Raw genomic sequence first — 53,963 nt, 5'->3', positions numbered from 1 at the left:
TTTCCGTTGGTCAGCGGGTTTTCCCAGTAATGGGACGCGACACTGATGGCGCATGGTGTTTGTTTTTCCTCCCTAGGATGATTTCATCGGTGATCAATCATGGACTCAATTTAAGCCTTAGCTTTTTCTTGGGGTAGGGTAATCCCTAACCGTTTTTGTAAGGCTTCAATCACTTCTTCAGCAGATTTTTGCCCAAAGTTTTTGATTTCCAAAAGATCTTCTTGGCTATAATCTAATAAGTCAGCAACTGTATTGATTTGCGCTCGTTTCAAACAGTTATAAGCCCGCACTGATAATTGTAATTCTTCAATGGGAATCTGACTTTGAGGATTGTCATCATCTTGATAATCAGGGGGACTTGTTTCCAACTGATTAAGATCTTTGAGGGGGTTGAACAGATCGACGATGATGTCCGCCGCTTCCGAAAGAGCTTCTTTCGGATTAAAGCTACCATTTGTCCAAATTTCTAAGAGTAAGCGATCTTTGGCTTCCCCCTCTTCTGATCTGATGTTGTCAACACTGTAATTGACCTTCGTCACTGGCATAAAGACTGCATCAATTTGTAAGAAATCGAGGGAAGTGCTTTCCTCTTTTCCTCGTTGGATCGCCTCATAGCCTGTTCCTCTTTCAACTCGGAACTCCATCTCAAGCTTAGCCCCTTCTGTCAAAGTGGCCACGTATTGAGTGGGGTCGATCACTTCCACTTCCGAAGGTAGATCAAATTGTGCCGCCGTCACGGTAGCCGGCCCAGTGACCACGAGACGACCAATCTGAGGTTGCTCGGCGTAACTTTTGAGGACGATTTCTTTCATGTTGAGCATGATTTCTAACACATCCTCCCTCACACCAGGGATCGTGGCGAATTCGTGGTTGACTCCGGCAATCCGCACGGCAGTAACGGCTGTCCCGACTAAATTAGCCAATAATACCCGTCTCAGCGCGTTACCAACGGTTGTCCCTTGACCCCTGTTCAATGGTTCTAGGACAAATTTACTATATTGACTCTGATTTTTTTGAGTCTTAGATTCTATACACTCAATCTGAAATTGCGCCACGATCGTGACCTCCCTTCATTGTCAAATGCCTCCGAGACACGAAATTCCGTGTCTGTATTAACGCCAAATATTCATAGTGGTTGAAGATGGGTAACTGCTGGCTAAACTCGGCGTCGTTTCGGAGGACGACAACCGTTGTGAGGAATTGGGGTAACATCTCGAATTAAGGTAATTTCTAATCCGGCTCCTTGAAGGGCGCGGATGGCTGTTTCCCGACCGGCTCCTGGCCCACTTACCATTACTTCGATTTGCCGCATTCCTTGGTCAATTGCTCGACGACCCGCAGAATCTGCTGCCGTTTGTGCCGCAAAGGGGGTTCCCTTTTTCGCCCCTTTAAATCCACTTGAACCTGCTGAAGCCCAAGAGATCACATCGCCTTTACCATCAGAAATGGTGACGATGGTATTGTTAAAAGTTGACTGGATGTGAGCAACGCCATTGGGAACATTTTTCTTTTGTTTCTTTGCGCCGCTTTTTTTGGTTGGTCGCGCCATAATTTTTCGCTGAAATTTCTGTGTAACTCAATAGCCAATAAATACCGATTATTTCTTCGCTGGGGCTTTTTTCTTCCCGGCAACGGTTACTCGTCTACCGCGACGAGTTCTTGCGTTGGTTCGAGTTCGCTGTCCCCTGACAGGAAGCCCTTGACGATGACGACGACCTCGGTAAGTGCCAATGTCTACCAATCGCTTGATGTTCATTGCTTCCCAACGTCTCAAATCTCCTTCGATTTGATAGTTAGTTTCGACATAGGCCCGTAAGGTCGCTACGTCTTCATCCGTTAAGTCTCTGACACGGGTGTCAGGATTGACTCCGGTTTCTGCTAGAATTTCTTGAGATCGTGATAAACCAATACCATACAGATAAGTTAGCCCGATTTCGACACGCTTATCTCTGGGCAGGTCTACGCCAGATATCCTCGCCACGTTTTCTCTACCTCTACAATGTTTGTGTTTGCCTTATGTTGACTGTGTGAGGGCAGTAAACCCCTAACCTTGACGTTGTTTGTGTTTCGGGTTAGAACAAAGTACCATTACCCGCCCCCGCCGCCGAATAACACGACACTTTTCACACATTTTTTTGACTGATGCTCTAACTTTCATGGATTTTTCTACAGCAGGACTGCAAGCTTATTATTATAGCAAAAATTGCTTTTTAAGTCAGCTAATATAGTAATTTCAGTAATTGGGTTGAGGAATTTATGACTTCCCTTGCCCTTTACTTTTTACCTTTCAGCCGATAGGTAATTCTGCCTTTGGTCAGATCGTAAGGAGTCAATTCGACTTTTACTCGATCGCCTGGTAGAATTTTGATGTAGTTACGGCGGATCTTACCGGAAATATGGGCCAAAACGTTAAACCCATTGTCAAGATCCACCCGAAACATCGCGTTAGGAAGAGATTCCGTCACCGTTCCTTCCATTTCAATCAAATCTTGTTTTGCCACAATTTAATGCCTCAAATAGTATACTTAGGAAAGCCTTGACTGAATTTAATTGTTGAACTTTTCTTTTACCTTAAAGAAAGGTCAGGGTCAACTTTCCCTTACATATCTTAGCAAACCTCCTTGTTACCCTTGTTTTTTCGCCGAATTTAACCCAACCCCTAGGCAACTACTTCTTTTAAGGTAGCAGTCACTTCTTGGGGCTGACGATTACCATCAACAGAATAAAGTCGTTCCTGTTGACGATAATAATCAAGCACAGGTTGAGTTTGTTCTCGGTAAACTTCTAAACGACGACGAATGGTATCTTCGTTATCATCCTTTCGCCCTCGTAACAACAGGCGTTCAATCAGCACCGCATCTGGAACATCTAAATTGATTGCCTGTTCCGAAAATTGAGGCAACTCATCAAGCAGTTGCTCTAAAAACTTGGCTTGGGGAACATTACGGGGAAACCCATCTAAAATCCAACCTGTTTGAGCATCATCCTGACTTAATCGTTCCTTGATCAAGCCTAATAATAACTCATCCGGTACCAGTTCCCCTTTATCCACATAACTTTGGGCTTGATGTCCGAGGGGAGTTTGTTGGGCGATCGCTTCTCTTAACATTTCCCCCGTTGAAATATGGGGAATCTGTAATTGTTCAGATAGCAGTTGCGCTTGGGTTCCCTTTCCCGAACCAGGTGGCCCTAAAAAAATTAATCCCTTCCCTTTCGTCATAGTTTTATCAGTGTTTTTTAGCTCTCATCAAAACATGGGTGAAGGAACCCGAAAGTTCCTTCACCCATGTTTTACTGTTTAATCATGCCCTCATAGCGTTGAGAGATGACATAGGTTTGAATTTGTTTAGCGGTATCAATAGCAACCCCCACTAAAATGAGCAGAGAAGTCGCCCCTAACCCTCTGAAGGTTGTTACCCCTGTGGCTCCCTCTACCACCGTGGGAACCGTGGCCACAAAGCTTAAAAAGATTGCTCCCAAGAAGGTAAGACGATTCAATACCCCTTCTAAATATTCTTTTGTTTTTTCTCCTGGCCGAATGCCAGGAATACTGGCTCCCATTTTCTTCAGATTCTTAGAAACATCTTCAGGATTAACAATCAGGGAAGCATAAAAGTAGCTAAAAAACAGAATTAAAAGGGAATATACCCCAACATAAACCCAGGTTCCCGGACGCAAGGCATTGGCCACTTGTACCAAAACCTGACTCACTGCCCCTTGATTGCCAAAAAATCCTGCCAAGGATTGCGGTAAAATCAAAACCGCTGAGGCAAAAATAATAGGCATGACCCCCCCTTGATTCAGTCTTAGGGGTAAATAACTGGTTCTTTCCCGATAGAGTTTGCGCCCTACCTGACGACGGGCTGAAATAATGGGGATACGTCTGGTTCCTTCTTGAACAAAGACAATGCCCACAATCATAATTAAAAAGACCAGTAACAGGATAACAACTTGAGCGACGGCTCCTCGTCCCCCTGTTTGGGCATAATCGATAGTTTGTCCTAAAGTTCTGGGTAAACTCGCTACAATATTGACAAAAATCAATAAAGAAGCCCCATTCCCAATCCCCCGTTCCGTAATTAACTCGGATACCCACATCACAAACATGGAACCCGCCGTTAAAGCGAGAACGGTTTCTGGTACAAACCAAAAACTATCCACCAGGGCATATTGTTTCAGTAAACCAACGGTAATGGCTGTACTTTGAATAATGGCCCAACCCAAAGCAACATAACGGGTAAATTGGGAAATTTTTCGCCGTCCGGCTTCCCCTTCATTTTTCTGTAAATCTTCCAGGGAAGGAATCGCTGCAGTTAACAACTGCATAATAATGGAGGCATTAATATAGGGAAGAATGCCCAAAGCAAAAATCCCTAGGGTAGAAATCCCACCCCCAGTAAAGATATCTAAAAATCCCAACACAGGACTATTACTAATCGCCGCCACAAATTTGACCCGATCAATACCTGGAATGGGAATAAAAATACCAAAGCGAATTAAAATTAATAAACCAATGGTAATTAACAGCCGACCCCGAAGACCGGCTGCTTGAGCCATTTGTAAGAATGTCTCTTGTGCTGTAGGCGTTTTATCTCGACTGACAACCATTAATGGCAACCTCAGTTATCAAATGATTACTTATTAATTTTGACATTTTACTCGGAAGCCGTTGACAAGTCTTGACATTTACCCCCTGCACTTTCAATTTTGGCTTTGGCACTTTTAGTAAAAGCCGCCGCTGTAACCGTTAAAGTAACAGTTAACTCGCCGTCTCCCAAGATTTTGAGGGGGCCATCATTAGTGGTAATTAATCCAGCCTTCATCAAACTTTCTAAGGTTACTGCCGAGTTAGAAGGCAAGGAATTCAATTTACCAACGTTAATAATGGTGTAGCACTTCTGATTAACGAGGGGAAAATGTTTTAATTTGGGAACACGGCGATAGAGGGGCATTTGTCCCCCTTCAAATCCCGCTTTAGTTCCTGTACCTGAACGGGATTTTTGTCCCCGCATTCCAAACCCACCGCTGGCCCCTTGTCCCGCAGAAATACCCCGTCCAATGCGACGACGGCGTTTAGTGGAACCAGGTTTTGGGGTAATGTCATGAATTCTCATAATTCTTTTTTTGGCTTGAACAACGCTAAAATTGAACCATCAAAAACGGTTCTGGGTTTATGTATAAAGATGCTCTAAAGGAATCCCTCTTTCTTCAGCAACTTCAGAAAAAGTTCGCAGGCCTTCGAGGGCATCAATGACGGCTCTGGCATTATTCAGAGGATTATTTGATCCCAGTTGTTTCGCCAGAATATTCTTAATCCCTGCCAATTCTAAAACCGTCCGTACGGCTCCCCCAGCAATTACCCCAGTACCAGGCGCAGCAGGGCGTACAATGACTTTAGCTCCACCGGAAATGCCTTTGGCTAGGTGAGTAATAGAACTCGATTTAGTCAAAGAGACATCAATTAGTTGTTTTTTTCCATCAGCGACCCCTTTACGGACAGCCCCGATGACATCTCCGGCCTTACCAACGCCAACGCCAACTTGGCCATTTTCATTACCGACAACCACAATGGCCCGGAAGCTTAATTTTTTACCCCCTTTAACCACTTTGCTGACACGGCGAATTTGAATGACTCGCTCTTGCCAGTTTGTTTCTTTTGCCTTCGCTCGGCTAGTTTTACGACTTTTTGCCATAGTTATTACCACTGTCAGTGAAAATATTAATCCTTTGCTTTAAAACTGTAATCCTGCTTCACGGGCTGCTTCAGCTAAGGCTTTCACTCGACCATGGTAGAGATTACCGCCGCGATCAAAAACGACTTGTTCAATGCCTTTGGCCAGAAGCCGTTCGGCGACTAATTTACCCACAGCCGATGAAGCTTCACAGGTAGACCCTGATGAGACAGTCGTTTTCAGATCGGCTTCCAGGGTAGAAGCGGCAGCTAAGGTATGTTGCGCCACATCATCAATCACTTGAGCATAGATATGATGATTGGAACGAAAAACAGCTAAACGAGGACAATCTGGCGTGCCAGTAACTTTTTTGCGAACGCGCCGATGGCGACGTTTTACAGATTCTCTGCGTGTGATTTTCATGATTATTTCTTACCTGTCTTACCCGCTTTACGTCTGACCATTTCACCCAAATAGCGAATGCCTTTGCCTTTATAAACTTCTGGGGGGCGAACGGCTCGAATTTGAGCAGCAATGTTACCGACAATTTCTTTGTCAATGCCGGTCACAATTACTAGGGTATTGTTTTCAACGGCCACCTGAATACCTTTGGGCATAGTCATCTCAACGGGTTTACTATAACCAACGTTGAGGGTGAGTTTAGTCCCTTGAGCTTGGGCCCGGTAGCCCACCCCTTGGATACTGAGACGTTTTTCAAAGCCTTGAGAAACCCCGTCAACCATATTGGCCACTAGGGTACGACAAAGACCATGACGTTCGCGGGCGGTTCGTGATTCGTCTTGTCGCTCGACGAGGAGAGTTTCACCGTCTTGAGTCACATTCACTTTACCTGGCAGGTCAAGTTCTAGGGAGCCTTTTGGCCCTGTGACGGAAATATGTTGCCCTTTAATGTCAACGGTGACTTTTTTAGGAAGTGAAATTGGGCGTTTACCAATACGAGACATAGGTCAGTTATGAGTTATCAGTTATCAGTTATCCAGTCAACGATTCACTGAAAGACTACCAAACGTAGCAGAGAACTTCACCACCGAGGTTTTGACGGCGTGCTTCTCGATCAGTCATGATTCCTTTCGAGGTGGAGATAATGGCGATGCCAATGCCACCAAGGACACGGGGTAAGTCTTTGCGATTGGAGTAAACTCGCAAGCCAGGCTTACTAACCCGTTGCAGGGTATTAATAATTGGCTGACGGCTTCTGGCTTTGTATTTTAGGGAGATAACGAGATATTTTTGTACTCCCTCTCCTGTTTCTTCAAAGCTGTCGATAAATCCCTCTTCTTTGAGGACTTGGGCGATACTCCGAGTCATTCTGGTGGTGGGAACTTGAGTCGTGGGATGACGTACCGCACAAGCGTTGCGGATACGAGTGAGCATATCTGAGATAGTGTCGTTAGGTGCCATTATTGCTGATGAGTTTCTCCTGTAAGGGTTAGGATTGACTAGGTACGGAAGGGCATTCCCATTTCTTTGAGCAAAGCACGCCCTTCTTCATCAGTCTGGGCCGTGGTGATGATCGAGACATCCATTCCTCGAATTTGATCGATGGTGTCGTAATCAATTTCTGGGAAAATGAGTTGTTCGCGGATGCCGAGACTGTAGTTACCTCGTCCATCAAAGCTTTTGGCACTAATGCCGCGAAAGTCCCGAATCCGTGGCAAGGCTATATTGATCAAACGATCTAAAAAAGCATACATTCGTTCCGAGCGCAATGTTACCATTACCCCAACGGGCATTCCTTCCCGGATTTTAAAGCCCGCGATCGCTTTTTTGGCTCTGGTGACAACGGGTTTTTGTCCAGTAATGGTGGCGAGTTCGCTAATGGAGGACTCTAAGGCCTTGGCGTTTTGCGAGGCTTCTCCGAGTCCTCGGTTAACCGTAATTTTGACGACTTTGGGAACTTGGTGAATGTTGCTGTAGCTAAACTGCTCTTGAAGTTTAGGAATGATCGTCTCTTGATAAAAGGTTTTTAGTCGGGTTTGGGCCATTGTATTTCTGTCCTTATCCCTGGGCTTGGTCAGGGTAATTAATGAATTAGGTAATCTGGGAATTACTCAGGAATTAATCGATGATTTCCCCTGTTTTTTTCAACATCCGCACTTTACGACCTTCTTCTGTCACGGTGTAGGCGATGCGGCTAGCCACTTGTTCTTTGGTCGAGTACAACATGACATTAGAACTGTGGATCGGCCCTTCAAAGGTGGAAATTTGACCAGATTCCCCTTCTTGTTGGGGTTTAACGTGCTTGGTTCTGATGTTGACCCCTTGAACAGTGACTTGGCTTTTTTTGGGGTCGGTACTCAAAATTTCCCCTACTTTGCCTTTGTCACGCCCTGAAATAACTTGAACGGTATCCCCTTGTTTAACGTGCATTTTGTGACGTTTTGGGGCAGTTTTTTGATTACTCATCAAAGTACCTCCGGTGCCAAGGAAACGATTTTAGTATAGTTTTTATCCCGCAGTTCTCTGGCCACTGGGCCAAAAACACGAGTTCCTTTGGGATTACCATCATTGTTGATGATCACTGCGGCATTATCATCAAAACGAATCGTCATGCCACTGGCCCGTTTAACGGGCTGACGAGTCCGCACAATCACGGCTTTGACGATATCCGAGCGTTTGATGGGCATATTGGGAATGGCATCTTTAACGACGGCAATAATTTCATCCCCAATCTCACCAAAGCGGCAATTTCCTGTGCCGAGTACCCGTAAACACATGAGTTTACGGGCCCCACTATTATCAGCGACATTGAGATAGGTTTGCTGTTGAATCACGGTAGTAATTGGGTGATTAATGAGAGGTTAAAATTTCAGCGACGACCCAACGTTTGGTTTTGCTGAGGGGACGGGTTTCTTGAATGCGAACGCGATCGCCTTCTTGACATTGATTCTCTTGATCATGGGCTTTAAATTTCTTGGTTTTTACCATGATCTTGCCGTATTTGGGGTGAGGAGAGCGATTTTCAATGGCAACCACTACGGTTTTATCCATTTTATTGCTCACCACAACCCCGACTCTTTCTTTAACTGCCATAATCGGTTTATTCCTCCTCTTGTGGAGACGAAGGGCTAATATCTAGTTGACGTTCCCGTTCCACGGTCAATAGTTGAGCCATGCGATGACGAGTATGCTTAAACTCATGGGTTTTTTCTAAGCGGCGGGTGGCTTGCTGAAACCTCAAATCAAAGAGTTTACGCTTGGTGGCCAGAATTTCTTCTGTCAACTCCTGATCACTGAGTTTTCTCGCCTCTTCTATCTTCGGTAGTGCCATCGTTTAGATATACTCCTCTTCGCGGGTAATAAACTTCGTTTTGATGGGGAGTTTTTGGGCGGCTAGGCGCATGGCTTCGCGGGCAATGGGTTCTGTTACCCCTGATAACTCAAACAAGATCCGCCCTGGTTTAACCACGGCGACCCAAAATTCAGGGGAACCTTTCCCTGACCCCATCCGAGTTTCTGCAGGGCGCATGGTGACAGGTTTATCGGGGAAAACCCGAATCCAAATTTTACCACCCCGACGAATATAACGAGTCATGGCCCGTCTCCCTGCTTCGATCTGACGGGCTGTAATCCAACAGGGTTCTGTCGCTTGGAGAGCATAATCCCCAAAATTCAGGGTACTGCCCCGATAGGCCAGCCCTCTCATACGGCCTCGCTGTTGTTTACGGAATTTAGTTCTTCTAGGACTAAGCATTTTACTTATCAGTTATTAGTATTCAGTTATCAGTTATTCAGTTATCAGCTACTTTATCTTGTTAGTTTTGACTGGTCACTGAGCCTGATTACTGTTCATCAGATCGGTCTTCAAACTGTTGACGACGACGGCCTCGCCGTGGGTTTTGGGTCGGTGCTGGGGGTGCGGGTTCTTCTTGACCGGGAATAATTTCCCCTTTGAATACCCACACCTTCACCCCTAAAATGCCATAAATGGTTTGAGCCGTGCGATAAGAATAGTCAATATCGGCTCTCAGGGTATGAAGTGGTACGCGGCCTTCTCTAACCCATTCAGTCCGCGCAATTTCCGCCCCGTTGAGACGGCCGCTGACTTGGATCTTGATGCCCTTGACTTCTGCCCGTTGGGCCCGTTGAATGGCTTGACGGACAACTCGACGGAAGGAAACCCGTCGCTGTAATTGTTGAGTAATATACTCAGCTATCAAAGCGGCATCTGCGTCAACCCGTGAAACTTCAATCACATTGATCCGAATTTGGCGGTTGCCACCGAGTTGTTGTTGCAGTCCAACCCGCAGTTGTTCAATGCCACTGCCGCCTCGACCTACCACTACCCCAGGCCGGGCCGTGTGAATGGCGAGATCAATTTGATCAGCTTTGCGTTCAATGCGAATATCCGCAATACCCGCATTACTCAGGTTTTTTTCAACGTACTGGCGAATTTTTAGATCTTCTTTTAGCAGATCGGGATAGCGTTTAGTATCGGCATACCAACAAGATTTATGGTCTTTGGTGATGCCGAGACGAAAACCAATTGGATGAATTTTTTGTCCCATTTGCCTCTAAGGGTTGCGATATGAGCAGTTAGCTTTAGTTTTTCGTCACAGCAGGGGCGACGGCTACCGTAATGTGACAAGTCGGCTTACGGATTTGATAGGCGCGTCCTTGAGCCCTTGGTCGAAACCGTCGTAAACTCGGGCCACCATCGGCATAGGCTTGGCTAACGATTAAGGTGGCTCGATCCATACCTTGATTGTGTTCGGCATTGGCTGCGGCTGAGCGTAAAACCTTTAAAATTGGTTCACAGGCCCGATAGGGCATGAATTCCAAAATTATCAAGGCTTCGCGGTAGGAACGGCCGCGGATTTGGTCTAATACCCGTCGTACCTTAAAGGGGGACATACGGACATAGCGCGCAATGGCTTTGGCTTCTGTTGTCGTATCAACTGCCATGGTTATCTATTATCAGTAGTTCGTATTGGTTATCTTCGACCGGATTTTTTATCGCTTTTCGCGTGGCCTCGAAAGGTTCGCGTCGGGGCAAATTCCCCTAATTTATGACCAACCATTTGTTCAGAAATAAAAATCGGAACGTGTTGTTTCCCGTTGTGAACGGCGATGGTATGGCCAACCATGAGGGGAACAATCGTCGAAGCTCTAGACCAGGTTTTAATTACCTGTTTATCTCCTTTCTCATTGAGTTTTTCAATTTTAGAAAGGAGACTATCTGCGATGAACGGGCCTTTTTTGAGAGAGCGTCCCATAAGCAATTACAAGAATGAAGGTTCAATGGTTCGAGAAAAGTGGTTAACCCTAATTGCGACGACGCACAATGAGACGAGAACTCGCTTTTTTCTTGTTACGAGTCTTCGCTCCTAAGGTGGGTTTACCCCAAGGAGTCACTGGGCCACTTCTCCCGATGGGAGCGCGTCCCTCTCCCCCTCCATGGGGGTGATCCACTGGGTTCATGACGCTTCCTCTCACATGGGGTCTACGGCCCAGGTGTCGTTTGCGTCCTGCTTTCCCTAATTTTAAATTTCTGGCATCGCTGTTACCGACTTTCCCGATGGTGGCATAGCACTCTTTTCGCACCATGCGGACTTCTTTGGAAGGTAATTTCAAGGTAACATAGTCCCCTTCTTTGGCCACCAATTGGGCTGAACCCCCAGCAGCGCGAACCATTTGTCCGCCTTTTCCGGCCACCAGTTCAATATTATGAACGTCGGTTCCCAAGGGAATTCGGGACAAGGGCAGGGCATTTCCTACCTCAAAGGGGGCATCTTCTCCAGATATTACCGTTGTGCCAACGGTAACGCCAGCAGGGGCTAAAATATATCTCTTTTCTCCATCTTGGTAGAAAAGGAGGGCAATACGAGCGTTACGATTGGGATCATACTCAATCGCTGCAACTTTAGCCGGAATACCATATTTATCCCGTCGAAAGTCTATAATTCGATAAAGCCGTTTATGACCGCCGCCACGATGACGACTGGTAATAACCCCGCGATTATTGCGCCCTTTCTGGTTGTGTTTATACGTTGTTAGTGATTTTTCCGGCTCACTTTTAGTGATTTCCGCGAAATCCGAGACAGAGGCCTGTCTGGTTCCTGGAGTGTATGGCCGATAGGTTCTAATACCCATGATTATCTGTTATTTTTGGTCAGTGAATAAGGGAGTCACTGGTTATCATAATGAGGTCGGGAGAAAAATTACCCGATTCAAAACCAGCGTTATACGTCAGGGAAGAGGCCGATAGTGTCCCCTTCTTCCAAGGTGACGATCGCTCGCTTGTATAGGGATTTGTAACCAATAAACTTACCGACACGACGTTTCTTGCGTGGGGGACGGGCAGTGTTGACCCCAATTACGCTAACCCCAAATAGACCCTCTATAGCTGCCTTAATTTCGGGTTTGGTCGCTTTTAAAGCTACATCAAAGACATATTTGTTCTGCTCTAAGAGCCGGGTCGCTTTTTCAGTAATGATCGGCTTGATCACTAAATCAGCCAGGTCACGGGGATTATCTTTAATCATTGTAAACCTCCTGGATTTTGGCTAGGGCTTCGGAGGTGGCGACAATTTTGTCGGCATTGAGCAGATCATAGACGTTGAGTCCATCAGCCCGCAAAAGCTTGACATAGCAAAGGTTTCGAGCGGATAAATAGACGCTGTCTGGTGAGTCTACTAGGATTAAAGCCACTTTTTGGTTTGCTTCGACACCCCAACGACTTAGGGCTAAGGCGAGTTCTTTGGTTTTGGGTTGGGGCAATTGTTCGGCAAAGTTTTCCACCACAATTAAATCCTCTGCCCGACTGCCTAGGGCCGTTCTCAGGGCGAGTCTTCGTTCTTTGCGGTTCATTTTGAGGTTGAAGTCTCTGGGTTTGGGTCCAAAGATCACCCCACCACCACGCCACAGGGGGGAACGGTTTGATCCCGCTCTGGCTCTCCCTGTACCTTTTTGTCGCCAGGGTTTGCGTCCACCACCTCTTACTTCGGCTCTGGTTTTGGCGGAAGCCGTGCCTTGACGGGCATTAGTAAGTTGACGAGTGACGGCGCGATGGAGAATGTGAGAAGCATTCTCTTCTTTTGCCACTTTTAATTCAAGGGTTGCCTGGCCAACTTCTTCCCCTTGCCAATTTTTAACGTTACAGTTAACCATTTTTCTTTATCAGTTCTCAGCTTTATTGCTCGGTTTTCCTGGGTTTTAGTTACTTACCGACGGTTTTGGCCGGGGTAATACTCAGGAGACTCCCTTTTTTGCCAGGCACGGCTCCTTTAATTAATAAAAGGTTACGCTCTGCGTCTACTCGCACAACTTGTAAGTGACGAGCGGTCACTTGGGTTGCCCCATATTGACCTGCCATGCGCTTACCAGGATAAACCCGTCCTGGGGTGGTTCCGGCTCCGGTTGAACCTGGAAGGCGGTGGTTTTTCGAGCCGTGGGTCATATTGCCTCGTTTGAAGTTATGCCGCTTTTGATAGCCGGCAAATCCCCGTCCCATTGAGGTTCCAGCCACATCAACGATGTCACCTGTATTGAAGACATCGGCTTTGAGGGCTGAGCCTAATTCATAGGCGGCGGTATCATCAACGCGGTATTCCTTCAGATGGCGTAGAGGAGTTGCTTCTGCTCTTTTTAAATGCCCTAATTCGGGTTTAGTCAGGGCTTTTTCTTTGACTTCTAAATAGCCAATTTGGATGGCACTGTAACCATCTGTGTCCGATGTTTTAACTTGTGTAACGGTACAGGGGCCGGCTTGAACGACTGTCACAGGAATAGCAAGTCCTGATTCTTGGTCGAAAATTTGGGTCATGCCGAGTTTAGTACCGAGGAGACCGATAGCCACGGGTTTTTTCCTCTAGGGGCTAGACAACATTGTTCGGGAGGCATTAGCCGCCCCAACAGGCGGGATAGGTTCTCCCCGCTTGCTTTATGAATACGCACTAATTTAAGTTAGGCGACATCAATATAGACAGTTAACGATATGTTTAACCTGCTTGTGAAAACGGGTTAAGTTGGTTCGCCGTGACTCTCCAAGACTTAAAGAATTGTTTCTTCAGTATCTTGAAGCGGCTTGTGTCCTTTTAGGTCACCTAAGGTCGATGGACTAGCTTTTGGCCACAATCACACATTGTATATGAAATTGGATATAAAAGGCAAGGTTAATTGTAATTTTTTTAAGTCATCCCAATTCCTGAAAACTTGTACTACAAATCAGACTGTTGTTGTCAGGGTCAACGGCCGTTGACCCCTACCCATTCCTCGTCTTAATCTTTTAATAATTTTGATAATAAGTTTATTTTAGTCAAAATACTTGACTTTCCCCCCTCTGTGCTACGATTCGAGCCTTTAACGAAACAAACTTCAACCCTATTATGTAAAGTAAGTCTCAACCCATCACTGCGACCAAATTTCCTAAGCTTTTATTTGAGAGGAGTTAACGGCTGTTAGCTCCTATTTTAGATCATTAAGTAGCTGTAAGGGAATAAAACATGGTTAAGTCCTGTTGTTTGCGGGCAGAATAGTATTATGCCCCTACGGATTAATTGTTGCAGGTAATTGGAAGCCAATTATCATCTAAAATTTGCTCTGCATTAGCGATAGAATCAACAGGAAAAGTATTAGAAGGAAGTCGAGTTTTTTTGCAGGTAATTTTTACTGCGTCTTTATAAGACTTTTCTATAATTTGTCTTAGATAAGGCTTCAAACTAGGACTATCTTCTAATAACTCTTTAATCTGAACCCGAAAATTTTGAATTTCTCCTTCCCATCCTGCTTGATTATACTCTCTTTCTGATTTCCAGTAAGCTAACTTTAAAAAGTGTTCAAATAGACGAGTTAATAAACTTTTTAAGGCTCGTTTATCATTTCTCGTCATTCCCTCTATTTCCTCTAATAAGTTTTCCCAATCTACTTGAGAATATTCACTGTTGCGAAGTTGTTCTAAAGTGATTTCTAACCAGAGTTGATAATCTTGATCGTATAACTTTTCTGTTGATAATTTTGTTTTTCTAATCATAATATTTTTCTTAATTAAGAGAATGCTGTCAATTGAATTTTGTTGTCATGCCCAAATTGCCATGTAAGATAGAATTAGCAGACTCGATCAATATTATTATATGCTCACTTCCGTTCTCGACTCGTCAGTTTCCCATGCACCCACTATTGTTAATCTGGACAATGGTTTAACGATTATTGCTGAACAAATGCCTGTAGAAGCAGTTAACCTCAATGTCTGGTTGAGGGTGGGTTCAGCGTTAGAATCTAATGAGATCAATGGGATGGCTCATTTTCTCGAACACATGGTCTTTAAGGGGACACCAAGCTTGAAAAGTGGAGAATTTGAGCAAAGGATTGAACAAAGAGGAGCCGTTACCAATGCAGCTACTTCTCAAGAGTACACCCATTTCTATGTTACCAGTGCGCCAGCAGATTTTGCCAGTTTAATGCCTTTACAATTGGATGTGGTGTTAAACCCCAGTATCGGGGATGAAGCCTTTGAAAGAGAACGATTTGTGGTATTAGAAGAAATCCGTCGCTCTGATGACAACCCTCGTCGTCGCACCTTTTATCGAGCGATGGAGACTTGTTTTGAAAGTTTACCCTATCGTCGTCCAGTATTGGGGCCAGCTTCGGTGATCGAACAGTTAACCCCGCAGCAAATGCGGGATTTTCATGCCAGTTGTTATCAACCAGAGTCAGTAACGGCAGTTGCGGTGGGTAATCTTCCGGTGGAAAAATTAATTAAACTGGTGACGGATAGTTTTGACCAAACTTACAGTCCAAAACCTCAAGTTTCGGAAAAATTTGAAGGGTTAACTTTGCCTTTTTCTGCTGAACTGCCTTTTACTGATATTGTTCGTCATAATTATGAAGATGAACGTCTGCAACAAGCGCGTTTGATGATGATGTGGCGGGTTCCTGGATTACTTGATTTGAGCGAAACCTATGCTTTAGATGTTTTAGCAGCAATTTTAGGACAAGGAAAAGTTTCTCGACTGTTTCGGGAGTTACGGGAAGAAAAGGGCTTAGTATCTCATGTGAGTGTCAGTAATATGACCCAAAATATTCAAGGAATGTTTTATGTAGCGGCACAATTACCATCGGAAAATCTGGCAGAAGTAGAACAAATTATTGCTAAACATTTACGGCAGATTCAAGAAGAATCAGTTACATTAGCAGAATTAGAAAGGATTCAGACTCAGGTAGTGAATCGCTTTATTTTTAGTAATGAACGACCAAGTGATCGCGCTAATCTTTATGGCTATTATTATTCTCAACTGCAAGATTTAAGTCCGGCCCTAACTTATCCTGCTAGAATTCAAGCATTGAGTTTAGATGATATTCAAGCCGCAGCGCAACAATATTTGTCTCCTAATGCTTATGGTATCACAGTAGTCAAACCGACTGTTTGAGATTGTTAATTGTTAATGGTTAATTGAATGATGTGGACACAAATTACTGAACATATTAGCCAAACCACCGGAGAAATCTTTCAAATTGAAAAACAACGTTCTGTGAGTGGGGGATGTATTAATCAAGGGTATTGTCTGATTGGCAAAAAGATTAATTACTTTGTAAAAATTAATCATGCTTCTCAGGTAGAAATGTTTGCGGCTGAAGCATTAGGATTAAAAGAAATGTCAGCAACTCAAACAATTCGTGTTCCTCAACCGATTTGTTGGGGAATGGTTGAACGCTCTAGTTATATTGTTTTAGAGTGGTTAGAATTTAGCCAAGCTTCTAATCAGTCTTGGGAAGAAATGGGGCGAAAATTAGCAAAAATGCACGCTCATCCAGGAGATAAACGATTTGGTTGGGAGCGTAATAATACTATTGGTTCGACCCCTCAAGTCAATACTTGGACAGAAAATTGGGCAGATTTTTTTGCCGATCATCGGATTGGTTTTCAGTTAAAATTGGCGAAACGAAAAGGGGGAAGTTTTGGAGATTATACTCAAATTGTCGAAAAAATTAGACATTTATTAAGAGAAATTAAACCGCAATCTTCTCTTGTTCATGGGGATTTATGGTCTGGTAATGTGGCAGTAACAGAAGCAGGAGAACCCGTTATTTTAGACCCGGCCACTTATTATGGTGATCGAGAGGTTGATCTAGCCATGACAGAGCTTTTTGGGGGGTTTCCTGCGGCTTTTTATCGGGGATATAATGAAGTGTTTCCCTTAGCTGAAGGTTATAAAAAGCGGAAGATAATTTATAATCTTTATCACATTTTAAATCATTTTAATTTGTTTGGAGGGGGCTATGGTTCTCAGGCAAATTTTATGATCCAAGAAATTTTAATCTTTTAAGTATTATAGATGAAATCAAAAAAAGAATCCTGCTAAAAACTGAGCAAGGTTGTAGAGACGTTTCCTGAAACGTCTCTATGATATTAGTTGAGATCAAAAGAAGGTCGAGACTTGCGTTGTGTTGTAATTTGTCGTAGTCTGTCTAAATATTTGGAAACCACAATGCTTCCATCTTCATAAGTTGTGAAAACTTTTTTCTCGCTAACCCCTAAAGGCGCACCTTTTGCATGGCTATTATATTGGCGCATCATTTGGGGAGAAAGAGGTTGATGTTTTTTATTAGAGACAATAATTACTTCAGGGTTACAATAATTAAATACTTCCTGACAATAACCGGTTTCTTCTCCATGATTAGCCGCCACAAACATATTAACTCTTTCTAACCGTTGGCGAAAATTAGCTGATTGCAAAAGATTATACCAGCCATCGGTTTCGAGATCACTTGGTAAGATCATGTTAATGTCTCGATATTGAATAAAGGTAACGAGACTTAAATTGTGAGGGGCTTGAAAATCTGGGTATTTATTCCAGAAAAATGAAAGTTTTAGTTCATCTATTTCGATAGTTTGACTGCTATCTGTCAGATTAATTAAACTATGATCGAGAGATTGAGGAAACCGTTTAAAGGCAGAAAACTGTTCGGTATTGACCGTCGGATTAGCTACTAAAAAATGGATCGGAATATCATGCTGCCAAGATTGATTGACCAATGCAGGAAATCCCGCTAAATGGTCTTGGGTGTAAGCTGGAAGCACTAGGTAATCTAGGGAATGACAGTGCTTTTGCCAGATATATTGTGAGGGTTGGAATTGACTTCCTGAACCACAATCAATTAGGATTGCGTGGCGATCACTTCTGTCAATAGCCGCACAAAATCCTTGTTCTACCTCGAAAATTTGAATATCTATCATACTTTTGGGTCTTAGTGAGAATATGGTATAACTAATAGCCCTCCTGTCATCATAGGGGATAACCTTATCTTTACCCTGTCTTTTTATTCTTTTTTAAGCTCTCAATTTTCTTGGCAATAACTATTCATTTGACTGCTTAATTCTTGCTCTTTTTTTCCTAATTGTTGAACTTGTTGCTGCATCAATCTAGCGGTACTAATATCTTGATTGTTTAAGGCAGAAACAAATTGACGGGTCGTATCCGCATTCCCTTGATAAATTTCAGCAAACCCCATTTGATATTCAACTAACTGTTCATCTTCAATTTTTAATTGCTTCATTTGTTGAGCAGTTTCTTCAAAGGAATCTGCTACTTGTAAAACTTTTTTAATGTCTTTGGTTTGACGATTATTAGAACTTTCTTCGGCAATTTTTTGAGTAATTAAGATTATTTTTTGACACTGAGAAATTTTGTTTTCGGCACAGCTTCCCAACCATAAATTACTGGAAATTATTAGTATGTAAAATCCAGAATAAAAATAAAATTTTGTCTTTCTTTTCATCATTTTTGGTTACTCAAAGTGTTAACTAATGTGTGAATAAGATAGGTTAATTGAGTTAGTTGTTCTCTCGATTCTGTTTGAGCATCGACTAAAGTTTGGATGGACTCAGTTAAGGCAAAAATTTGATAGCCTTGCTGTTGAATTTGATGTTCTTGTTGTTGCACTTGTTCAGCAAGGGTTTCCATTCTTTCTGCTAAATGTTCTACGGTTTCAGTGGTGGCAATAACAGCTTCCCCCATGCGTTCGAGAATTGATTCTATTTGTTCTGTTGTGTGACTCATTGGGTTTCTCAATCATTAATTTTTAAGGTTATCTATGTCGCTTTTGATGCCATTTCCAAGCATGATTAACAATAGTTTCAAGGTCAGAATATTGAGGTTTCCATCCTAAAATTGACTGAGCTTTTTGACTACTTCCTACTAACATTGGGGGATCACCTGGACGGCGATCGCTTTCTTTAACTAAAAAGTCAATTCCGGTGATTTTTTTGGCAGTATCAATGACTTCTCGCACAGAAAAGCCATTGCCATTCCCTAAGTTAAACATTTCACTATTTCCCCCATTTAAAAGGTATTCTAAGCCTAAAACATGGGCTGAAGCTAAATCATTAACATGAATATAATCTCTAACTGCTGTGCCATCAGGAGTCTCATAATCTGTGCCAAAAATAAAGAGATGATCTCGTTTTTTTAAGGCTGTTAATAAGGCTAAGGGAATGAGATGAGTTTCGGGGGTATGATCTTCTCCTAACTGTCCCGATGGATCGGCTCCCGATGCGTTAAAATAACGGAATATAACAGATTTTAGTCCATAAGCCTGATCAAAATCTCTTAAAATTTGTTCTACCATATACTTACTAGAAGCATAGGGACTGACAGGATTATTGGGATGATTTTCTGTCATAGGAATTGCTTGAGGCATCCCATAAATAGCACAGGTAGAAGAGAAGACAAACTTATGAATATTAGCGGCGATCATGGCCTCTAATAAAGTGAGGGTTCCCGTGACATTATTTCGATAATAGATAGCTGGATTGTTAACAGATTCTCCTACTGCAATAAATGCCGCAAAGTGCATCACAGCAGCAATATTTCGAGTTGAAAAGATTTGATCCAAAAGGGGGCGATCGCTAGTATCTCCCACAATTAATTCAGCTTTTAAAACATCTTTGACTAACTCAGCATGGCCATAGGAAAGGTTATCAAAAACAATGACTTCATAACCGGATTTTTGGAGGGATAAAACCGCATGGGAACCAATATATCCGGCCCCTCCTGTCACTAAAATTGTGGGTTTACTGTTAGACACAACAACTCCTCAAACTGGGGTAGGTACTCAATTAAGACCAATAGTAACAGCGATCGCCGCGACAAAGAATCAGCACCTAATCAATTTTACCGATTTTTTTGACTTCCTAGGAGTTTCAATAATACTAATTATTCCTTGTAATTAATCATTACTTAAGTTAAACAACGAATGGCTTCTAATAACCCTCTGGCCTTATTTAAGGTTTCCTCATATTCCTTTTCCGGTTGAGAATCAGCTACTAATCCGGCCCCTGCTTGTACGGACACGAGATGTTGATTACCCCCTAAAGGACGTACCACCATAGTGCGAATAGTGATCGCGGTGTTTAACTGTCCTTCAAAATCATAATAACCATACACTCCTGAATAGGGGCCCCGTCGTTCCGGTTCCAATTCATGGATAATTTCCATGGCCCGAATTTTGGGCGCACCGCTAACGGTTCCTGCCGGGAAACAGGCTTTAAATAAGTCCCAAGGGGTTTTATTGGGGGCCAATTCTCCAATCACATTACTAACAATGTGCATGACATGGGAATAGCGTTCAATCACCATTAATTCATCAACGGTGACACTGCCTTTACAACAGGCCCGGCCTAAATCATTCCGTCCCAAGTCTACTAACATGACGTGTTCGGCGATTTCTTTGGGATCTTCTAATAAATCTGCTGCTAAGGCCTGATCTTCAGCGAAGGTTTTACCCCTCGGTCTGGTTCCGGCAATGGGGCGTAAGGTTGCTTTAAGGGGCTTTCCTTCGATTTTTTCGGCTTTAACCATCACTTCAGGACTTGAGCCAATAATCTGCCAATCCCCAAAATTATAATAGGCCATGTAGGGGGAAGGATTAATTAGGCGCAGGGAGCGATAAAGATGAAAGGGATTATCACTATAATGGGCTTGTAAGCGTTGGGAAAGTACAACTTGAAAGATATGCCCTGCACGGATATATTCCTTCGCTTGACGCACATTCTCGCAAAATTGAGACTGTTCTGTATTACTTTTATAAGCTAGGGGAGCAGATTCTGCTGATTTCGGGTTTAATTCTAAGGGTTTGGCTTCAACGGGTAAGGGCAATTGTAACTTTAAGACCAATTTTGTGACGCGATCGCAAGCCTGTTGATAAGCTTCTTCCAGATTCACTGCGGGATCGCGTAAATCTGCATAGGCGATCGCCCAAATCTTCCGTTTCACCTGATCAAAAATAATCAGATGATCTACTTGCATCCACACCCCATCGGGTAAATCATCAGGGGTGATGGGATAAATTGGGACACGGGGTTCTATCCAATTGATTAATTCATAGCCCCAAAACCCAAATAACCCACCGATACCAGAGGGAAGTTGCGGTAAAGTGACAGGTTTAATGGCAGCTAAACAGTCCGTCAAAATTTCAAAGGGGTTGCCTTCAAATACGTTAACCGTACCATCTCGATAGGTTTGGCGAGTGGTTTGTCCTCTCGCTTCTAATACCCAAACGGGATCACAACCTAAAAAGCTGTAGCGTCCCAGGTTTTCGCCGCCTTCCACTGATTCCAGTAAAAAACTATAGGGTTGATCCGCACAAACCTTGTACCAAGAGGAAACAGGGGTTTCGAGATCCGCCACCCATTCCTGATAAACAGGGACAAAATTACCCTGCTTGGCCAAATCAGAAAACTGCTCAAAATCGGGGAACATCATAATATCGCTTCGCTCGAAGTCTAAAATTAACTTGTGACTTCTTGAATTGTGAGCAGTGGCCAGTTACCAATCATTTTCCCTTAGTTCAGGCTTATCAGCTTATTCCGATAAGTCAGCCCTAATTTGTCCTAATTGGTTCCTGGCCACCATCGTTAATTAAACGTCATAGGGGGCGTTCCCTGAGAATTTCAGGGTAACAGGTTCTGGGTTATTCCCAATTTTTCTGTCTTTCTTGCCGTTAAATTCACGACCTTCATTGACTTTTTCGGGGAAGACTCCATCAGCGGGATGGAGATATTGGGTTTCACCGCTGGGATAAATGCGGTAAATTTTATAATCTTGGATTCTGGGCTTAAACTTTGTCCGTAACTGGGTTCCCAGGGCTAGACATTGTTCTTTGCGGGCTAAGTATAGGAGGTTTTCTCCTTCATTCATGATGGCGGCCCCACCTGTGGGCATTTCAAAGACTTGCTCTGTGGAGCTTGTCCAGGTGATGGCATATTTTTCTTCGCGTTCGGCTTTTGAGAGTAAGCCTCCGGTGCTGCCACCGAATTTGGGAAGTTGTCCTTTAAGCTCTTCTGCCATGGTAATTTAATTTCCCTCAAAAAGGTGTTTTAGGGCATCGTATCACTGAGATCCTCTTTGTTACCTAGGTTAGTAAAGAACTGTAACAATTGACCGTTAGATTGAGGGGCTGATTAACTGAACTTATTCACAGGCCCCCTCCGTAGGGGTAATTGATGAATTACCCGTACCGGTAGTGCTGGGGCGTAAGTCCTGATGATGAAGGAAGCAAGGGGAGCAGGGGAAGGAGAGGCCTCAGAGGAAGAAAAGCTTTTTGTAGAAATAGATAGCTTGCAATAATTTTGAGCAGTCACAGAGAAATAAAAAGACAAAGTGAAAAACCTATCCAATTACTAATAAAGTTCATAAAGTTCATTTTTTATACTTTTTCTTGCAGTAAATATGGTTTTTTGTTATTGTTTTAATAATGGAAAATAAATCAAGTCAAACAACAATTAAGTATTGTGAATAACAATCATGTCTTTCATCGCAATTATGTCTCTATTGGAGTATTCTTTCTCCTGGTACTTTTCTTTTTAATTTTTAGATCTTTTGTCGTTATATCAACAGATCTTTGAATTGGTATATTGATCCTAAGAAAACCAATCAGATTTATCAAAATATTGGAAATAATGTTCAGCTAATTAATGTTATTGTTACTCCAGCGATTCAGGAAGCTGTTAAAGCATCAACTCCTAAAAGGAATGCTGAAGAAATTTTAAAGCAGAGAGAAATACTTAAGCAAGAAATTGATAAAAGTGTTGCGAATAAACTCAAAAAATATGGAATAGAAGTGGTGGATATTTCCCTAGTAAATTTAACCTTCTCAGATGATTATAAAAAAGCAGTAGAAAGAAAGAAAATCGCTGAACAAGAAGCTGAAACTGCTCGAAAAGAAGCGGAGGCAGTTATTGAACAGGCTAGGGGACAAGCGGAATCTCAAAAATTGTTAAGACAGTCCCTAAATCCACAACTCTTACAAAAACAAGCAATTGAAAAATGGGATGGCCGTTTTCCTACTGTTATGGGGGGAAATGGAAGCTTACCATTGATTAATATTGACCCTTCTCAAACATCTCCCTTAAATCCTTAACTCAACAATAATCTTACTGCTACCTCAAATAAACCGAATCTCAGATCATAATTTAGCTTGTCTTGAGTTACAATGAATCAAGAGATCCTTAAGACCGTTGAAACAGTTATTTGGACTGGCCATTAATCTTATCCTATTGGCAAACCTAACCGCTGTGAGTGAAGAAAATATCCATCAGACCACCTGTTATCATCGTCAAGGCAACCAACTGGTTAATTCCCAAAGTTGCACAGTAACAATGGAATATGACCATCCTGAGAATGGACTAAACTGGAAAATTGTCACCCGTAGCGGCGAAGTTCATCACTACCGCAACTCAGGAACAGGGATCGAATTATGGAGTCATCTTAATCGAGCTTGGGTGAAAGTGCAACAGACAGACTGGTTTCCTGAAAAAGAAGGCATTCTCTGTTGGGATGACTTCTGTGCTGACTGGCGAGAATTACCCTTAGATTAAATATGAACTCAGACTATCAACAAGGCAGTCTCATTGAATTAGAAATTACCGATCTCAGTCACAGCGGAGATGGTGTCGGTAAGTTTGAAGGTAGGGCCATTTTTGTGCCTGATACGGTGAGTGGCGATCGCATTTTAGTCCGTCTAACTCACATCAAAAGACAATATGGCTACGGAAAGTTACAGGAACTCTTATCTCCTTCTCCTCATCGTATTCGTCCTAGCTGCATTGTTGCCGATAAATGTGGGGGATGTCAATGGCAACATATTGATCCCCATTATCAACAACAAGCTAAACAAAACCAAGTTATTCAAGCCTTAAAGCGCATAGGTGGCTTTGAAGAACCCCCAGTTGATCCCATTCTCTCATCAGATGAAGTCTTAGGCTATCGTAACAAAGCCACTTACCCCTTGGGACTTTCTGCCACCGGAAACATTCAAGCGGGTTACTATCAACGCAACAGTCATCAACTGATTAACTTGAATCAGTGTCCCCTTCAAGATCCCCGTCTTAACCCCTTTTTAGCGGAAATTAAAGGAGATCTCCAACAACAAGGTTGGACAATTTATAATGAAAAAACTCATCAGGGACAATTAAGACATCTCGCCCTACGCATTGGCAAAAGAACTGGCGAAGTTTTCCTGACCTTAGTTAGTACCGAAGCAAATTTAGCCAATCTTGACCAACAAGCCCAAATTTGGTTAGAACGCTATGGGAATTTAGTGGGGGTTGCCCTTAATCATAACCCGGAACGGGGTAACACCATTTTTGGAGAGGAAACCTCAATCATTGCGGGTCATTCCTATATGAAAGAAACCTTTGCTAACCTGGAATTTCAGTTAGGGACTGATACCTTTTTTCAGGTTAATACAGAAGCAGCAGAAACCCTCTTAAACGTATTATTAACTAAGCTTAACCTCACAGGAAAAGAACGCCTTATTGATGCTTATTGTGGCGTTGGCACCTTTACTTTACCGTTGGCCCAACAAGTCCAAGAAGTTATCGGTATTGAAGTTAACCCCACCGCAATTACACAAGCGCGAAACAACGCCCAAATTAACCACATTGATAACGTCAGTTTTCATCAAGGAACCGTCGAAACTATCTTACCAAACCTGGATTTTTCCCCGGATCTTGTGCTGCTTGATCCCCCCCGTAAAGGCTGCGATCGCACGGTTATTGATACCTTGAGAAACATTGAACCGGCTTATCTCGTCTATATCAGTTGTCAACCGCCAACTTTAGCCCGTGATCTGCAACAATTATGTCAAGGGGAACTGTATCAACTCTTGTGGGTACAACCAGCAGATTTCTTTCCCCAAACGGCTCACGTTGAAGCCATGGCACTGGTTAGACATAAATCCCTGAATATGTTAAGATAATATTAGTTAGTTGAATTGGTCTAGTTTGGTTCTCATGATGTTTAACCGCCATGACTTTAATCGCCCTAGTTTCTACTAGAAAATAATTTAAACGTAGTTGAAGGTCAAACAGTTGATATCTGTCTAAACCTTGAAACAAAACAACAAAAAAAACCGACATAAACGATCAGTTATGGCCCTCTTACCTTTCTTATCTCTGTTAAAAATTTTTCAGTTACCTTTATCATCAGATCTAAGAATGTTACCTATGTTGTAACCCCGAAGTTTATTCTAGCTTCAAGCCTTTTTTGCCTTAATCCAATGATGAAAGGGCTTGTTCTGAAAACAGCAAAGGCAAAATCTCAGTCAAAAATTTTAAGTTAGAGGTGACAGCGCGTGATTGCTATTTCCCTACCTCCCGCGAAGAGAAACTGGAGTACAATGAGCTTTACATCCACGCTTTATTTATGCCCAGTGCTAGATTTATTGTTAGCTAATATTCCCCCAGACTTAAAGCCTGAAATCAGACTAGGATTACAAGAAGCTCTCGTTAACGCAGCGAAACATGGAAATAACTTAGATCCCAGTAAGTCAATTGTTGTTAAATTTTCTGTAACAAAAGAAGGATATTCTTGGGTGATCTCAGATGAAGGGAAAGGCTTTACTCATAACTGTGGCTGCGATGACTGTCAAACGAATGACCTCCCTCCAGAAGAATCTGAACATGGCCGCGGACTTTGTTTACTCCACGAAATTTTCGATCAAGTCCAATGGGATCGACAAGGCACACAATTAAAGCTTTCTAAACAGGTTAAGAAAGGCAAACAGAGACAACCGTTGCTTTCTTAACCTGTTTTAATTAATGGGATTATTTTGAGTTACCATGACCAGGACAGGGCAGGGGAGAAACAGAACGATCTAGCCATCCTGCTGCCTGATTTAAGTGTGCCAGGGCTTCTTGGGGCTGTTCTTTGAGTAAAAAGACCAAAGCTGCCGCCAGTTGTTGTTTGGCTTGGGCTTGGCGATCGCCTTTGAGACGGTGCCAGTCATTAGGAGTAATGGTCAGTTGTTCCGCCAACGCTTGAGCTAATTCTAGGGAAGTCGCTGATTTTAGCTGATCGGGGTGAGAAAGTTGAGTCATGGGAGCCAGGGATAATAATTGTAGGGAGAAAGAAAAGAGTCGGACATAAGCCGGATTCTGTTCTGATGGGGAGTTATCTATCTGGGACGCTTGTTACCAAACGCCTCTTGCGGTACACCTAAAACGGGACAGGAAAAAGACCAACCCTTGTCCCTCCGACCTTGCTCTCAACCGGGGTTTACCGAGCCAGCACCTCACGATGCTGCTGGTGCGCTCTTACCGACACCTTTGCACCCTTACCCATTTGACAATAGGCGGTATGTTTCTGTGGCACTATCCTCACGCTCACGCGCACTGGGCGTTATCCAGCAAGTCTGATCTTTCGAGAGTCCGGACTTTCCTCGGATTCGCCTAACGGACAAATCCGCAACTCCCTCGCCAACTCTTTTCCTTTCTTATTTTAATCTTTTTTCAGGGTATAAAACGGCTCAAACCAACCTCGTCGCCAAAAGAAATAGCTTAATCCCCCTGCGATCAATAGCATCACCCCTAAAAGAATAAAATAGCTCCATTTTCCCCCCAGTTCAGGCATATATTTAAAATTCATGCCGTAAAGTCCTGCCAGGAAAGTCAGGGGAATAAAAATGGTAGACATGACAGTTAAAACTTGCATCACCTCGTTCATTTTATTACTCATGGAAGAGAGATAAACATCCATTAATGAAGAGGCTAATTCTCGATAGGTTTCGACAATATCTAATAATTGGATGACGTGATCATAACAATCTCGAAAATAAATTTGAACATCAGCACTAATAAGATCACTTTCTCCTCTAACTAAAATATTGGTAACATTTCTTAAGGGCCAAATAGCACGACGTAGGGCTAATAATTCTCGCCGAACAGTATAAATTTCTTCTAGGTTACTGGTTTTGGGTTTAATGACTAATTCATCTTCTAAGTCTTCAATGCGATCGCCGTAAGCTTCTAACACGGGAAAATAGCCATCAATAATTGAATCTAAGAGTAAATACATTAAATAATCGGGGCCACCTTGTCGCACTTTTCCTTGATTTCCCCTAATTCTTTCCCTAACAATATCAAAACAATCTTCGATTTCTTCTTCTTGAAAAGTCAATAAATATTTACGTCCTAAGATAAAGCTTACCTGTTCACTTTCAAACCCTTCATCATTTTCTTTAGATCGAACCATCTGCACAATCATCATTAATTGTTCATTATAATCTTCAACTTTGGGGCGTTGTGGCACATTTACGACATCTTCTAAGAGTAAGGGATGAAGCTTAAAAATTTCCCCTACTTGCTTGAGAATTGTTTCACTACCTAACCCTTGAACATCCATCCAAGAGATGGTATTTGTTCCCAAATAAGGGGTTAATGCTTTTGGAATAACATCGACTTTACGAACAGCATGATCGGCATCATAATCAATTAAAACAATACGAGAAGGTTGGGCATCAGGTTCAATATTTAAGGTTCCTGGTTCACTTCCAGGTTCATCATAAAAATAGTCAAAATAATCATACTCTTCTTCTTCTGAATTTTCTAACTCATTGGGATTTGGGATTTGGGATTCAGAAATATGAGTTTGAGTCATTTTATCATCCTAATTTACTGTCATTGACATTGGGTTAACATGAATTCGATGAGAATTTTGGATTGGGAATAAACGCTGATCTTATCTTAAAATAACTTGGGAATAATTTGGTCATTTTGTCTATTTTTTTTAGTTCTCTTATTTAGCCAAGTTACGCCCCATAATCACTAAATCTTTAATTTCTCCGTCTAATTGAGCAACTTTTGGCAAATATCCCCATTGTTGAAAGTCATGTTTTTGAAATAAAGTTAAGCTTGGTTGATTATGGGCAAAAATAAAGCCTAATAAAGTTGTTAATCCTAATTTTGGACTTTGCTCAATGGCATATTCTAATAATTTTTTCCCAATTCCTTGACGTTGATAATTCGGAGAAATATAGAGGCTAATTTCTGCCGTATTTTTATAAGCGGGGCGACCATAAAAATGTTGAAGACTAAGCCAACCAATAACTTTTTTATCCCTTTCCATTACCCAAATAGGATAGCGTTCATGAACCCGTTCTTTAAACCAATTTAAACGACTTTCAATGGAAATTTGTTGCAGATCTCCCGTCGCAATTCGACTGGGAATACTGGCATTATAAATGGCGACAATCTCTGCTAAATCTTCTAGGGTTGCGTTTCTAATTTCTCCCATAATTATCAAACCTTTATTGTAGTTTAATGGTTAAATGAAAACGAGTTTTTTTGATTTCAAAAATGTCTACAGATTGCACTAATTCACTTAGTTTTTTGTAGCCATAGTTTCTGGAATCAAAGGAGGGTGATAGCTTCGTTAATTGTGATCCAAAGGGCCCTAAATGGGCCCATCCTTCTTCATCAGCGACGGATTCATAGGCACTTTTGAGCAATTCTAATAATTGTTTATTGCTGGTTAAGTCTTGATTTTTTGAGGCTTTTTTATTGTCTAAAATATCAGTATAAATAAATTTATTGCAAGCAACAACAAAAGCTTCTGGGGTTTTTTGCCGTTCGCCAAATCCATAAACAATTAAGCCTGATTCTCGAATTCTAGAGGCTAAACGAGTAAAATCACTATCACTAGAAACCAAACAAAATCCGTCAAAATTTCCCGTATAAAGTAAATCCATGGCATCAATAATTAAAGCACTATCTGTGGCATTTTTTCCTGCTGTATATCGGAATTGTTGCATGGGTTGAATGGCTAATTTATTGAGTTTACTTTTCCAGCTATTTAACTGATTACTTGTCCAGTCTCCATAGATTCTTTTTACATTAGCTGTGCCATATTTTGCAATTTCTTGCATTAAGGGTTCAATGACACTAGCACTGACATTTTCTGCGTCAATTAAAACAGCAAGTCTTATATTACTTGAACCATTTTCTAAGGATTTCATGGTTATTTAAACTGGCAATATTTTAACTCCTCTATCTAACAAATTCATGGCAAATTACAATAAATTGGCGAGATAATGAAGGGGGACTAAGTTCAGAGGATTAGCTTAATAATAAGCGAATGCTAGGCAAGTTTTAAGGCTGAACTTATTCGTCAAGATCAAATCATTTATCGGCAAAAAGTTCTGACATTAATGTTTCCCCTTGCTCCTAAATTTTGGTTTTTGGGGTGAGAGTTTTTCTTGGCTTTCAATTAGCTCAAATTTTTTGAGTAATAGCTTTACGATATAGTTTTTGAATAGTTTTGAGCATCTTATCAAAAGCAGATTTAGCTGAATCTTGCGCGGGATCAAGTAATTGTAATTTAGTGAGAAGTTGTGCTTCTTGCATTTGCACATCTCCATCACTATAAATTAAAGCACTCAAGGTTTCCAGTAATTCTTGATAGTCATTAGAGGTTGGATTATCCCCTAAATACTCTTCTAACCATTGATAACATTGGGCCGGTTGAACGGGTTTTAATTCAGATAAAAGGTTTTTTAATTCAGTATCTTCAGCGACTCCATGACTTTCAGCCATGTGCCGTAAATAATCCCGTTCTTCTGTTTGAATTATGCCATCAATCCAAGCAGCACCAATGAGAATTTTCAGTAGTTGTTGATTTTTATCGTGAGCATTCATTGTTTTAACCTTAGTTCCTTAGTTGGTGTTTTTTATTTCTATATTCATGATGAAGGATTTGGGAAATAAATGGGGATTCTGTCAACCTTTCTTCAACTTCACCATAAAAAATCCATCGGTATGATGTTGATGGGGTAGGATTTGTAACCACCCTGATGATGTCATAAAAGGGGCAAACTGTGTATCAGACGATGGGGGTTGAATTTGCCAAGAGGAATGGGTGGCTAAAAATTGTTGAATTACTTGCTCATTTTCGATCGCATTGAGGGTACAAGTGGCATAAACTAGAATTCCTTGGGGCTTGACCCAGGTGGCGGCTTGGGTTAATAATTCTTGTTGTAAACTGGCTAATTGCTGGACTTTTTCGGGGGTTTGTTGCCAACGAATGTCTGGGTGTCGATGGAGAGTGCCTAATCCAGAACAGGGTGCATCTACTAAGACGCGATCAGCCGTTTCCCTGAATTGTGGGAGTTGACGGCTATCTCCTTCTAGAATTTTAATCGATTGTAGGCGTAATCTGTGGGCGTTTGCTTGCACTTTTTTGAGACGGGAAGGGGTGCGATCGCAGGCCATAATTGTCCCCTGATCTCCCATTAATTCAGCAATATGGGTGGTTTTTCCCCCTGGGGCGGCACAAGCATCGATGATGGTTTCTCCTGGTTGTGGATCAAGCAAATAACTCACTAATTGTGCGCTACTATCTTGTACTGTCCACCACCCCTCTGTAAATCCTGGTAAATTATGTATGGCACCGATTTTTCCGGTTAATCTTAGGGTTTGGGGAAAATTGGGAAGACGAGTAACAGTCAGCTTTGCTTGGGTTAAGAGGGTTTCAACTTTGTCTAGGGTGGTTTGTAAGGGGTTGATCCGCAAATCAATGGGAGGTGGTTGGTTAAACCAGTCACAGAGTTGCGCGGTGGTTGCTTCTCCCCATTGTTTGATCCAGGTTTCGATGATCCAGTCGGGAAAACTGTAGAAAATGCTTAATTTTTCGACAGGGTTCGGGGGTAAGATTAAAGGATCATCTTGGGTGTTGCTTAGTCGAATATATTGCCGCAAAATACCATTAACGACCCCTGAAAGGCGGTTTAATTGATTTTCTTTAGCCAACTCTACACTGGTATTAACTGCTGCTGAGGGGGGAATATTGTTGAGGTAACGCAGTTGATAGAGGCCCAGATGCAGAATGCGTCGTAAGTCTGGGGGTTGTTGTTGGGCGGATTTTTTGCCGAGTTGATCGATCAGGGTGTCAAGGGTGCGCTGACGACGCATGATTCCATAGACTAATTCTGTGCATAAACTGCGATCGCTTGGGATCAAATTTGTTGGTTTTAAGGCGCGATCAAGGGCAATATCTGTATAGGCATTGCGTCGATCAATGTCTCGGAGAGTGTGTAAAGCGAGTTGACGGCCATTAGTTAGGTTCATAGAAGAAGTTAGAAAAAGGATAATAATTTGTTACCCTCATTTTAACTTTTATCCCTAAATTATAATTTCTTGAACCAAGACAAAGGGTTGCACAATCAGGGTTTTAAATAATTTACTTGGCTCAACATTCCAATCGCTTAATTGTTGGTTTGAGGGTTTATTTATTAATTGTTCTGTGATCCAATGTTCAACGGAAATTTTATCATCTTTAGCGATCGCAACTCCCACCTCTAATAAGTCTAAATTTTCATTCACAACAATGACTGCATCCCTTTGTGCGTGGGGTTTAATATCATTCCAGTTGACATTAGCAAGGTCTTTGATTAAGCGAGTTTTCAGATCTTCCATTATTGGCAATAGAATAAGAGAATATAGGCGCACGGATTCTCCGTTATATATAATACCATGTCAAGTTAAGATTTACAAGGGTTTTTGTGCATCGATTATCATGGTAGGGGCAAAGATTTAGAAAAATATGGTAACTTACGTGAGAAAAAAATGACCAATAAACCATTAGCCGTTGTCTTATTATCAGGGGGGTTAGACTCAGCCACCTCAGCCGCGATCGCTATTTCCCAAGACTATAATATAATTGCCCTTTCCCTGCGCTATGGACAACGCCACGAAAGGGAATTAGAGGCAGCCACTACCATCGCCCAAGCATTAGGCATCACCCAACATTATATTGTGGATGTTAACATAGCTCAATGGGGCGGTTCGTCTTTAACCGATGCCTCCTTATCCCTTCCCCAAGATGGCATCAACCCCGATCTTATCCCCTCAACCTATGTCCCTGGGAGAAATACGGTTTTTATTGCCATTGCTCTCTCCCTCGCAGAAGCAAAGGGAGCAGAAGCCATTTATTTAGGCATCAATGCGGTAGACTATTCGGGCTATCCTGACTGTCGCCCTGACTATCTCCAGGCTTATCAAAGTTTAGCCAATCTTTCCTCAAAAGCGGGACTTGAAGGTAAAGCCCCCAAACTGATCGCTCCCTTGATCCAGGACACGAAAGTTGATATAATCGAACGTGCAGTTAAATTAGGGGTTCCTCTAGCCAAAACTTGGTCTTGCTATCAAGGAGGAATAGAACCCTGTGGGTTGTGTGATTCTTGCCGTATCCGCGATCGCGCCCTGATTGAAGCAGGATATCCTGAATTAGCGACTCCCCAGGGACAAAAGTTTTATCAGAAACGAATAGATCCCTAATCCTGTTAACAATAATAGCATTTTTAGGGAACTTGGTTCAGGAACGCTGACCACCAAAACCTGCAGGTTTTCTTGACGGGTTTCGTTATCATTGCCGATGGTTTCAGCTAATTGACGATTGATTTGTGTTCCTTTGACCATTGTTTTCTTTAAATTTAAGATGTCTGTAATAAAGGCGTTGAGATCAAAATCAACTAAATCATTACTCTCAAAACCTAAGTTATTATTCTGAGGGAAAACATTGTTATTAGGAAAGATTGAACTAGCCTTAAAAAAGGCAACATCACCGATAAATTGGTTGATAGTTTGATTAATTATATTGTTTTCACTGACAAGAGCATTATTAACATTATTAAAAATAGATGTCTCTTGAATGGTAAACTGAATTGGATCTAAAATGAAAGAATCAGAGGAAAGGCTAAAATCAGTGTCAGTAAAAATAAAGCCATTCAAGGTTTGACTAATGGTTTGTGTAATTAAGTTATTATTACCCAAAATAAAGGTATCTTGTAAGCCAAATTGTAGTGAATCTAGTCCTTGACTGGTTAAAAATTTATCTAAAAATTCACTAAAATTTTCCTCTCCTGTAATTCCACTTGAATCATCCAAAAAGAAAAAATCCGTTAAAGTTTGGGAACTTTTTTGACTAATAAAATTATTCTCACCTTCAATATATGCTTGTTGGGTATTATACTGTACCCCATTTAGGGTATTATCATAATTCAAAAAATCATCAATACTGAAATGAGTTAAACTACTATTAACGAAGGGATAATCTAAAACGGTTTGATTAATTTGTTGAGTGAGCAGATTATTAACATTATCTAACAAAGAACTTTGAACATTCAATCTAGGAATCACTGATGATTCTAGTTGAGGAAGATAAACAAAATTTAGGATGAATTGTTGATTTAATTCTTGAGTAACTTCATTAAAACTTCCCTCAATTTCAATATCTTGGATACCAGTCTGGGGAATTTGTCCATTAGCGGAAAAAGTTGTCAAACTGAAAAAACTAATTGATGCTAAACCCACAAAACTAAGATTGTTATTCATTTTTCAATTCCCCAGATATTCCTGCTTATTGAACATCAATAATTAAGTGTTGTTGAAGTTGTCCACTTCCGGCGGTTTCTTGACGAATTTGTGTGTTTTTTCCCTTTAATTCAAGCATGACAGAATCATTATTTGGTGTATAATTACCTGAAATCAAAATTACTTGTCTACCAGGGGTAAGATAAGGAGATAAATCAATAATATTTTGGGAATGATTAAACCGTTGAATTAAGTTGCCATTGAGATAAATTTCTGCTGTTAATTGAGTGTTTTTTTCTCCTGTACTTATGGTCAAAAAATAAGGACTGTCTAACTCAGACTGACTCAGATTAATTTGGGTTTGTTGTTGTTGGTAAGATTGAGAAAATGAATTCCTATTTTTCTGAGTTTGGTAGGAATAACTTCCAACACGATATCTATTTTTCACGGCAATAACTTCTGGTTGTTTATCAGTGTTTATTTCAAAGGTATTGTAGCTAATTTGTCTTGAATTTATTAAATGCTGCTGACTTTTTTGAGATATAATAATAATTATAGTTGCCAGTAAAGCCCCAAAAACTGAAAAGAATATAAAAAATTTTTTATCCATAGTAATTACCTCTCCCTTCGTTGCTAAATATGACCTTAATTGTCTGAAAATAAAGGCTAATGTGTATCAAAAACACACATTAGCGACTCTACCATCCCTAAGCTATTCCAAGCTAAAATTAATAGGGGAAATTCTGAGGGGTTTGAACATTAACCGGGACAACAGTATCAACACTCACTGTTGGGCCATTTACTCCTGAAGGATTACCACTACCCCCGCGAGATTCATGACGAGATTGTTGATCTTGACGTACATTATCTCCCCCAATATTAACCTGAGTCGAGGTACTAGAACTCGCATTACCTGTACAACTTCCTTGGTTATCAAATTGAGTGTTATGGGTTTGTTCTGCCGGAGTTTGTCCCATGTGTAATTGAATACCTGTATGGGATTGTACACATTGTGCAGAAGCAGATTTTGGAGTAAGAACGGTCAGGCAAAATATGCTAGTAACAAACAAAGAACCGACGCTCAAATAGGTAAATTTCATGATAATTTCCTGGGATAATTATTGACAAATATTAGTAGAAATATTCGTTTGTCTAGTGGTTTGACCAGACCCATGAACTCTACTGATTTGATGAGATTGAACACTCCTTGTCCCACAGCGAGTATTGTGAATAGTTTGTGTAGAAGTTGAGGAATTAACTTCCACATCATCTGAAGGATAATCATTGATTTCTCGTTCTATTGACCGTGGAGGAACACTAATTTGTGTGTTTCCTGTATCAACTTGAATACTGCCATTGGGTTCTCGAATAATCCTGACATTTCCAGTTTGAACATTAACGGGTTTAGCTTGAACAATAATCGGCAGACAAACTACTAAAATAGCGATAGTAAACGTAAGTTTTGTCAATTTCATTTCTATCACCTCACATCATTAAGAATGAATCAGAGGTTAGACTTAGTTTAACGGGTTAACCTCTCATCTAACCCCTATATGTTGCTGAAATAACTAAATTAAATTCAGCTAAATTTTGATGGAGGTTTAACGATGACGACGGTCAACATTGCGTTGAACAGTATCTTGTTCATTACGGTTTCCAAACCCTTCTTGATAAGAATCTTGGTAGCTATCTTGTGCGCTTCCGGTATTTTCCCCACTGGGGCCCCGACGACTATTGAGATTAGATTGAGAAGTGTCTTGAGAAGAACTGTTACGATCACCAACTTGGGTATTTACTTGTCCTGAAGTTTGCACATTAGCATTATCAGCTAAAGCGGGAAATGTCATTAAACCAAGGGTAGAGATAGCGATTAAACTAAGGATAGAACCTTTCATGATTTTGACTCCAAAAATTAAAAAAGAAAACTGTAAACTTAACGGTTTGGTTTGACTTGTTAATAAGAGATACAATGTCTCTCATCACAATTTCGGGAATTTAGCTGAAGAAAATTCAGCTAAAAGTTAATCAAGGGTTTAACGATGACGACGGTCAACATTGCGTTGAACAGTATCTTGTTCATTACGGTTTCCAAACCCTTCTTGATAAGAATCTTGGTAGCTATCTTGTGCGCTTCCGGTATTTTCTCCACTGGGGCCCCGACGACTATTGAGATTAGATTGAGAAGTGTTTTGAGAAGAACTGTTACGGTCACCAACTTGGGTATTTACTTGTCCTGAAGTTTGCACATTAGCATTATCAGCTAAAGCAGGAAATGTCATTAAACCGATAGTGGACAAAGCAACTAAACTAATGATAGACTTAAGCACGGGGGTAACTCCAAAAAATCAAAATAAAAAACTGTAAACACAAGGGTGTTGTTTGCTTGTTAATTAAGTAAGCAACACTTTTTAATGAGACATCGGACTAAAACAGACTAGTGAGATGATAAGTCCAATGCTCAACAAATCATGAGATTTAACTGAAGAAAATTCAGCTAAAAGTTAATCAAGGGTTTAACGATGACGACGGTCAACATTGCGTTGAACAGTATCTTGTTCATTACGGTTTCCAAACCCTTCTTGATAAGAATCTTGGTAGCTATCTTGTGCGCTTCCGGTATTTTCTCCATTGGGGCCCCGACGACTATTGAGATTAGATTGAGAAGTGTCTTGAGAAGAACTGTTACGATCACCAACTTGGGTATTTACTTGTCCTGAAGTTTGCACATTAGCATTATCAGCTAAAGCGGGAAATGTCATTAAACCAAGGGTAGAGATAGCGATTAAACTAAGGATAGAACCTTTCATGATTTTGACTCCAAAAATTAAAAAAGAAAAACTGTAAACTTAACGGTTTGGTTTGTTTGGTAATTAGGGATACAGTCTCTCTCAGAGAAATTTCGGAAAAACTGCAGAAGGTTTTTAGAAAAATTTCTGCCAGCGTCATTAAACCAGTCCCAAAAAACAACAGCCAACCCGCCAAAATCCTTTAATGCCAAGGGTTTTAGATAATTGTCATCTTATATATTGATCGGAATTACCGAAGGAAATCCCTAGTATTAATACTTAGGTGAAATCCGATTCTCAGATAACACTAAGTAGTTGATCAAGCACTTTCCCCCAACTGTCCCACCCCGCTACACTCCCAATTGCGGTAAAATAGAACCCTGTAAGTGTATTGTGAAGTCTAATTAATCCTGATTAAATATGTCTCACCCGACTGATATAAAAACCTTGGCCCGTTGGATGTGTGCCGATTTTAGTAATCAAGCACAGGCCTTTGAAAATCCGCCTTTTTATGCTCATATTCGGGTATGTATTCGTCCGTTACCTGTAGCAACTTTTCCCGAACCAAGTTTATTTTTAGAACAAGCTTATGACTTCATGTTGAACCGTCCCTATCGCTTACGAGTGCTTAAATTAAAGGTAATAGACGAGCGAATTGAATTAGAAAATTGTAAGGTAAAAGATGAAGAAGCTTTTTTAGGAGCTTGCCGCGATTTAGAAAAATTAAAAAAACTAACCCCTGACCACCTAGAAGTGATGCAGGGGTGTGATATGTTTGTTGATTGGACAGGAAACAGTTTTAAAGGAGTTGTTAAACCAGGAAGAAATTGTCGGGTTATTCGGAATGAAAAAGAAACCTATTTAGAAAATAGTTTTGAAGTCGATGAAAATAAATTAATTAGTCTTGATCGCGGCCTTGATTTAGAGACAAATGAATTGGTGTGGGGTTCCATTGCAGGAGCATTTCATTTTGTTCGTTGGGCCAGTTTTGCTGATGAAGTTGAGTTTTAAAATCGTTTATCGTCTCATCACTCCTCCATTAAGAACCTGATCAATGCGGACTTGATGAGGCGTTTTTTCTTGGGGTTTCTCTCCTTCCATAATTTCCCGACAAGCAGGACTATTAAAACAAGCTTGTAAATCTTTATCTGACTCTTCTCTTGCCGCAGTTTTAGGATCTTTTTGTCCTTCTGGTGCTTGATTATTTTCTGGTTTTGTGGTAGGAATTGCCTGAGAGTTATTAGGAACTGATGGTAAGGAATTACCCCCAGGAGAAGGGGAACAAATTTGGGATAAATCGAGGGTATTGCCCGCTTCATCAATACCGTAGCAACTAGGAGAAGCTTGAACCTTATGAGAGAGAATGGTTAATCCCATGATGGAGGCAATTATTAAAGTTCCGGTGGTAATAATTCGTTGCATTACTTGAGCCGATAAGTCATCATTAGGGGCAAACAGCCGTTCGTCCCTACTGTGATCGTAGTCCTTGAAGGAAATCATGGGCATCGTCAAATTTACGGAAACTTGTTAATCCAGTTAATTATTATTTTGAAAAATTTCTAACTTCGGTTTAATTACTGTGGGAATCATAGCTAAAATTTGGGTAACAATATCATCAGGGGTTTGTTGATCATTAATCCTAATATGTAAATCGCTTTGAGCATAAAGAGAACGTCTTTGCTCTAATAAAAATTCTAATTTTAAGTTTAGATCCGTTGCTTTTAATAGGGGACGGGTGGTATCTTCAGCAAGACGTTTAATTAATAAATCAACAGGAGAATCCAACCAAATAATTAAACCATGATGTAAATAACTCCAGTTTTTCTGTTGTAGAATAATGCCCCCTCCCGTCGCAATAATACTTTTAGTATAAGCCGCTAACTCTGCCAGCACTTGACTTTCAATGTCCCGAAAGGCTTCTTCTCCCTCGGTGGCAAAAATATCATTAATGGTTTGTTGTGTCACCCGTTCAATTAAAACATCTGTATCAAAAAAACGATAACTCAGTCGTTTTGCTAAAACTTGGCCAACGGTAGTTTTTCCCGTTCCCATCATCCCGATCAAGAAAATATTAACGCCTTGGAGTAACTGCTGCATGGTTATGGTTTCACCTGAAAAATAAACCCCTGTCCTTTACCCTACCCTAAAATCAGGACTGGCTCCAGAGAAAAGTAGATGATTTGCCAAAAGTTGGGTATCCTAGAAACAAGACAACTTTATCAAATCTTTATGAAAAATTCACAAATCCTTGAAAAGCCTTGTTGTATTTAATCTCTAGCCTAGTCAATCTTGACTAATTAGTCAAACTTTCTTTAGTAACTCCCTCACAGACAAGCATAGGAGTCCGTATCATGAGTAATATATGTGATCTCGTTAAGCAAGTATTAGAAACAGGTTATCTCACGGTAGAAGCAGAAGACAGATTGAGACGGTTGTTAAAAAGACATTATAGTGAAGAAGAATTTGATGCCTTTATCCAACTTCAGCGGGCCGCGATGCTTGGCCAAGTTAAGCAACAGTCCCGTGAAGTATCCCTTTGCTAGACCCAACTTTCTTCATCTTCATTCTCATCAAAGTCAGAATTAAGGGAATTAGGTGGGGTTTGATAGGGAGGGGTAATCACTCGATAGTTTGCGTCATAGACTTCGTTTATGGGTTCAGATTTTGGCGGAGGAGTTGGTGGAGTTTCAGGGGGACTAGGGGGGCTTTCTGGTTCTGGAGAAGCAATTGGATCTTGGCGATCGCGTAATTCTCGGTAAGTATAAGAATAAATCGTGCCTTCACGGGAGACGGTTTTCGGGGTTTGAGGCATTTCAAATTCTGAGGACTGATCTTCAATAATCGGGGTTTTTGAGGGTTGGAAGGGTTGAGTCCTTTCTTTGGGGGGTTCTTCAATATTCCACTCCTCATCTTCGTCGAGTTGGGTGTTAGCTTCCCATTCAGGGTTTGGGGGCATTTCCCAATCAGAGCGTTTGGGTTCAGGTCGTTGATAGGGAGTTTCTGGGGGTTCTGGGGGACGGGGACGGTTCGGGGACTTAACGGATTTTGGGGTAGGATTTTGACGGGACGGTCGCCGTAGGCTCGCTTCCGGCGACCGCGTTAATAGTTGTATTAGTAAACTGGTCATAATGCCAGCTACTGCAAAGATGACCACCCATAGACCAAGAGGCAAACTTAGGGAGAATAAAGCGGTTTTCGCCTCAGTTCCTAAGAAATAAAGCACCACAGGCTGTTGATTTTGAATAATAAAAATGCCTGTCCCAACCAACAGTAATAGTAAGATAATTAACCGCATCTAATCTCCCCCTCTTCTCATACTTAATTCGGTTTTCAAAACCCCTTTATAAGTTTGGGTTCTTTTCCCCCCCACACTTCCTAATGTCCCTGCCAACGGGTCAAGGGAACACAATCAATATTTAATTGATCTAGGGTACGAGCGACCACAAAATCCACTAAATCCTCGATGGTTTGAGGGTTATGATACCAAGCAGGGATAGCTGGAACAATTCTCACCCCGGCCTCTGCTAAGGTGGTTAAATTCCGTAAATGAATCAAACTGAAAGGGGTTTCACGGGGGACCACCACCAAGGGACGACCTTCTTTAAGTTGTACATCCGCAGCCCTTTCTAGTAAATCGGAACTTAACCCTGTGGCCAATTTAGCCACCGTACTCATACTACAGGGCATAATCACCATACCCAAGGTCCGAAAGGAACCACTGGCAATGGTTGCCCCCACATCACCCCAACGATGACAGAGGAGTTTCCCTTTGCTAGAAACCCCGGCCTGTTCTCGCCAAAATTCTGCTTGTTGGTCTGGTTCGGCGGGCATTTTAATATTTTGTTCGGCCTGCCACACCATGTAAGTCGCTTTAGAAGCGACCACATTTACCTCATAATCAGCTTCTAAGAGAAATTTTAAGGCACGAACCCCATAAATTAACCCTGATGCCCCACTAATGCCTAAAATTAACGGTTTTGTCATTGACCCTAAATCAGTCCTTCTAGTTCGAGATCTTCGATCATTTGCAGTCCTCTGGGATCTCCTAGCCGCAATAAAGCACTTTTGGCATCTTCTTTTACGCCGTAGTCTTCATCTTCCACTAAGGCTTCCAGTAAAGCATCAATGGCGGTAGCATAGACCACATTAGAAGGGAGTTCCCGACAGAGTTGACCAATGGCCCAGGCACAGTTTCCTCGCACGGCGGCCACGGCATCTCGTCGTAACCCTTCAATGAGAGGAGCCATGGCGGAGATCACGTCTTCATATTCTAGTTTAGCGATTTGCGCGAGACTACTGGCGGCCCAGAGACGCACGGCGGAAATATCGGTTCTGAGGGCGTGGATCAAAGGTTTGACGGCTCGGCGATCGCTACTATTTCCTAGGGCCCAGACGATGCCTTTTCTGACATAACCATTCCAGTCTGTAGCTAAGAGTTCGATGAGGGCGGCCACTGCTTCAGAACTGGTGTTTCTCCCCAAAGCGTAGGCTGCACTGACCCGCACTAGGGGACAGATATCATTTAATAGTTCGATGAGGTGGGGGATCGATCGGGGGTCTTGTAACTCACAAAATGCCCTTGCTGCCAGCATTCGTTGGGATGGATCAGTCTCCCTAAGTTTTGGCAACATTTCCTCTGGATCAGGGGGGGGTACGTTAGCATCTACTGATTCTAAGCGATCCAAGGGGTCATCAAATTGATCCGCACTCTCGATTACACTCAGGTCGTCGTTACTGTGCATAGTTGTTAGAATAGCCTATTCTACACTATTTAACCAGGTTTCTTGTCTCTTGTCTTATGCTTCTTGGTTTTGGACGACGGTGGAAATTTTTCTGGGTACTTAAGTTTTTTCCCTGAAGTTGGGAATCATAAGTAGGAAGCACACTATCGCTGACTACTATTCTCAAGTATGAATACTGATGCTTGTTTAACGCTCACTCCTGGGGAACCTTTAACTTACTGGCAACGTGCTGGACTTGCATTGATCTCACACCTACATGGGGGTCGAGATGTTATCTTAGCGATTGATTTGACGGGAAGTGTGGATTTTAATGAGGAAGGCCAAACCCGTTTACATCAAATAATACAAGATAGTTTGCGTTCAGGAGATTCGGTTTATGTTGTGCCTTTTGCTGCCGAAATTAATCCCCTAACACCTAACCAAAATTCTTGGGGTGAGGGAATTAAATTTCAGGGGAAACAAGAAGACATTGAAGCTGTTTTTCAAAAGATTCCTTTAGAATCTAATGCCAATCTTCGTAACACAGATATTCAGAAAGCAGAGTTATTTGTTTATCGAAAATTAGCACAATTAAATCAATGTCGTCTCTTGGAAAATCAACCTGTTAAGTTTCAATCGGTTGTTTGGATTACCGAAGCTCCTTTGTTAACAGAATCAGGTATTTCTTCAGATACTTGGATAGAAACTCCTGCTGATAGTCCTTTTCGTCAAAAACAATCACCAGAAAGTCAAGAAAGACAAGGATGGATTCAAGCTTTACCGTTAAACCAGCGATCGCAAACTATTACAACTAATAATATCAAAAATTATCAGTTAACCATTGTTGATGTTCCCCCAACCATTCAAGAATTTTGTACCCCTGCTCCTGGAGGAAAAGAAACTTGTTTAGTTAATGCTTATCTGTTGCAAGAACTCTGGCTTCCTGTTCTGGTTTTTGGGATATTTATTTTAGGAAGTATTTGGGGAATCAAGTATTTTTTGAGTTTACAGAAACCCTGGAATCTAGAGGTAATTTTTCCTTCAGATGAAGATAGAGAAAAACAAAAATGTGTCTTAAAAAATCAGCAAAGAATTCCGATTGGAGATGAGGATTTAAGTTCTATTTATTGTCCAGGGGGAGAAATTAGAGGTTATTTAGAACGCCGAGGTAATTATTTATATTTAAACCCAACCAAACAAGCTCCTATTTATTATAGAGGAAAGGAGACTTTGCAAAAAATTAAACTAGAGCAGCAGACAATTAAAATTAATTGTCCTGAGCAATCAAAAGGCGATCAAGACTTTGACATTGTTATTTCAATTATTAACAAATAAGGAAGGTGTCTTACCATGATTCAAGAACAACAAACTCGCGCCATTAAACGGACAATTTGTATTGGTTTAGGGGGAACAGGACGAGATGTTTTAATGCGAATTCGTCGCTTTATTATTGATAAATACGGTAAATTAAATCAACTACCTGTGATTAGTTTTGTGCAAATTGATACTGACAAAGATTCATTTAATAGTTCTGGTTTACCGACTGGAAATACATATCATGGGGAAGAAATTCTGTTTCGTGATGCTGAAAAAGTGATTACTAGCATGACATCCCAAGATGTTGATAATCTATTACATGAATTAGAACATCCTACCCTGTTTGAAGGAGCTTATTCTCATATTGAAAGCTGGTTTCATCCTCAGTTAAAAGGTCATGTAAAAGCCATAGAAGATGGAGCGCATGGCATTAGACCAGTGGGAAGACTAGCCTTTTTTCATAACTATCGCACGATTAAAACTGCTATTGAAAATGCAGAAAATCGTACCAGAGGACATGAAGAATTCTTACTCAAAAAAAGGCTAAATGTTCAGCAAGGATTAGATATTTTTATTGTTGGTTCTCTTTGTGGAGGAACAGGAAGCGGACTGTTTTTAGATGTTGCTTATACAGTGAGAAATCTTTATAAAAAAAATAGTCAGATTTTTGGTTATTTGATGATCAGTTCTGCTTTGTTTGGTGATACACCTATCATGAATGCTAATACTTATGCTGCCCTTAAAGAACTAAATTATTATACCAGCGAAAATACAAAATTTGAAGCTTGTTATGATAAACAATATCAGAGCAAGATTAGTGAAAGTCGTCCCCCCTTTGATTACACTTATTTACTTTCTAATCAAACATCAGGAGATTATAAAATTAATGAAAAAGGTAAGTTATGTAATGTCATAGCTTACAAGATATTTCTGGAGTTTTCTAGTGATTTAGCATCTAAACTTCAAGGACAAAGAAATAATTTTAAAGACCCTATGTTGAGAACGGATGATCATCCATTTAAGATGTGTCAGCAGTATCTTACATTTGGATTATCTGCCATTTATTTTACCCGCGATCGCTTAGTCCAAATTGCCTTAAATCGTCTCACCTTAAAATTAGTTAACTTTTGGTTGGAGGGGATAGGCCAAAGTCCCGAAGCTAATACCTTAATTGAGGGATTTTTACTAAAATGGACATCGAATATTAATGCAGATGATTGTATTATAAATAAGCTAAAAGAAGCAACTCAAGACAATAATAAAAGCTTTGAAAAAAGCTTAAAAAAATGGCAAACTTCTCTAGAAAATCTTGAATTCAAAAAAACAGAAGATATTGACATCGTTAAGCAAGATTTACCCAGAGGATTTCGCTCAGAGTTTCGGAAAGTTCAAGATGGAAAGACTGAAAGTAGTCGAGGAATTTGGTTGACTAATTTAAAAAATAATCAGTCCATTATTACTGATAATTTAACTCAAGATATTGATAGCTTTTTAGCTGATTTATTGAATCCCAATAATGAGAATTTTTCCATTAATAATAGTTTGGCTTTTCTAGAAGCATTAAAAACCAAACTTGCTCAATATCAAAGAAGTTTTGAAACTAAAAAGCAGGAACTTAAAGGAATGTATAGTGATGAAAAAATTGAGCAAATTTGGGCAGAGGCAAAACAAGAAATAGAAGATATTGAACAAAAGTCTAAATTGCCGTTTCTTAATAGTCGAAAGTTTGCCCAAATCAAAGAAGTTATTCTTACGACAATTCGGCATATTTCCCGCATTATTAAACATAATTTTGAAGTTGCAGCTAATGATGAATCAATTAAAATTATCGAGACTTTACAAACTCATGTATCAACTCGTTTAAATCAAGTTTACAGCTTCAGTGATTTATTACAAAAAACCAACTATTATTATCAAAAAAAAGAAGAAGAATTGCGACAATTAAACCTAGATGAGATGAGTGGTGAAGCTATTTTTCCTGAAGCAGATATTGATAGTTGTATTCCCAATAATGGTTCTCAATCACAGCTAGTTTCAGTTACCTATAATATCGCTAAAGAATTAAGCTTTGGGGACTCTTTATTAAGTTTATTAACCACTAATCTTGTAGATCAATCTCAATTACAAACTAAAACTGATTTGGTCATTGAACGATTATTTAGTTCCCTTGGTTTTAGTCAAGTTCAATCAGTGATTAAACGATTTTTAGAAAATTATTCAATTTCAGATCGTCCCAGAAGACTAGAACAAATTTTACAGTCAGCTAAACCTTTATTATCTCTCAATTTAAGTGATCCTCGCTTTTATAATGGGAAAGAAAAAAATAGTCAATTAATTGGATTTAAACAAACAGATGATATTGAAGTAAAACAGTTTAAAGATATGCTAATTAATCAACTCGGTATTCCTGAAACGTCCTTCAAACCCATTCAAGCAGAAGATGAGATATTATTCATAACAGAATATGCTGCTTTTCCTCTGAGAATTGTTAATGATATAACTAGAATGAAAGATCACTATCAGCAACAAGTATCACAAGGCATTTTGCATAATAACCATCAAATTATGTTTACGGATATTATTCCTCATGATGCTAAGATAATAAAAGAAATAGAGTATATTTTTTATCCTTGTATTGCCCTTAATTTACTAGAATATAATCAGGAAACTCAACGCTATGAATTTCCATATTATGACGAATTACATCGAACTCATTATACAGCATCTTTAAGCTATTCTTGGCGAGAAGCATTAGAACAATTAGCCTCTCGTCAAGATATGACAGAGATGATTAAAACATTACTAGATCAAGCAGTTTCTCAAATAAAAGCTAATCCCAATTTGATGAAAGAACAATATTATTCTAAGATTCAAAAATTTGTAATGAATGTAGAAAGTTTATCAGAACATGATCCCAATTTCTTTTATAAGTCACAAGTTATTGGACAAAGAGCAACCACAGAAACCCCAGCAAAAGAAGGAATTATTACTAGGTTTATTGCTCAAATTGAAAATCAAATAAAGCAGCAACAATCCCAAATATCAAATAATAATTTATTATCTTATTCTGATTCTAAACAATCAGGAAATCAGACATCTTTACCTTTAGCAACTATTCAAAATCACCAAAATACACAATCTGATGGAATGAAAGCATTAGAGAAATTAATTTCAATGAAAGAAAATGGTTTCTTAACTGATGAACAATTTGAAGCTGCCAAAACCAAGCTTTTAGGACTCTAAAAAATATTCGAGGATTTTATCATGTTTGACTGGATTAAACTCTTTCCCCCTTATCTAATTTTTCTGACGCTTATATTGGTCATTATTCCGACAATATTGGCTATTTTTTTACGAGTTTTTCTTTATCGATACTTGATCGATGCTGCGAATAAAGTAAGAAGACTGGTGACATTTAATAGTAGTCGTGGGGTTCAACCTAAAATTGTTACTATCTTAGAAGATAGATTTAAACAAGCGAGTTTAGTCTTAGAAAAAGTCAATACTGAAGCATTAGTTGATGGGGTATATAGTCAGGAAAAGTTTAATTTTTTTGGCAATTCACTATCCTGTGAAAAATGGGACTATTTTTGTCGTCTTTTGCCTAATTTATTGTTGGCATTTGGATTATTAGGGACATTTTTAGGGATTACCATTAATTTATATAATTTAAGTGAAACCATTAGTCAAGTAGGGGGAGAAGCTGACAATTTTATTGATAAATTTCAAGTACCTCTCCAAAGTATGGGAATTGCTTTTATTACTAGCTTAATTGCCTTAGTATGCAGTTCTTTATTAACATTAGTTAATCTTCGTTGTAATACCACTTCAGCGAAATATGCTCTCATTAGTTCTCTAGAGGATTATCTTGATAATATTCTACAACCAACGATTGAAGGAAAAACGAGACTTGATCAAGCAATTAATCGCATGGTCGATCAACAGAATGAATTCTTAACGAGATTTCATGAGAATGTAACTCAAGCAGTTAGATCATCTTTAGGAAGTGTTGCACAACAAATTGCTGAAGGAAACAAGGAAGCAACTAATTTAGCAAAACAAGTTTATGAACGTTTTACGGAAACTGCTGGTACATTAAATAGGGGTTCAGAAACTTTTTATCAGTCAGCTTTATTATTGGAAAAACAGGTTAATTCTCTTAAAGAAATTGTTCAACATGAGAATTTTGTGAAATATGCTAAAACTTTAGAAAATAGTGCGATGTGTTTTTTAGAAGCATCAGAAATGATTAATAATAGTCAATTATCTTATAAATTAGTATCTGCAACTGAAAATTTAGACAAAACTCAACAGCAGTTTTCTAATACAATATCAACGGTTACTGAATTAATTAAAACTGTAGAAATAACCATTGTTAATCTTAATGATTCTGTCCATGAAATCTTAAACTTTGGAGGTAAAATAGATGGCGTAAATCAACAATCAAGAGAACTCATTTCTTTGAATAAAGAATATTTAGAAACTGGATCTCTTAGTCTCCAAACATTAGGTGATCGTATTATTAAAAGTCTTGATAGTCAGACCAATAATAATAATCAAAGTAATCAGGTTTTGTTAGAAAAAATTGAACTAACAAGAGATTATCTATACACAATTAAAAGCAACTTTGTTCAACTGATTAATCAACCAACCATTAATCAAGAACATTTAATCACATTAGGAGACAGACTAAGTAAAAATATGATACAAGAAAACGGAAGAACTAATTATCACGTTCAGATTATCACGGAAAAGGTTGAAAAATCTGCTCTGTCTCTAAAAGAAATTGAATCAGTTTTAAATAAACTCACTGTGACACTAAATTCAAAAAGTAATCAATCTTTTTTGGATAACTTAAGCAATTTTAACCAAAAGAATAATTTATAAAAGTGCAATTATGCCTAAAAAACACCGAAATATAAATGAATTTGAAGAACTCAATGTATTTGCTTCGTTCACAGATTTAATGTCCAATGCGTTTATGATTCTTAGCTTTTTATTGTTGTTAGCTCTTTTTCATGTTCTTAACTTAAATAAAAATCTACAAGACTTAAATAAACGCCTAGAATCAGCTTCTCCAATTATTATTGATGAAAATTCAGGGAAATTTCAATTTCCATCAGGTAGTGCAGAATTGACTCCTCAATTAAAACAATATATTGTGATGCAAGTAATACCAGTAATTGATAAAATTATTAGGGAACGAGAGATTGATTTTATTCAGGTAATTGGTCATACAGATGGACAAGCAAATAATCAATTTAGTAACTTAGATAGTCAGTTAGAAAACGTTGCAAATGGCAATCAATTCGTGAAAATATTAACCCCAGGCTCTAATAGTGATTTAGGATTAATGAGAGCCTTATCAGTAGTTCAAGAATTAGAAAAAAACACCAATTTTAAAAAGGTTCAATTTCGGGCGTACTCAGCAGCACAATTGTATTTACCATCAGGTCAATTATCTTCTCCTAATCGTAACTCAGATCAAAGAAGAAGACGGATAGAAATTCGTTTTATTCCTCCTGGACAAAAACAATAAAAATATATTGTCTCTAAAATTGTTTTGCCCATTTATTCCCTTTTCTGCTACGATATAGGTTGCTTTAAAACAGGAAAGGATGCCACGAAAACGATGGCCATAGCTTATATTATCGGATTGGGAAGATCGGGAATTGCTGCTGCGAAATGCCTCAAACGAGACGGGTGGGAAGTGATCTTAAGCGATCGCTCAGACTCTCCTAATTTACACCCAATACAGCAACAGTTACAAACCGAAGGCATAACGGTTAAATTAGGCCATACCCCCACCTTAAAACCCTCTAATTTACCTAATTTAATTGTCGTTAGTCCTGGGGTTCCTTGGGATGTTCCCCTATTAATAGAAGCGCGTAAGCTAGGCATTGATACTATTGGAGAGTTAGAATTGGCCTGGCGGTATCTCAAGTCATCTCCTTGGGTGGGAATTACGGGAACTAATGGCAAAACTACCACTACTGCTTTGGTCGCGGCTATTTTTCAGGGGGCCAAATTAAACGCGCCATCCTGTGGCAACATTGGTTATGCAGCTTGTGAATTAGCTTTAGCTCAATCCCAAAAAAATGACAACCAAGCCTATGATTCTATTATAGCAGAAATTAGTAGTTATCAATGCGAATCATCCCAAGAATTAAGTCCTAAAATTGGTATTTGGACGACTTTTACCCCTGATCATTTAAGTCGTCATAAAACCTTAGATAATTATTACGCTATTAAAGCATCTTTGTTACAACGGTGTGAATATCAAATTTTTAATGGGGATGATCCTTATTTACATCAAATGGGGTTACATCAATGGGCTGATGCTTATTGGACTACTATAAAAGGCAAAGAAAACTTGCTCTGTGATCCCTCTAAAGGGGTTTACATTCAAGATAATTGGGTGGTAGCTTTTGGGGAATTAATTTTACCCCTAAATTTGTTTAAAATGGCCGGTTTTCATAATCAACAAAACCTTTTAATGGCAGTAGCAGCAGCAAGATTAGCAGGAATTGAAAAAGGGGCGATCGCTAAAGCTATAGCGACGTTTACAGGGGTTCCTCATCGCTTGGAATATATTACAACTATTAACGGAATTGAGTTTATTAATGATAGTAAAGCGACTAATTATGATGCCGCAGAAGTGGGATTAATGTCTGTTAAATCACCGGCCATTTTAATTGCTGGAGGGGAAGCAAAAGAGGGTGATGATACGAAATGGATCACCCAAATCAAAGAAAAAGTTGCTACAGTTTTGTTGATTGGTGATGCTGCTGTAAGCTTTGCTAAACGGTTAGAAGAATCTGGTTATAATCGTTATGAAATTGTGGAAACGATGGATAAGGCAGTTAAAAGAGGTTTAGAATTAGGGAAACAAAATCAAGCAAAAGTTGTTTTATTATCTCCTGCTTGTGCCAGTTTTGATCAATATCAAAGTTTTGAAGATCGGGGGGAACATTTTCGGGAATTATGTCAACAAATTAAGTAAACATTGTGGGGTGTAAAATTGCGCCATCCCCCCTTGAATTGATTCAAGTTTGTGGATAGATTATTGGTATCTGGGTCGTCCTAGGGTAGTGAGATAAAGAACCGCTTCAGCGTCAGGAATGCCTAGGACTTCGTTAACTTGATCGTCAAAAAAGCCCCCAATACCACTGACCCCCAAATTAAGTTGAATAGCGGCTAAATTAAGCCGTTGTCCCAGGTGTCCCGCATCCAAATGTAAATAACGGTAAACGCGATCGCCATATTTTTCCACAGCTTTTTGTAAATCAGCCGTATGGAAGATGATCGCCCCTGCATCCCTTCCTAATTCTTGGCCAAGACAAAGATAGTGTAATTCCTGTCGGAAATTTTTAAAGCGAATTTGTCGTAATTCTTGCGCTTTCGGGGCGTAATAATAACACCCTGTATCTATTCCTTGTACCCCAGAAACAGCGATAAAAGTTTCAATTAAACTCAAGTCAAAATAATCAGGAATTGGGTCAAATCCTTGGCTAAGATAATCTTGAGATTGATAGGTAAAGTGTAAGAGAGATTTCAACTCATCTAAGGTCAAATTTGCTCCGGTATAAGCGCGGGTTGAACGTCGTCTGAGAATGGTTTTTTCGAGATCATAAAACTCTTTTCCCCAATCAATAGGGAAGGTTTTTGTCGAAACTTTGAGACAAAAAGGAAAATTATATTTATCTTCTAAAGATTGGGTGTCTGATGAATTCGTAAAAGGTTGAGGAGATTCTGCGGTTTGAATGGCCGTCGCCTGATGAAAATAGGGTAATAATTCCCCATCATCAATCAAAGGATAATCCCTTTGAATGGGAGAAGGTAAAGCATTTGGTTGATAAGTGACTAATTTATCCTGAGTTTGTTTTAACAGATCCGTCAGAGGAATAACCGTAATTACCCCTTCTTTTTCCGGTTCAAGATAGAGAAGTTTATTGAGCAGATGATCTTGAAATCCGCCAATTAAATGAGGCCGATAATGATTAATACTACAAGCTAATTCAATATTCCCTAATAAATGACCGGTATCTAAGAAAATACGTCGATAGGCTCGATCCTCATAACGCCAAGCAGAACGATAAAAAATCGCCGTAGTAATGATTGCTAATTCTGTATTTTCTAAAGCAGAATGAAACCAACAAGCTTGTTGTAATTTTGACCAAACCTCATCGTCCCAAAAATGAACTAAAGAATGAGTTTGAGCTTGATAATTGTATAATCCAGGAGGGAGTAAAGCGGTTCCTTTGGAGATTAAATAAACTTCAGCCGGATAGAGTCCCCCGGCTGAGGGAGCAGCCCTTAAATAAACAGGATTTCCCATGGTGGGAATTTTCGCCGTTAAGCCATAACTACAACCTAATAATCGAGACAGTCGCTGCCATTCTTGTGCTTGGGGAGCGGTGGGTGAAGTTTCCGAGAGATAAGGGGTAAGATCATAAGACTGGCCGATTTTATATTCTTTGAAGGGAACAGGCTGTTTTGACCAATCTAACCCTTGATTTTTAGCGGCAATGGTTTGGGGATGGTACTTGGTTCGTTCATGGTAATGGGTGGCGATCGAAGTTGATAAATTCGGCATAAATCTCACTTAAATCCTTGGGCTTCATTTCTAATTTTAACCTCCACCCCTAAAAGAAATTCTGTTAATTGAAGACTTAATGAGATAATGAGTTTGACAAAAAGGACAAGATATCTGATGCTTATTACCCAGATATCATAGGCTCAATTACACAATTGCGGCAGAGGGATGACTTACCAGCGCGTATTACTTAAACTCAGCGGTGAAGCCTTAATGGGAAACCTAGGCTATGGCATTGACCCCAAAGTCGTGGCCGACATTGCTCAAGAAATTTCTGATGTCATCAATCATGGCATTCAATTAGCGATCGTTGTCGGTGGGGGCAACATTTTTCGGGGAGTCAAAGCAGCGTCGGCGGGCATGGATCGGGCAACGGCTGATTATGTTGGCATGATCGCTACGGTGATGAATGCCATGACGTTGCAAGATGCCCTCGAACAAATGGAAATTCCCACTAGGGTACTGACGGCGATCGCCATGCAGGAAGTGGCGGAACCCTATATCCGTCGTCGTGCGATCCGTCATCTGGAAAAGGGACGGGTCGTTATTTTTGGGGCCGGTTCAGGAAATCCCTTTTTTACGACTGATACCACCGCGGCCCTCAGAGCAGCAGAAATTGAGGCAGAAGTGGTGTTTAAAGCCACTAAAGTGGATGGGGTTTATGATTCTGACCCCCATCTCAACCCTAATGCCCGTCGCTATCAGAGTTTAACCTATAGTCATGTACTCGCCCATGATTTACGGGTGATGGATAGCACGGCGATCGCTCTTTGCAAAGAAAATAATATACCAATAGTTGTCTTCGATCTCTCTGTTCCAGGGAATATTGTTCGGGCAATTCAAGGTGAAACTGTTGGAACCATTGTGGGAGGTTTCTGTGATGTTAGATGATCTCAAAGAAAGTATGCAAAAGTCCGTTGAGGCCACTCAGCGGTCTTTTAATACCCTACGAACAGGACGGGCCAATGCGGCGATCCTGGATCGGGTAATGGTGGACTATTATGGGACGGAGACACCCTTATTTCAGTTGGCTAATATTAGTACCCCGGACGCGACGACGATCACGATTCAACCCTACGATAAGGGCAGTATGGGGCAAATTGAACGGGCGATCAGTCTGTCGGATGTGGGACTAACCCCCAATAATGATGGCCAAATTATTCGTCTGAATATTCCTCAATTAACGGAGGAACGGCGGAAAGATTTGGTTAAATTAGCGGGAAAAATGGCCGAGGAGGGGAAAGTCGCCATTAGGAATATTCGTCGAGATGCGATCGATGATGTGCGTAAACAAGAGAAAAATAGTGACATCTCTGAGGATGAATCTCGCGGTTTACAAGATGATATCCAAAAGGTAACTGATCAGTTTACTGAAAAAATTGATGGGTTATTAGCTAAGAAAGAAAAGGATATTATGACGGTTTAAATCATTCAATTTATTACTGAAATTATTTTAAGTCCGCTTATAGCGGGCTTTTTTTATTATAAAATGTTATAATAAGAGTATAAATATGAATACTTATCCACTTGTAAAAACCCACTGAAAAATGAGAGCAGGAAGTGTGGGGATTCTGAGAAGTGCTAGAGGCTGAACTGTTCGTCATCTGAATTGCTAGGTTCGACCGCAGGGGAGCGGTGTGGGATGTGATGACTTGTTTGTATTTTATAAAAAACGAATAAAAACTCTCGGAGAGTTAATCATGAAATCTTTAATTATATCTACCGCTAGTATCTTATTAATTAGTTTAATAAGTGCTGTTCCGGCATTGGCTCAATCAGAAAGAATTACCTGTTTCCGTGATCAGAGTGTGATTAATTGCCCTGGCTATGGCAGTTTTAATTATCGCTTTAACAACAATAATGGGAATGTCAATCGAACTCGTAACGATTCTGAGCTTAATAAAGAAATAGATAATATCTATCTTCAGGTTTTGGGGTACAATGCCGACTACAATGGTCTAAGAAACTATAGCCAAGCCATTAATAATAAAGGCTGGTCTTTAGCTCAGGTAAGGACTGATCTTGCCCGTAGTCCAGCATTTGATCAAGCGATGAACGCAATATATCAAGAGTTTTTGGGACGGAACGCCGATAGCTCTGGATTGCAGAGCTACCGAACTTTAATTATTAATGGCAGAAACATTGATGATGTCAAAACTGAAATTGCCAACAGCCCTGAAGCTCGGAACGTAAATAACTATAATCGTAATTTCTATCGACGCGGTAATAATAATTCTTTTGGAGGAGACATAAATGATATCTTTTGTCAGACAACAGGTATTTGTTTTTAACAAAAAAGCGATTTAGTTATCAAAGAGAGGGCGCAAGGAAGCCGCACTATCTGGCTTGCGCTCCTAAAGATAATATCTGCGCGTAAGTTTTGATTAACTATTTTTGTCAAGTTTTCTTTTCTTAAGTCCGTAGTCAATATCTAATAATTGTTCTAAACTATAGGGACAAGTTTCAGGAAAATTTACTTTAAAACTGGTTTTTCGTTGCACAAAAAGTAAAGCATCTTGATAAATTGAGAGTAATTCTTCTGTTAGATAATTGCGAAGATTTGTGGTTAGTTTTCTTCGTAATTGAGTCCGAAAACTGATGATTTCTGATTCCCAATGGCCAAGGTTTTGTTCTCTTTCTATTGTCCAATATTCAAGTAATAATAAATGACGAATCACCTGTTCTAATAAACTAACAACGGCATTTCTTTTTTCACTCCCCAAGTCTTCTAACTCCTCGATTAAATTATCTAGATCTAAGGCTTCAAATTGACGCTCTTTTAATAATTTAATTGTGTCTTCTAACCATTGTACATCATCGATTTCATATAAGGTTTTTAAGTTAGTAATAATAGACATAATATTAGGAGTAAATTAAAGTATCAGAAATTAAGTAAATTGGCAATTGGTAGGGGCAGGTTTGGGTTTAGATAACATCCGATTATATAACTATTAAAATTATATCAAAACCTGCCCTACCTGATGCAATTAATTTGATTTAGGGGTTAAACTTGATGAACATAAATATCTCGTTGAGGGAAAGGAATATTAATTCCTGCTGCATCAAATCGTTGTTTAACCGTTTCTTGTAAACTGAAATAAACATCCCAGTAATCAGAAGTTTTGACCCAAGGACGAACGGCAAAATTAACGCTATTATCGGCTAATTCTAATAGTCCAATGGTGGGGATAGGATCTTTTAAAATGCGTTTATCTTCTGCTAAAATTTCAGTCAGTAACCGTTTTACTTCTTGAATGTTGTCCCCAT

General features: G+C 40.2%; 72 protein-coding genes and 1 other RNA gene (2 of these 73 running past the window's edge). 17 read left to right on the top strand and 56 right to left on the bottom strand.

Annotated elements, in window-relative coordinates:
- The 27 genes from rplQ to VB715_RS14205 all read right to left on the bottom strand — a co-directional run.
- Positions 1-54, bottom strand: partial view of a 50S ribosomal protein L17 gene (gene rplQ / locus VB715_RS14335; protein ID WP_323301894.1) — the 5' end (the start) only. 297 nt of this gene lie to the left of the window's left edge; the window shows 54 of its 351 coding nt (coding positions 1-54); the start codon lies at positions 52-54; its stop codon lies beyond the left edge, outside the window.
- 56 nt (positions 55-110) lie between these two features.
- Positions 111-1,055, bottom strand: coding sequence for a DNA-directed RNA polymerase subunit alpha (locus VB715_RS14330; RefSeq protein WP_323301893.1), 945 nt, complete (start codon positions 1,053-1,055; stop codon positions 111-113).
- Positions 1,056-1,156: 101 nt separating this feature from the next.
- Positions 1,157-1,549 carry a 30S ribosomal protein S11 gene (gene rpsK / locus VB715_RS14325; RefSeq protein WP_323289747.1) on the bottom strand — a complete coding sequence of 131 codons (393 nt, stop codon included), beginning with the start codon at positions 1,547-1,549 and terminating at the stop codon, positions 1,157-1,159.
- A 48-nt stretch (positions 1,550-1,597) separates the two neighbouring features.
- Positions 1,598-1,981, bottom strand: a complete 384-nt coding sequence (rpsM, locus tag VB715_RS14320) for a 30S ribosomal protein S13 (RefSeq protein ID WP_323301892.1) — start codon at positions 1,979-1,981, stop codon at positions 1,598-1,600.
- Between the two features lie 63 nt (positions 1,982-2,044).
- Positions 2,045-2,158, bottom strand: a complete 114-nt coding sequence (gene rpmJ, locus VB715_RS14315) for a 50S ribosomal protein L36 (RefSeq protein WP_323289745.1) — start codon at positions 2,156-2,158, stop codon at positions 2,045-2,047.
- Between the two features lie 115 nt (positions 2,159-2,273).
- A complete protein-coding gene (gene infA, locus VB715_RS14310; RefSeq protein WP_323289744.1) occupies positions 2,274-2,501 on the bottom strand; it encodes a translation initiation factor IF-1 in 228 nt (75 codons plus the stop codon).
- Positions 2,502-2,659: 158 nt separating this feature from the next.
- Positions 2,660-3,220, bottom strand: coding sequence for an adenylate kinase (locus tag VB715_RS14305; RefSeq protein WP_323301891.1), 561 nt, complete (start codon positions 3,218-3,220; stop codon positions 2,660-2,662).
- Positions 3,221-3,291: 71 nt separating this feature from the next.
- The gene (gene secY, locus VB715_RS14300; protein WP_323301890.1) at positions 3,292-4,608 is read right to left on the bottom strand and encodes a preprotein translocase subunit SecY; all 1,317 of its coding nucleotides are present in this window, start codon (positions 4,606-4,608) and stop codon (positions 3,292-3,294) included.
- A gap of 47 nt (positions 4,609-4,655) precedes the next feature.
- Positions 4,656-5,114, bottom strand: coding sequence for a 50S ribosomal protein L15 (gene rplO, locus VB715_RS14295; RefSeq protein ID WP_323301889.1), 459 nt, complete (start codon positions 5,112-5,114; stop codon positions 4,656-4,658).
- A 57-nt stretch (positions 5,115-5,171) separates the two neighbouring features.
- Positions 5,172-5,693 (bottom strand): 30S ribosomal protein S5, encoded by a 522-nt coding sequence (rpsE, locus tag VB715_RS14290; protein WP_323301888.1) that lies wholly within the window; start codon positions 5,691-5,693, stop codon positions 5,172-5,174.
- Between the two features lie 39 nt (positions 5,694-5,732).
- Positions 5,733-6,095: a 50S ribosomal protein L18 gene (gene rplR, locus VB715_RS14285; RefSeq protein WP_323301887.1), complete on the bottom strand. Its 363-nt coding sequence runs from the start codon at positions 6,093-6,095 to the stop codon at positions 5,733-5,735.
- 2 nt (positions 6,096-6,097) lie between these two features.
- Positions 6,098-6,637, bottom strand: a complete 540-nt coding sequence (rplF, locus tag VB715_RS14280) for a 50S ribosomal protein L6 (RefSeq protein WP_323301886.1) — start codon at positions 6,635-6,637, stop codon at positions 6,098-6,100.
- Between the two features lie 55 nt (positions 6,638-6,692).
- Entirely contained in the window at positions 6,693-7,094 is a 402-nt protein-coding gene (gene rpsH / locus VB715_RS14275) for a 30S ribosomal protein S8 (protein WP_323301885.1), read from the bottom strand.
- A gap of 38 nt (positions 7,095-7,132) precedes the next feature.
- Complete coding sequence (rplE, locus tag VB715_RS14270; RefSeq protein ID WP_323301884.1) at positions 7,133-7,678, bottom strand: 50S ribosomal protein L5; 546 nt, start codon at positions 7,676-7,678, stop codon at positions 7,133-7,135.
- A 73-nt stretch (positions 7,679-7,751) separates the two neighbouring features.
- Positions 7,752-8,099, bottom strand: a complete 348-nt coding sequence (gene rplX, locus VB715_RS14265) for a 50S ribosomal protein L24 (RefSeq protein WP_416336936.1) — start codon at positions 8,097-8,099, stop codon at positions 7,752-7,754.
- Entirely contained in the window at positions 8,099-8,467 is a 369-nt protein-coding gene (gene rplN, locus VB715_RS14260) for a 50S ribosomal protein L14 (RefSeq protein ID WP_323289734.1), read from the bottom strand. The genes rplX and rplN overlap by 1 nt, the downstream gene beginning before the upstream one ends.
- A 16-nt stretch (positions 8,468-8,483) precedes the next feature.
- Positions 8,484-8,726 carry a 30S ribosomal protein S17 gene (gene rpsQ, locus VB715_RS14255; RefSeq protein ID WP_323289733.1) on the bottom strand — a complete coding sequence of 81 codons (243 nt, stop codon included), beginning with the start codon at positions 8,724-8,726 and terminating at the stop codon, positions 8,484-8,486.
- Between the two features lie 7 nt (positions 8,727-8,733).
- On the bottom strand, positions 8,734-8,964 hold the full coding sequence (gene rpmC, locus VB715_RS14250; protein ID WP_323301882.1) for a 50S ribosomal protein L29: 231 nt from the start codon (positions 8,962-8,964) through the stop codon (positions 8,734-8,736).
- Positions 8,965-8,967: 3 nt separating this feature from the next.
- On the bottom strand, positions 8,968-9,387 hold the full coding sequence (rplP, locus tag VB715_RS14245; RefSeq protein ID WP_323301881.1) for a 50S ribosomal protein L16: 420 nt from the start codon (positions 9,385-9,387) through the stop codon (positions 8,968-8,970).
- An 88-nt stretch (positions 9,388-9,475) separates the two neighbouring features.
- The gene (rpsC, locus tag VB715_RS14240; RefSeq protein WP_323301880.1) at positions 9,476-10,201 is read right to left on the bottom strand and encodes a 30S ribosomal protein S3; all 726 of its coding nucleotides are present in this window, start codon (positions 10,199-10,201) and stop codon (positions 9,476-9,478) included.
- A 34-nt stretch (positions 10,202-10,235) separates the two neighbouring features.
- Complete coding sequence (rplV, locus tag VB715_RS14235; protein WP_323301879.1) at positions 10,236-10,598, bottom strand: 50S ribosomal protein L22; 363 nt, start codon at positions 10,596-10,598, stop codon at positions 10,236-10,238.
- 29 nt (positions 10,599-10,627) lie between these two features.
- The gene (gene rpsS, locus VB715_RS14230; protein ID WP_323289728.1) at positions 10,628-10,909 is read right to left on the bottom strand and encodes a 30S ribosomal protein S19; all 282 of its coding nucleotides are present in this window, start codon (positions 10,907-10,909) and stop codon (positions 10,628-10,630) included.
- 49 nt (positions 10,910-10,958) lie between these two features.
- Positions 10,959-11,786 carry a 50S ribosomal protein L2 gene (rplB, locus tag VB715_RS14225; RefSeq protein ID WP_323301878.1) on the bottom strand — a complete coding sequence of 276 codons (828 nt, stop codon included), beginning with the start codon at positions 11,784-11,786 and terminating at the stop codon, positions 10,959-10,961.
- 89 nt (positions 11,787-11,875) lie between these two features.
- Complete coding sequence (locus VB715_RS14220) at positions 11,876-12,178, bottom strand: 50S ribosomal protein L23 (RefSeq protein WP_323301877.1); 303 nt, start codon at positions 12,176-12,178, stop codon at positions 11,876-11,878.
- A complete protein-coding gene (gene rplD / locus VB715_RS14215) occupies positions 12,171-12,803 on the bottom strand; it encodes a 50S ribosomal protein L4 (RefSeq protein ID WP_323301876.1) in 633 nt (210 codons plus the stop codon). The genes VB715_RS14220 and rplD overlap by 8 nt, the downstream gene beginning before the upstream one ends.
- 49 nt (positions 12,804-12,852) lie before the next feature.
- Positions 12,853-13,491 (bottom strand): 50S ribosomal protein L3, encoded by a 639-nt coding sequence (rplC, locus tag VB715_RS14210; RefSeq protein ID WP_323301875.1) that lies wholly within the window; start codon positions 13,489-13,491, stop codon positions 12,853-12,855.
- A gap of 696 nt (positions 13,492-14,187) precedes the next feature.
- Positions 14,188-14,664 carry a DUF29 domain-containing protein gene (locus VB715_RS14205; RefSeq protein WP_323301874.1) on the bottom strand — a complete coding sequence of 159 codons (477 nt, stop codon included), beginning with the start codon at positions 14,662-14,664 and terminating at the stop codon, positions 14,188-14,190.
- A gap of 100 nt (positions 14,665-14,764) precedes the next feature.
- Here VB715_RS14205 and VB715_RS14200 point away from each other — a divergent pair, with 100 nt between their 5' ends.
- Together VB715_RS14200 and VB715_RS14195 are read left to right on the top strand one after the other, a co-directional pair.
- A complete protein-coding gene (locus VB715_RS14200; protein ID WP_323301873.1) occupies positions 14,765-16,060 on the top strand; it encodes a pitrilysin family protein in 1,296 nt (431 codons plus the stop codon).
- 30 nt (positions 16,061-16,090) lie between these two features.
- Positions 16,091-16,957: a fructosamine kinase family protein gene (locus tag VB715_RS14195; RefSeq protein ID WP_323301917.1), complete on the top strand. Its 867-nt coding sequence runs from the start codon at positions 16,091-16,093 to the stop codon at positions 16,955-16,957.
- A gap of 83 nt (positions 16,958-17,040) precedes the next feature.
- Here the strand turns inward: VB715_RS14195 and VB715_RS14190 are convergent, their stop codons facing one another.
- From VB715_RS14190 to VB715_RS14165, 6 genes are all read right to left on the bottom strand, one after another.
- Positions 17,041-17,868, bottom strand: a complete 828-nt coding sequence (locus tag VB715_RS14190; protein WP_323301872.1) for a hypothetical protein — start codon at positions 17,866-17,868, stop codon at positions 17,041-17,043.
- Between the two features lie 101 nt (positions 17,869-17,969).
- Complete coding sequence (locus tag VB715_RS14185; protein ID WP_323301871.1) at positions 17,970-18,413, bottom strand: hypothetical protein; 444 nt, start codon at positions 18,411-18,413, stop codon at positions 17,970-17,972.
- Positions 18,410-18,691 (bottom strand): hypothetical protein, encoded by a 282-nt coding sequence (locus VB715_RS14180; RefSeq protein ID WP_323301870.1) that lies wholly within the window; start codon positions 18,689-18,691, stop codon positions 18,410-18,412. Before VB715_RS14180 ends, VB715_RS14185 begins: the two co-directional genes overlap by 4 nt.
- Before the next feature lie 28 nt (positions 18,692-18,719).
- A complete protein-coding gene (gene galE / locus VB715_RS14175) occupies positions 18,720-19,718 on the bottom strand; it encodes a UDP-glucose 4-epimerase GalE (protein WP_323301869.1) in 999 nt (332 codons plus the stop codon).
- Positions 19,719-19,870: 152 nt separating this feature from the next.
- A complete protein-coding gene (gene trpE / locus VB715_RS14170; protein WP_323301868.1) occupies positions 19,871-21,394 on the bottom strand; it encodes an anthranilate synthase component I in 1,524 nt (507 codons plus the stop codon).
- A gap of 156 nt (positions 21,395-21,550) precedes the next feature.
- Positions 21,551-21,979 (bottom strand): photosystem I reaction center subunit II PsaD, encoded by a 429-nt coding sequence (locus VB715_RS14165; protein ID WP_323301867.1) that lies wholly within the window; start codon positions 21,977-21,979, stop codon positions 21,551-21,553.
- Positions 21,980-22,532: 553 nt separating this feature from the next.
- Between VB715_RS14165 and VB715_RS14160 the strand changes: the two genes are divergently transcribed.
- From VB715_RS14160 to VB715_RS14145, 4 genes are all read left to right on the top strand, one after another.
- Positions 22,533-23,051 (top strand): prohibitin family protein, encoded by a 519-nt coding sequence (locus VB715_RS14160; protein WP_323301866.1) that lies wholly within the window; start codon positions 22,533-22,535, stop codon positions 23,049-23,051.
- A gap of 97 nt (positions 23,052-23,148) precedes the next feature.
- A complete protein-coding gene (locus VB715_RS14155) occupies positions 23,149-23,508 on the top strand; it encodes a hypothetical protein (RefSeq protein ID WP_323301865.1) in 360 nt (119 codons plus the stop codon).
- 2 nt (positions 23,509-23,510) lie between these two features.
- Positions 23,511-24,890, top strand: a complete 1,380-nt coding sequence (gene rlmD / locus VB715_RS14150; protein WP_323301864.1) for a 23S rRNA (uracil(1939)-C(5))-methyltransferase RlmD — start codon at positions 23,511-23,513, stop codon at positions 24,888-24,890.
- Between the two features lie 420 nt (positions 24,891-25,310).
- Positions 25,311-25,718, top strand: a complete 408-nt coding sequence (locus VB715_RS14145) for an ATP-binding protein (protein WP_323301863.1) — start codon at positions 25,311-25,313, stop codon at positions 25,716-25,718.
- Between the two features lie 19 nt (positions 25,719-25,737).
- Here the strand turns inward: VB715_RS14145 and VB715_RS14140 are convergent, their stop codons facing one another.
- From VB715_RS14140 to VB715_RS14105, 8 genes are all read right to left on the bottom strand, one after another.
- Positions 25,738-26,010 carry a DUF6439 family protein gene (locus tag VB715_RS14140; protein WP_416336935.1) on the bottom strand — a complete coding sequence of 91 codons (273 nt, stop codon included), beginning with the start codon at positions 26,008-26,010 and terminating at the stop codon, positions 25,738-25,740.
- Positions 26,011-26,041: 31 nt separating this feature from the next.
- Positions 26,042-26,396, bottom strand: an RNA gene (gene rnpB / locus VB715_RS14135) — RNase P RNA component class A.
- Between the two features lie 14 nt (positions 26,397-26,410).
- Complete coding sequence (gene corA / locus VB715_RS14130) at positions 26,411-27,568, bottom strand: magnesium/cobalt transporter CorA (protein WP_323301862.1); 1,158 nt, start codon at positions 27,566-27,568, stop codon at positions 26,411-26,413.
- Positions 27,569-27,706: 138 nt separating this feature from the next.
- Complete coding sequence (locus VB715_RS14125; RefSeq protein ID WP_323301861.1) at positions 27,707-28,204, bottom strand: GNAT family N-acetyltransferase; 498 nt, start codon at positions 28,202-28,204, stop codon at positions 27,707-27,709.
- Between the two features lie 13 nt (positions 28,205-28,217).
- On the bottom strand, positions 28,218-28,925 hold the full coding sequence (locus VB715_RS14120; RefSeq protein WP_323301860.1) for an NYN domain-containing protein: 708 nt from the start codon (positions 28,923-28,925) through the stop codon (positions 28,218-28,220).
- A 256-nt stretch (positions 28,926-29,181) separates the two neighbouring features.
- The gene (locus VB715_RS14115; RefSeq protein WP_323301859.1) at positions 29,182-29,604 is read right to left on the bottom strand and encodes a TerB family tellurite resistance protein; all 423 of its coding nucleotides are present in this window, start codon (positions 29,602-29,604) and stop codon (positions 29,182-29,184) included.
- 81 nt (positions 29,605-29,685) lie between these two features.
- The gene (locus tag VB715_RS14110) at positions 29,686-31,032 is read right to left on the bottom strand and encodes a 16S rRNA (cytosine(967)-C(5))-methyltransferase (protein WP_323301858.1); all 1,347 of its coding nucleotides are present in this window, start codon (positions 31,030-31,032) and stop codon (positions 29,686-29,688) included.
- 54 nt (positions 31,033-31,086) lie between these two features.
- A complete protein-coding gene (locus tag VB715_RS14105; protein ID WP_323301857.1) occupies positions 31,087-31,380 on the bottom strand; it encodes a DUF2288 domain-containing protein in 294 nt (97 codons plus the stop codon).
- Positions 31,381-31,530: 150 nt separating this feature from the next.
- On the opposite strand from VB715_RS14105, the gene queC reads away from it, so the two are divergent.
- Complete coding sequence (gene queC, locus VB715_RS14100) at positions 31,531-32,241, top strand: 7-cyano-7-deazaguanine synthase QueC (protein WP_323301856.1); 711 nt, start codon at positions 31,531-31,533, stop codon at positions 32,239-32,241.
- On the opposite strand, the gene VB715_RS14095 is transcribed toward queC, so the two are convergent.
- The 7 genes from VB715_RS14095 to VB715_RS14065 form a co-directional block, all read right to left on the bottom strand.
- Positions 32,191-33,297, bottom strand: a complete 1,107-nt coding sequence (locus tag VB715_RS14095) for a hypothetical protein (protein ID WP_323301855.1) — start codon at positions 33,295-33,297, stop codon at positions 32,191-32,193. The two genes, queC and VB715_RS14095, sit on opposite strands and share 51 nt — an antisense overlap.
- A gap of 25 nt (positions 33,298-33,322) precedes the next feature.
- A complete protein-coding gene (locus VB715_RS14090; protein WP_323301854.1) occupies positions 33,323-33,886 on the bottom strand; it encodes a hypothetical protein in 564 nt (187 codons plus the stop codon).
- A gap of 118 nt (positions 33,887-34,004) precedes the next feature.
- Positions 34,005-34,376, bottom strand: a complete 372-nt coding sequence (locus VB715_RS14085) for a hypothetical protein (protein WP_323301853.1) — start codon at positions 34,374-34,376, stop codon at positions 34,005-34,007.
- Between the two features lie 18 nt (positions 34,377-34,394).
- Entirely contained in the window at positions 34,395-34,751 is a 357-nt protein-coding gene (locus tag VB715_RS14080; protein ID WP_323301852.1) for a hypothetical protein, read from the bottom strand.
- Between the two features lie 126 nt (positions 34,752-34,877).
- Positions 34,878-35,171: a hypothetical protein gene (locus VB715_RS14075; protein WP_323301851.1), complete on the bottom strand. Its 294-nt coding sequence runs from the start codon at positions 35,169-35,171 to the stop codon at positions 34,878-34,880.
- 138 nt (positions 35,172-35,309) lie between these two features.
- Positions 35,310-35,603, bottom strand: coding sequence for a hypothetical protein (locus VB715_RS14070; protein ID WP_323301850.1), 294 nt, complete (start codon positions 35,601-35,603; stop codon positions 35,310-35,312).
- Between the two features lie 186 nt (positions 35,604-35,789).
- The gene (locus VB715_RS14065; protein ID WP_323301849.1) at positions 35,790-36,083 is read right to left on the bottom strand and encodes a hypothetical protein; all 294 of its coding nucleotides are present in this window, start codon (positions 36,081-36,083) and stop codon (positions 35,790-35,792) included.
- Positions 36,084-36,482: 399 nt separating this feature from the next.
- Here VB715_RS14065 and VB715_RS14060 point away from each other — a divergent pair, with 399 nt between their 5' ends.
- On the top strand, positions 36,483-37,073 hold the full coding sequence (locus VB715_RS14060) for a chromophore lyase CpcT/CpeT (protein ID WP_323301848.1): 591 nt from the start codon (positions 36,483-36,485) through the stop codon (positions 37,071-37,073).
- Between the two features lie 6 nt (positions 37,074-37,079).
- Here the strand turns inward: VB715_RS14060 and VB715_RS14055 are convergent, their stop codons facing one another.
- Together VB715_RS14055 and VB715_RS14050 are read right to left on the bottom strand one after the other, a co-directional pair.
- Positions 37,080-37,568 carry a shikimate kinase gene (locus VB715_RS14055; RefSeq protein WP_323301847.1) on the bottom strand — a complete coding sequence of 163 codons (489 nt, stop codon included), beginning with the start codon at positions 37,566-37,568 and terminating at the stop codon, positions 37,080-37,082.
- Between the two features lie 30 nt (positions 37,569-37,598).
- On the bottom strand, positions 37,599-38,159 hold the full coding sequence (locus VB715_RS14050) for a shikimate kinase (protein ID WP_323301846.1): 561 nt from the start codon (positions 38,157-38,159) through the stop codon (positions 37,599-37,601).
- A gap of 254 nt (positions 38,160-38,413) precedes the next feature.
- Between VB715_RS14050 and VB715_RS14045 the strand changes: the two genes are divergently transcribed.
- Positions 38,414-38,605: a hypothetical protein gene (locus VB715_RS14045; RefSeq protein WP_323301845.1), complete on the top strand. Its 192-nt coding sequence runs from the start codon at positions 38,414-38,416 to the stop codon at positions 38,603-38,605.
- On the opposite strand, the gene VB715_RS14040 is transcribed toward VB715_RS14045, so the two are convergent.
- From VB715_RS14040 to VB715_RS14030, 3 genes are all read right to left on the bottom strand, one after another.
- Entirely contained in the window at positions 38,602-39,357 is a 756-nt protein-coding gene (locus VB715_RS14040; protein ID WP_323301844.1) for a LapA family protein, read from the bottom strand. The two genes, VB715_RS14045 and VB715_RS14040, sit on opposite strands and share 4 nt — an antisense overlap.
- An 80-nt stretch (positions 39,358-39,437) precedes the next feature.
- Entirely contained in the window at positions 39,438-40,046 is a 609-nt protein-coding gene (locus VB715_RS14035) for a flavin prenyltransferase UbiX (protein ID WP_323301843.1), read from the bottom strand.
- Positions 40,047-40,051: 5 nt separating this feature from the next.
- Entirely contained in the window at positions 40,052-40,804 is a 753-nt protein-coding gene (locus VB715_RS14030; RefSeq protein ID WP_323301842.1) for a HEAT repeat domain-containing protein, read from the bottom strand.
- A 168-nt stretch (positions 40,805-40,972) separates the two neighbouring features.
- On the opposite strand from VB715_RS14030, the gene VB715_RS14025 reads away from it, so the two are divergent.
- The 5 genes from VB715_RS14025 (at position 40,973) to murD (ending at position 49,103) form a co-directional block, all read left to right on the top strand.
- On the top strand, positions 40,973-42,118 hold the full coding sequence (locus tag VB715_RS14025) for a VWA domain-containing protein (protein WP_323301841.1): 1,146 nt from the start codon (positions 40,973-40,975) through the stop codon (positions 42,116-42,118).
- A 15-nt stretch (positions 42,119-42,133) separates the two neighbouring features.
- The gene (locus VB715_RS14020) at positions 42,134-45,343 is read left to right on the top strand and encodes a tubulin-like doman-containing protein (RefSeq protein WP_323301840.1); all 3,210 of its coding nucleotides are present in this window, start codon (positions 42,134-42,136) and stop codon (positions 45,341-45,343) included.
- Positions 45,344-45,364: 21 nt separating this feature from the next.
- A complete protein-coding gene (locus VB715_RS14015; protein WP_323301839.1) occupies positions 45,365-46,987 on the top strand; it encodes a methyl-accepting chemotaxis protein in 1,623 nt (540 codons plus the stop codon).
- A gap of 10 nt (positions 46,988-46,997) precedes the next feature.
- On the top strand, positions 46,998-47,639 hold the full coding sequence (locus tag VB715_RS14010; RefSeq protein WP_323301838.1) for a hypothetical protein: 642 nt from the start codon (positions 46,998-47,000) through the stop codon (positions 47,637-47,639).
- A 93-nt stretch (positions 47,640-47,732) separates the two neighbouring features.
- Complete coding sequence (gene murD, locus VB715_RS14005; protein WP_323301837.1) at positions 47,733-49,103, top strand: UDP-N-acetylmuramoyl-L-alanine--D-glutamate ligase; 1,371 nt, start codon at positions 47,733-47,735, stop codon at positions 49,101-49,103.
- Positions 49,104-49,163: 60 nt separating this feature from the next.
- On the opposite strand, the gene VB715_RS14000 is transcribed toward murD, so the two are convergent.
- Complete coding sequence (locus VB715_RS14000) at positions 49,164-50,696, bottom strand: SagB/ThcOx family dehydrogenase (RefSeq protein ID WP_323301836.1); 1,533 nt, start codon at positions 50,694-50,696, stop codon at positions 49,164-49,166.
- Positions 50,697-50,864: 168 nt separating this feature from the next.
- Here VB715_RS14000 and pyrH point away from each other — a divergent pair, with 168 nt between their 5' ends.
- The 3 genes from pyrH to VB715_RS13985 all read left to right on the top strand — a co-directional run bounded on the left by pyrH (position 50,865) and on the right by VB715_RS13985 (position 52,987).
- Positions 50,865-51,587: a UMP kinase gene (pyrH, locus tag VB715_RS13995; RefSeq protein WP_323301835.1), complete on the top strand. Its 723-nt coding sequence runs from the start codon at positions 50,865-50,867 to the stop codon at positions 51,585-51,587.
- On the top strand, positions 51,577-52,122 hold the full coding sequence (gene frr / locus VB715_RS13990; RefSeq protein WP_416336934.1) for a ribosome recycling factor: 546 nt from the start codon (positions 51,577-51,579) through the stop codon (positions 52,120-52,122). Before pyrH ends, frr begins: the two co-directional genes overlap by 11 nt.
- Before the next feature lie 274 nt (positions 52,123-52,396).
- Positions 52,397-52,987 (top strand): DUF4214 domain-containing protein, encoded by a 591-nt coding sequence (locus VB715_RS13985; protein WP_323301834.1) that lies wholly within the window; start codon positions 52,397-52,399, stop codon positions 52,985-52,987.
- A gap of 93 nt (positions 52,988-53,080) precedes the next feature.
- Here the strand turns inward: VB715_RS13985 and VB715_RS13980 are convergent, their stop codons facing one another.
- Complete coding sequence (locus tag VB715_RS13980; protein ID WP_323301833.1) at positions 53,081-53,554, bottom strand: DUF29 domain-containing protein; 474 nt, start codon at positions 53,552-53,554, stop codon at positions 53,081-53,083.
- Between the two features lie 146 nt (positions 53,555-53,700).
- Positions 53,701-53,963 carry the end of a mechanosensitive ion channel family protein gene (locus VB715_RS13975; protein WP_323301832.1) on the bottom strand. The gene runs 559 nt beyond the window's last position, so only the last 263 of its 822 coding nucleotides appear in the window; the start codon falls outside the window, past its right edge; its stop codon occupies positions 53,701-53,703.

It is taken from the genome of Crocosphaera sp. UHCC 0190, assembly GCF_034932065.1.
GTDB lineage: Bacteria > Cyanobacteriota > Cyanobacteriia > Cyanobacteriales > Microcystaceae > UHCC-0190.
Note: the sequence above shows the minus strand (reverse complement) of the source record. Positions and strands in the feature narration are given on the sequence as shown.

Excerpts from the sequence above, each read along its gene's own strand:
- rpsK (WP_323289747.1), bottom strand. The coding sequence starts at position 1,549 with ATGGCGCGACCAACCAAAAAAAGCGGCGCAAAGAAACAAAAGAAAAAT.
- rpmJ (WP_323289745.1), bottom strand. The coding sequence starts at position 2,158 with ATGAAAGTTAGAGCATCAGTCAAAAAAATGTGTGAAAAGTGTCGTGTT.
- VB715_RS14305 (WP_323301891.1), bottom strand. The coding sequence starts at position 3,220 with ATGACGAAAGGGAAGGGATTAATTTTTTTAGGGCCACCTGGTTCGGGA.
- secY (WP_323301890.1), bottom strand. The coding sequence starts at position 4,608 with ATGGTTGTCAGTCGAGATAAAACGCCTACAGCACAAGAGACATTCTTA.
- rplO (WP_323301889.1), bottom strand. The coding sequence starts at position 5,114 with ATGAGAATTCATGACATTACCCCAAAACCTGGTTCCACTAAACGCCGT.
- rpsE (WP_323301888.1), bottom strand. The coding sequence starts at position 5,693 with ATGGCAAAAAGTCGTAAAACTAGCCGAGCGAAGGCAAAAGAAACAAAC.
- rplR (WP_323301887.1), bottom strand. The coding sequence starts at position 6,095 with ATGAAAATCACACGCAGAGAATCTGTAAAACGTCGCCATCGGCGCGTT.
- rplF (WP_323301886.1), bottom strand. The coding sequence starts at position 6,637 with ATGTCTCGTATTGGTAAACGCCCAATTTCACTTCCTAAAAAAGTCACC.
- rpsH (WP_323301885.1), bottom strand. The coding sequence starts at position 7,094 with ATGGCACCTAACGACACTATCTCAGATATGCTCACTCGTATCCGCAAC.
- rplE (WP_323301884.1), bottom strand. The coding sequence starts at position 7,678 with ATGGCCCAAACCCGACTAAAAACCTTTTATCAAGAGACGATCATTCCT.
- rplX (WP_416336936.1), bottom strand. The coding sequence starts at position 8,099 with ATGAGTAATCAAAAAACTGCCCCAAAACGTCACAAAATGCACGTTAAA.
- rpsQ (WP_323289733.1), bottom strand. The coding sequence starts at position 8,726 with ATGGCAGTTAAAGAAAGAGTCGGGGTTGTGGTGAGCAATAAAATGGAT.
- rpmC (WP_323301882.1), bottom strand. The coding sequence starts at position 8,964 with ATGGCACTACCGAAGATAGAAGAGGCGAGAAAACTCAGTGATCAGGAG.
- rplP (WP_323301881.1), bottom strand. The coding sequence starts at position 9,387 with ATGCTTAGTCCTAGAAGAACTAAATTCCGTAAACAACAGCGAGGCCGT.
- rpsC (WP_323301880.1), bottom strand. The coding sequence starts at position 10,201 with ATGGGACAAAAAATTCATCCAATTGGTTTTCGTCTCGGCATCACCAAA.
- rplV (WP_323301879.1), bottom strand. The coding sequence starts at position 10,598 with ATGGCAGTTGATACGACAACAGAAGCCAAAGCCATTGCGCGCTATGTC.
- rpsS (WP_323289728.1), bottom strand. The coding sequence starts at position 10,909 with ATGGGACGCTCTCTCAAAAAAGGCCCGTTCATCGCAGATAGTCTCCTT.
- rplB (WP_323301878.1), bottom strand. The coding sequence starts at position 11,786 with ATGGGTATTAGAACCTATCGGCCATACACTCCAGGAACCAGACAGGCC.
- VB715_RS14220 (WP_323301877.1), bottom strand. The coding sequence starts at position 12,178 with ATGATTAAAGATAATCCCCGTGACCTGGCTGATTTAGTGATCAAGCCG.
- rplD (WP_323301876.1), bottom strand. The coding sequence starts at position 12,803 with ATGGTTAACTGTAACGTTAAAAATTGGCAAGGGGAAGAAGTTGGCCAG.
- VB715_RS14205 (WP_323301874.1), bottom strand. The coding sequence starts at position 14,664 with ATGATTAGAAAAACAAAATTATCAACAGAAAAGTTATACGATCAAGAT.
- VB715_RS14200 (WP_323301873.1), top strand. The coding sequence starts at position 14,765 with ATGCTCACTTCCGTTCTCGACTCGTCAGTTTCCCATGCACCCACTATT.
- VB715_RS14195 (WP_323301917.1), top strand. The coding sequence starts at position 16,091 with ATGTGGACACAAATTACTGAACATATTAGCCAAACCACCGGAGAAATC.
- VB715_RS14190 (WP_323301872.1), bottom strand. The coding sequence starts at position 17,868 with ATGATAGATATTCAAATTTTCGAGGTAGAACAAGGATTTTGTGCGGCT.
- VB715_RS14185 (WP_323301871.1), bottom strand. The coding sequence starts at position 18,413 with ATGATGAAAAGAAAGACAAAATTTTATTTTTATTCTGGATTTTACATA.
- VB715_RS14180 (WP_323301870.1), bottom strand. The coding sequence starts at position 18,691 with ATGAGTCACACAACAGAACAAATAGAATCAATTCTCGAACGCATGGGG.
- trpE (WP_323301868.1), bottom strand. The coding sequence starts at position 21,394 with ATGATGTTCCCCGATTTTGAGCAGTTTTCTGATTTGGCCAAGCAGGGT.
- VB715_RS14165 (WP_323301867.1), bottom strand. The coding sequence starts at position 21,979 with ATGGCAGAAGAGCTTAAAGGACAACTTCCCAAATTCGGTGGCAGCACC.
- rlmD (WP_323301864.1), top strand. The coding sequence starts at position 23,511 with ATGAACTCAGACTATCAACAAGGCAGTCTCATTGAATTAGAAATTACC.
- VB715_RS14145 (WP_323301863.1), top strand. The coding sequence starts at position 25,311 with ATGAGCTTTACATCCACGCTTTATTTATGCCCAGTGCTAGATTTATTG.
- VB715_RS14140 (WP_416336935.1), bottom strand. The coding sequence starts at position 26,010 with ATGACTCAACTTTCTCACCCCGATCAGCTAAAATCAGCGACTTCCCTA.
- corA (WP_323301862.1), bottom strand. The coding sequence starts at position 27,568 with ATGACTCAAACTCATATTTCTGAATCCCAAATCCCAAATCCCAATGAG.
- VB715_RS14125 (WP_323301861.1), bottom strand. The coding sequence starts at position 28,204 with ATGGGAGAAATTAGAAACGCAACCCTAGAAGATTTAGCAGAGATTGTC.
- VB715_RS14120 (WP_323301860.1), bottom strand. The coding sequence starts at position 28,925 with ATGAAATCCTTAGAAAATGGTTCAAGTAATATAAGACTTGCTGTTTTA.
- VB715_RS14115 (WP_323301859.1), bottom strand. The coding sequence starts at position 29,604 with ATGAATGCTCACGATAAAAATCAACAACTACTGAAAATTCTCATTGGT.
- VB715_RS14110 (WP_323301858.1), bottom strand. The coding sequence starts at position 31,032 with ATGAACCTAACTAATGGCCGTCAACTCGCTTTACACACTCTCCGAGAC.
- VB715_RS14105 (WP_323301857.1), bottom strand. The coding sequence starts at position 31,380 with ATGGAAGATCTGAAAACTCGCTTAATCAAAGACCTTGCTAATGTCAAC.
- queC (WP_323301856.1), top strand. The coding sequence starts at position 31,531 with ATGACCAATAAACCATTAGCCGTTGTCTTATTATCAGGGGGGTTAGAC.
- VB715_RS14095 (WP_323301855.1), bottom strand. The coding sequence starts at position 33,297 with ATGAATAACAATCTTAGTTTTGTGGGTTTAGCATCAATTAGTTTTTTC.
- VB715_RS14090 (WP_323301854.1), bottom strand. The coding sequence starts at position 33,886 with ATGGATAAAAAATTTTTTATATTCTTTTCAGTTTTTGGGGCTTTACTG.
- VB715_RS14085 (WP_323301853.1), bottom strand. The coding sequence starts at position 34,376 with ATGAAATTTACCTATTTGAGCGTCGGTTCTTTGTTTGTTACTAGCATA.
- VB715_RS14080 (WP_323301852.1), bottom strand. The coding sequence starts at position 34,751 with ATGAAATTGACAAAACTTACGTTTACTATCGCTATTTTAGTAGTTTGT.
- VB715_RS14075 (WP_323301851.1), bottom strand. The coding sequence starts at position 35,171 with ATGAAAGGTTCTATCCTTAGTTTAATCGCTATCTCTACCCTTGGTTTA.
- VB715_RS14065 (WP_323301849.1), bottom strand. The coding sequence starts at position 36,083 with ATGAAAGGTTCTATCCTTAGTTTAATCGCTATCTCTACCCTTGGTTTA.
- VB715_RS14060 (WP_323301848.1), top strand. The coding sequence starts at position 36,483 with ATGTCTCACCCGACTGATATAAAAACCTTGGCCCGTTGGATGTGTGCC.
- VB715_RS14055 (WP_323301847.1), bottom strand. The coding sequence starts at position 37,568 with ATGCCCATGATTTCCTTCAAGGACTACGATCACAGTAGGGACGAACGG.
- VB715_RS14050 (WP_323301846.1), bottom strand. The coding sequence starts at position 38,159 with ATGCAGCAGTTACTCCAAGGCGTTAATATTTTCTTGATCGGGATGATG.
- VB715_RS14045 (WP_323301845.1), top strand. The coding sequence starts at position 38,414 with ATGAGTAATATATGTGATCTCGTTAAGCAAGTATTAGAAACAGGTTAT.
- VB715_RS14040 (WP_323301844.1), bottom strand. The coding sequence starts at position 39,357 with ATGCGGTTAATTATCTTACTATTACTGTTGGTTGGGACAGGCATTTTT.
- VB715_RS14035 (WP_323301843.1), bottom strand. The coding sequence starts at position 40,046 with ATGACAAAACCGTTAATTTTAGGCATTAGTGGGGCATCAGGGTTAATT.
- VB715_RS14030 (WP_323301842.1), bottom strand. The coding sequence starts at position 40,804 with ATGCACAGTAACGACGACCTGAGTGTAATCGAGAGTGCGGATCAATTT.
- VB715_RS14025 (WP_323301841.1), top strand. The coding sequence starts at position 40,973 with ATGAATACTGATGCTTGTTTAACGCTCACTCCTGGGGAACCTTTAACT.
- VB715_RS14020 (WP_323301840.1), top strand. The coding sequence starts at position 42,134 with ATGATTCAAGAACAACAAACTCGCGCCATTAAACGGACAATTTGTATT.
- VB715_RS14015 (WP_323301839.1), top strand. The coding sequence starts at position 45,365 with ATGTTTGACTGGATTAAACTCTTTCCCCCTTATCTAATTTTTCTGACG.
- VB715_RS14010 (WP_323301838.1), top strand. The coding sequence starts at position 46,998 with ATGCCTAAAAAACACCGAAATATAAATGAATTTGAAGAACTCAATGTA.
- murD (WP_323301837.1), top strand. The coding sequence starts at position 47,733 with ATGGCCATAGCTTATATTATCGGATTGGGAAGATCGGGAATTGCTGCT.
- VB715_RS14000 (WP_323301836.1), bottom strand. The coding sequence starts at position 50,696 with ATGCCGAATTTATCAACTTCGATCGCCACCCATTACCATGAACGAACC.
- pyrH (WP_323301835.1), top strand. The coding sequence starts at position 50,865 with ATGACTTACCAGCGCGTATTACTTAAACTCAGCGGTGAAGCCTTAATG.
- frr (WP_416336934.1), top strand. The coding sequence starts at position 51,577 with ATGTTAGATGATCTCAAAGAAAGTATGCAAAAGTCCGTTGAGGCCACT.
- VB715_RS13985 (WP_323301834.1), top strand. The coding sequence starts at position 52,397 with ATGAAATCTTTAATTATATCTACCGCTAGTATCTTATTAATTAGTTTA.
- VB715_RS13980 (WP_323301833.1), bottom strand. The coding sequence starts at position 53,554 with ATGTCTATTATTACTAACTTAAAAACCTTATATGAAATCGATGATGTA.